Below are 55,331 nucleotides of genomic sequence, written 5' to 3'. Positions count from 1 at the left end.
CAGATCAACGCGATCCCCGGCGCCAACCTGCCGCTGGCGACGCTCGGCACCCTGATCCTCTGGTTCGGCTGGTTCGGCTTCAACGGCGGCTCCCAGCTCAAGGTCAGCAGCATCGAGGACGCCAATGCCGTCGCCAGCGTGTTCGTGAACACCAACATGGCGGCCGCTGGCGGCCTGCTGGCGGCGCTGGTGGTGGCCCGCGTGCTGTTCGGCAAGGCGGACCTGACCATGATCCTCAACGGCGCCCTGGCCGGGCTGGTGTCCATCACCGCGGAGCCGTCCACCCCCACGGCGGTGCAGGCGACCCTGATCGGCGCGGTGGGCGGTGTGCTGGTGGTGTTCAGCATCCTGATGCTGGAGCGCCTGCGCATCGACGACCCGGTTGGCGCCATCTCGGTGCACGGCACCAGCGGCGTCTGGGGCCTGATGGCGGTGCCCCTGACCAACGGCGGCGCCAGTCTCAGCGTGCAGATGCTCGGCGCGGCCTGCATCTTCGCGTGGGTGTTCGTGGCCAGCCTGGTGGTATGGGGCCTGATCAAGCTGGCCATGGGGCTGCGGGTCAGCGAGGAAGACGAGTACGAAGGCGTCGACATCGCCGAGTGCGGCATGGAGGCCTACCCGGAGTTCACCCGCAAGTGAGCATCCGCAAAGGGCGCTTCGGCGCCCTTTCTTCATGTCCTCTGCGAGCGCTGCGGCAGATTGCAAATTTCCCGCTCGGGCCAGGTGAAAACGCCGCGCACAGTCACTAGAATGCGCCGCCAGTGATGACTGCAGGGAGCGGCCTATGTGGCTGCAACGCACGATCCAGTTGCGCGCCCGGGCGCGGGGCTTCCACCTGGTGACCGACGAGCTGGTGGCAGCGCTGCCCGAACTGGCGGGCTACCGGGTCGGCCTGCTGCACCTCTGGCTGCAGCACACGTCCGCCTCGCTGACCATCAACGAGAACGCCGATGGTGCGGTGCGACGTGACTTCGAGCGTTTCTTCAACCGTCTCGTGCCCCAGGGCGAAGGCGGCTACGAACACGACTACGAAGGGCCGGACGACCTGCCGGCGCACTTCAAGTCCAGCCTGCTGGGGTGCCAGCTGAGCCTGCCGATCGGCGAAGGTCGGTTGAACCTCGGCACCTGGCAGGGCATCTATCTCGGCGAGCATCGCGATCATGGCGGTGCCCGTCGGGTGCTGGCGACCCTGCAGGGCGAGCTGCGCTGATGGCGCGGCCGCCGATGACGTTTTTTTCCAGCGGCATTTTTGCAATGAATGCGGCTGGTCTATAAGTAACCTGCTCTGCGCAAGTCATGAGGTAGAACATGAGCGACGAAGAACTGGAACAGGACGAGCTGGAAGGCGCCGACGAGGAAGAAGGCGATGAGCTGGAGGCGGCCGATTCCGGCGATGACGCCGAGGCCGACAGCGGCGAAGCCGAGTCCGGTGGCAAATCGGGCAAGAAGGCCAAGGCGGCCGACGAGGTCGAGGAGCTGCCCAGCGTAGAAGCCAAGCAGAAGGAGCGCGACGCCCTGGCCATGGCCATGGAGGAGTTCCTCTCCCGTGGCGGCAAGGTCCAGGAGATCGAGCCCAACGTGGTGGCCGACCCGCCCAAGAAGCCGGACAGCAAATACGGCAGCCGCCCCATCTGAGGACGGCCGTCGCCATGAAAGAGCCCGCCATTCGGCGGGCTTTTTCATGACGCTGCTGGTCCTGCCGTGCCGGGCGTGTCGCCCGCCGCTACCCGTGCCAGCAGGCGCTCCATCGCCATGCGGTTGCCGATGGCGTCGAAATGGCTGCGTACATGGGCCACGCCGCCTTCGCCCATGCGCGAACGTGCTGGGTCGTCGGCAAGCATTTCCTCGACCATGCGAGCGAGGCGCTCGGCATCGTTGGCCGGAAAGATCCATCCCGCGCCCGATCTTTCCAGAATCTCGCCAGCCTCGCCGGCAACCCCGCAGAGCACGGGACGACCGCAGGCCATGTAATCCAGCAGTTTGGTGGGAATGGCGCCCTTGAACAGGGGGATGTCCATCAACGTGACCAGGCAGATGTCCGCCGCATTGATGTAGCCCCGAACCTCCTCCTTGGGAATCGGCGGCAGAATGCGCACGTTGCCCAGCCCCAGCGCGTCGAGGCGCGCCTCCAGATGAGGGCGCTTCATGCCGTCGCCTATCAGCAGGAACAGTACGTTCTCCCGCTGGCAGCGGCGCGCGGCCTCCAGTATCACTTCAAGATTGTTGGCTTCTCCCATGGCGCCCAGGTAGAGCACCAGTTCGCGTCCCTGCCAGCCATGCGCACGGCGTACTTCCGCACCGGCCGCTGCGTCCGGGAAGAGCATTCCGGTATCGATGCCGCAGGTGATGACCTCCAGCTTCTCGGCGGGCCAGCCGCGCCGGTGAATGTCGTCGCGAATGCCATGCGTCAAGGCGACTATGTGGGCCGCGTTGTCGTAGAGCACCCGCTCCATCCAGGACATGATGGCGATCAACTGCCGGTTGTGCAGGATGCCCATCTGCACGGCGGACTCCGGCCATAGGTCGCGGACCTCGAAGACCATGGGGATGCGGAGCAGCTTGCACACCAGCCAGATGGGAAACATCGGGAAGATGGGCGGAGAGGAGGCCAGCACCACGTCCGGTCTCGGGGCGACCAGCAGGCCGACTGGGGCCGTCAGCGAGAACGAGATGAAGCCGAGCAGCCTGCCCAGGTAGCTGCGGTGCAGCTGCGAGTAGGTGTAGGTACGGATGACCTGGACCGCACCGTCGCGCTCGCGCCGCAGCAGGCGCTTGTACCAGGGGCGGCCGGACTGCGCGGGCCGCATGTAGCCGGTCTCCCCGGACACCACCGTGACCTCGTGTCCGTTGCCGGCGAGGTGCTGGGTCAGTTCGTAGATCAGCGAATGGCCGGGCGAGGCGTGGCCCTGATAGTACTGGTAGATGACCGCCACTTTCATCGGAACGCCCCATAGATCCGCTTGAGCCGCTCGCCTTCGCGTTCCCAGCTCAATTCCCGGCGTACCTCGAGCAGATTGTCCCGCCAGCGCTGCAGGCGTTGCTCATCGGCGAAGAAGTCCGCGATGGCCGTCGCGATGGTGGCGGGGGTGCCCAGATCGGCCACGCGGCCGATCTGCTGATCCTCCACCAGACGGCGCAGCTCTGGCAGATCGCTGGCGAGAATCGGCAGCCCGGCGGCCACGAATTCGAACAGCTTGTTCGGCGTGCAGTAGTAGTTGTTCAGGCAGATGCCCTGATAGGGGATCACTCCGGCGTCCGCGGCGGCGGTGACGGCCAGCAGCTCGGCCTGGGCTACCGCCGGGTGCAAATGGACCTGTTCCTGCAATCCCCGCTGTGCGACCAGTCGCTGCAGGCTGTGCCACAACTGACCATCGCCCAGCAGGACCAAGTGGATGCTCCTGTCGCTCAGCCGTGCCATCGCCTCGACCAGTTCGACCAGGTTCCGCGTGGCGGAAAGGCCTCCCTGAAAGAGCAGGATCCGATGCGCGGCGGGAATGCCGAAGTGCTTGTGCAGGTACGTCGAGCGTGGCGGCAACTGTCCTACGCGCTCAGCATTGAGAATCACCTCGACCTTGGCCAGTCCGTACCGGGTCTGCAGCTCCTTCGCGATCGACGGGTTGACGGTGATCACCCGGTCGCAGGCATGGATGTGCCGGCGCTCTATCTTCGCCCAGGCCGCCCGCTGGCCCGGAGAAAACTCCTGCTCGCTATAGAGCTCGTGGCTGTCGTAGACCAGGCGTGCACCTAACTCCTCGGCCAGGGCTCTGCCGACCGCCAGCATGGGCAGGTCGTGGGCCACCACGATCTCCGCCGGGTGGCGGCGTCCGTCGGCGAGAAACAGGTTGAGATAGAAGCGTTCCTGATCGACCAGGAAGCGCCAGGCGAACGACTTCAGCAGGCGCATGAGCCGGCCGTTCATCGGCAGATGGCGGCGTACCACACGGTAGATCGCCAGGACCCGGCCTTCCCGGCGCGCCTGCATGCCGGCCGCGCCGAGGCGGACCACGCGCGGGTCCGTTTCCGGGGCGGGCTGGTCGAGCGGCATGGCCAGGATCGTTACCTGCCAGCCGTCTTCCTCCAGGCTGTCCGCCTGGAGCGATATCCGGCGGTCGATCCGGCGGTCGGTGCACAGCATCAGTATTCGCCGCGAGGGCGGCCGGAAATCAGATGCCACCGGGCTGCATGTCCTTGTCGATGAAGATGCGATGCCAGAGTTCCAGGCACAGCAGGCCCCAGACGATACGGCCGAACTCTCGCTCGTCCGTCAGCGCCTTCTCGACCGCTTCCGGGTTGTACAGGCCACGCTGCCGGGCCCGTCCGGAGAGCAGCGTGTCCATCACGAACTCGCGGGCGACACCCTTGGTCCACTGCGTCAGCGGGGTGGGGAAGCCCATCTTGTCCTTGCGCTCGAAGATCGTCTGGGGGACCGCGCTGCGTACCGACTCCTTGAACAGGTGCTTCATGCGGCCGCCGGCGAACTTGATGTTGGGCGGGATGCTGGCCATGAACTCGACGATGCGGTGATCCAGCAGCGGCACGCGCGATTCGATGGAGGCCGCCATGCTGGTGCGATCCTCGACGTGCAGCAACGCCGGCAGGGAGCCTTTCAGGTCGAAGTAGGTCATCTGGTTGACCAGGGAATGCAGTTCGTCGCGGTTGAAGATGCGCTGGAAGGACTCGAACGGCGAATAGTTGCCGGCACCGCGTAACGCCTCGGGGTTGAACAGCTGGCTCATGCCCTCACTGCGATCCGTCAGGCGGAAGTAGCGCTGGTCGTGCGAATTGAACAGTCCATCCATCCACAGGTTCTGCAGCATGGGCTGGTAGGTCGCCAGCAACGGCAGGTTCGGCACGATGGATTCGAGGGAAACCGCGTAGCGCCGCTGGTTCGCCGTCTGGTAGATGGCGCCCGACAGGCATTTCTCCAGGTAGACGGCCATGTAGCGCGCATAGCCGATGAACAGCTCGTCGCCGCCCTGTCCGCCCATCACCACCTTCACATGCTCGCTGGCGAGACGGGAGACGTAGTACTGGGGAATCACGCCGGGGCCGGCCAGCGGCTCGTCCATGTAATACATCAGCCGTGGCAGCACATCGGGCAGTTCATGCCCGGCCGGAATGAAGATTTCGTGGTAGGCCGTACCGGCGAAGGACGAGACCACCTTGGCGTAGGCGGTCTCATCGAATTGGGGCCCCTCGCTGAAGGCCCCGGTGAAGGTCTTCAGCTGCTCGCCCCCGAGCATGCGCGACGCCAGGCAGACGATGGAGCTGGAATCCAGCCCGCCGGAAAGGTGCGCTCCCAGCGGCACATCGGAACGCAGGTGAAGGCGGATGGAGTCGTCGATCAGGCCGGACAGCGTGTCGATGAAGTAGCGCTCGTCGTGCTCCTCGTCGATCTCGTAGCGCAGGTCCCAGTACTGGCGGGTGGCGACCTTGAGCACGTCGCCCTCGTAATGGGCGCTAAGGCAGTGTCCCGGCTCCAGCTTGTCGATGCCCTTGAACAGGGTCTTCTGGTCCAGGCAGAACTGGAAGGTCAGGTAGTCCTGCAGTCCTTCGAAGTTCGCGGCGGCCTCGACACCGGGATCGGCCAGGATCGCCTTGATCTCCGAGGCGAACAGCAGGCGCTGCCCATCGAAACGGTAGTAGAACGGCTTGATGCCGATCCGGTCGCGCGCACAGAACAGCCGCTGCTCGTGCTTGTCCCAGATGGCGAAGGCGAACATGCCGATCAGGCGGTCGACGAACTGCTCGCCCCATTCCCGGTAGGCATAGAGAAGCACTTCGGTATCCGAATAGCTGTGGATCGGATGACCCTTGCCGGTCAGCTCCCGGCGCAACTCCAGGTAGTTGTAGATGGCGCCGTTGAATACCACGACATAGCGGCCATCCTCGGTCGTCATCGGCTGCTTGCCGTGCTCCGGGTCGATGATGGCCAGGCGTACGTGTCCCAGACCGACAGGGCGTTTCTCATCCAGCCAGATGCCGTCGCCATCCGGGCCGCGATGGCGGATCGAGGCCATCATTTGCTGAACTCCATCACGCAGTTGTTCTGGCGGCCCGATGGTCGAAAGAATTCCAGTAATGCCACACATAGTTATTTCGCCTAACCGATCAAGGGACTATTTGTTCTTGCAATTAGCGAAAGGCAGTCGCTGATAGATGCCCAAGAGCTTTTCGCCCTCTACTTCCCAATTAATGAACTCCCTTGCTACGCCCGCTCCCGCGCGCAGCGCCTCCAGCTGCTCCGGGTTTGAGAAAATGGCGTTCACCACGTGGGCAATAGCTTTGGACGATCCCAGATCCGCCAGCTGACCATTGCCATAGGCCTGCACTACATCACGCAAAAAAGGTAGGTCGTTGCTGATAAATGGCAGACCCGCGATGGCGAACTCGAACAGCTTGTTTGGACTGCAGAAATAGTTGTTCTCATCGACGCCGTGGTAGGGAATGATCCCCAGGTCTGCATCACACGTCAGTACATGCAGCTCATCCGAAGGCACACCGCCATAAAACAGCACGCGGTCCTGCAAATCGTTGAGCCGTACTTGTTCTTTGAGTTGCTCCTCGAAAGCGCCATAGCCGACGATAATCAGATAGATGTTGGCAGAGAACTCCTTGGTTGCTCCCACCACCCGCTCGATTCCTCGGTTATCCGAAATCCAGCCCTGGTAGAGGAGGATGTTGGCGTCAGCAGAGAGGCCAAAACGTTCACGCAGCGGCGACGCCTTGGAAATAGGCTTAAGCGGGGCGGCGTTGAGGATTACCTCAGGTGTCGGTATCGCGTATCGCTCGGCCATGATGTCAGCGATGTACGGATTGACAGTGATCGCCGCATCTACCGACTTGATCAGCTTGCATTCCTTGTGCTTGTAACGTTGCTGTACTGTCTTGGGCAGCTGGACTTGAGCGTAATAAAGCTCGTGTGCGTCATATACCAGGGGAATCTTGCGCAAGCGCGCAAGGGCCAGTGCTGGCGCAAGCATCGGGAAATCGTGCGCATGGACGACATCGACTTGGTACTCGAGCAGGCGATCAAACACGAAGTGCTCAAAGCTGTTCAGCCCAGATATCCGACTCGCCCAGGCACGAAATGCTTTCCAGGCCCACTGATGCTTGCGACTGCCTGGCACCAGTTTGTAGCGCTTGCAGAGTGCGGCGAAGCGTGAGTCCGCCCAGTCATAGACGAAGCGTTCGATACGAATGCCGTTGAGTTCATAAGACTCGCGGTTGGAGCATTCGAAACCAGCAAGCAGAGTCACCGAATGACCTTGGGCGACCAAAGTTTCGGCCTCTTGAATGATGCGGCGGTCGATCATCAGGTGATCGGCAGTAACCATCAGAATATTCATGGGTAGGGGGACCGGCTTACTGGCAGTTCTGTAGGTTCAGCCTTTCGGCAATCATGCTCGGATCGTAGGTGCCCGTGCCGATCTGGCCGCCAGTTTCGACACCATGATCTTCAATTCCGTTGTAATAGATACGGTGAGTCTCACCGATATCGACAAAGTCCATCCCATACTTAAGTGAGTCCCATTTTTTATTTGATTTTTTGTAGAAGCTCGCCACCGGCTCACCCAGGCTGTCAAGAAGTGTACCGCCACTGCCAAAACATGTAGCTGTCCAGCTGCGCTCGTTTTCCACAACGACTATGTTCTTGCCGTTGAGCTTGAGTAGCCCTAGGGTGTAGAGACCAACGGATGGGGTATAGATGATAGATGGAACGCCAGCGTTGCCGTTCTGGCCGATCTCGCTTTTCATCACCACGTTGTCATCACCGTGGCGTGCGGTGAAGATAATGTAATCCTTGCCGCCCTGCTGTAGAACGATGGGGTCCAGGGCATTCCCGGCCAGAAATTTCTCCGGCGCACTCCAGTCGAGGCCGTTGATGCTACGTGAACGGTAAAGAGCCGAATACTGACCCGTGCCGTCATCGGAGGCCGCGAAGTAGAGTTCGTAAAGCTTGGAGTCGTTGGTCTGCACTTCACGTACAAACGGAAAGGCGTAGTTACCTTCGAAAGATAGTTCCTTTTCGGAGAAAATGTTGCCCTGCTTGGTGAAGCTGTTCCCATCATCGCTGCTAGTGGCCAGCTTTAGGCGCCAGCGGTGATCGTCACCGTAGGCTGAATACAGCAGCTTTACGCCACTGCTGGTGAGATAGACCGAAGGATATTCGACGTGTAGAGACTCTTCCGAAGATGGCTGAATGGGGATAATAGGAAAATCGCCCCATTTAAACGCATTTGTTAGTCGCGCACTAGTTATCCAGGCTAGCCCGAATGGTACAGCTAATAAAAAGGTTAGCGCTGTTAGGGTTCTGATTAGTTTTCTTTTTCTGATCATCGAGGTCTCTCAAAAAATGCGCCGAATAAAATTAATTTTGCGCAGAAAATAAGCGGAGAGAAACGAAAGGAGTGTCACGAAGAAGAATGTCATCGGAATCTCTATCAATGGGGTCATGAGTGTGGTAGACATCTTTCCATAAATATACCTCATCAGCTCCATAAACATGGGGTGGGTGATATACACAAGTAGAGTGAGTGGGGCGAGGGCTTTAAGAAAAGAAAAATTCAAACGTTCTGCTGCTCGAAGCCCTAGCCCCCATACGCCAATGGCAAGCGCTAGAACCGTCGGACTAAAGTAGCTGTAAAAATAAAGCTTCCAAGCATAGTCACTTCCCATTCCATAGGCTAGTGCCTGGGTTCCTAGTACAGTAACGGCGTACCCGGCAAACACAATCTTTCCATAGGGAAGGTCGGGCTTATATCTGTAAAGATAATAGCCAATCAGGAAATAGCAAATATATGGCCATGAAAAGGTGCTGCCGTTCGGGGTGTAGGTTCCGGAAAATGTGCTCCAAGCAAAGCTCGTTATTGTGATTAGGCTGATGGCAATAATAGCGTTTCGAAGATCAGATCTTCCCATGCTGAGCACGGCTTGGGATAAGGGGGGGGCGATCAGATACAAACCGATGATTAGGTAAAAGAAATGTAGGTGATAATACGGTACGCCCTTGACTATGTCGGAGGCAAATGCTGATGCATTAAAATTTCCTTGGAAATATTTAATCCAAAGTGCATAGATTAAGATCGAAATCGCTAGAGCGGCAAGCATTCGTGGGGCGCGATATCTTAGTATGTGCGCATATGTCGTATTTTTCTTGCCCAAAAGCAAGGCTGCACTGAGCATTACAAATACCGGGACACACCAGTGAGTCAAAGAACTCACGGAGTTGCCCAGCAACCATCCCCAGAAGCCAAGCTCATCCTGCATATATATTGGGCGGGCTGAAATGTGCAGAAGGATAACTGCCAAGCATGCCAGTACACGAACAAAATCTAAGTTTCTATCCCGTGCCTTGGCAGGCTCATTAGCGGCTTTCGAGGTCATAAAAATCCATGATCTATTGATGGTGGACATCAAGATAATCTGCTTGGTGTTCTGTTCAATATTCTTGAGTATATGCAGGATATTTTCTGAGCAATGCTTTCGCTGGAAAACCTCAGCTCGGTTACCTTGCGAATTAGTTGCGGGTTGAGCTCTTTACTATGCCGAGCCATGATGATTATGCCTTCTGCCAACTCATTGACCGACATTCCAACGACTAGCCCTAGGCTGGGGGTGGACACAATTTCTTTGGGGCCGCCGCACTGAGTAGTGAGTACCGGGAGGCCGCAGCTCATTGCCTCAATAGCGACCACACCGAAGGTTTCGCTTTCGCTGCAAATGACTAGAAAATCCGAGTCGCGGTAGTGCCTTACCAATTGATCGCGGTCGGCCAGACCGGGTAGCTCCACCCATTGGCTCAGTCCCAACTCGTCGATTCTGGCGCGGATCAGACTTTCCTGTTCGCCATTGCCAACTAGCCGCAGCCGCAATTGCGGCACCTGAGCCACTGCGAGAGCAAAAGCTTCCAATAAAACTGGTACACGCTTGACCGGAACGAAGTGGCCAACCCACGTCATACGGATAAAGCCGTCATCTTCGCGGCTTTCGCCAGGTAGGAAGTGGTCGGTATCTACTAGGTTAGCTACTACCTGCTGCTCTAGGTCGCTACGTAGGTTGACCTGACTGCGGATGTCGCCAAGTAGTTTCTCGCTTACCGCGATGACTAGATCAGCAGCATTCAATGCCTTCTGCGTCATACGCCGCAGATATGGGGTGCGTGTAAGGGTAGAAAACGGTCCTGTGTGCTCAGTAATCACTAGAGGACGGCCGAGTTTCTTTGCCAAATGACGGCCGGCGTTACCGTCGGTGTAGGCGGTATGCGCGTGTATCAAGTCGAACGGGAAGTCTTGGGCAATCCAGTCGGCTTGTTGAATCAGGCCGTGGCTGTAGGTTGTCGCATGAGCTTGGAAGGGTAGTAGTTGGCTGACTACGTAGGGGAAGCGAAGCAGTGGCACGCCATCCCATTCTTCCCAAGTCTGAACACGTTGGGCCTTATAGTGCTTTAGAGCGCGCAAGATCATCCGCGGGTTGGTCGTGTTTATCCAGAATGGCTCACCGCTAACCACGCGAGCATCAATGCCACTGGCACGCAACGCCTTGACTTGGTCGTGGACGAAGATCCCTCCCGCAGGGTGGTAGTCACGCGGGTACATGTGTGAGAGCACCAAAATCCGCTGAGAGGTTTTTTTCGTCTCGGAAGTCGTTTCGCCAAGTAGCAATTGCATAGACTCCACCAGCAATTTTTGCTCGGCCAGAGATTGCTGGGCGTCATTTAGCGAAGAGGCTGCTGATTGCCGCACCTTGCCGACCTCCTCGACCAGCGAACTGACTTGTTGCTGAAGTGACGTTCTTTCCAGCTCCGTACCGGAATAACGCTCCTGTAGTAATTTGTGTTCCTTACCGAGCCGGCTATTGTGCAACATGAGCTGCTCATAGTCGTTTCGCTGTGCACTGAGATCGGTTTGCAGATTCAAAAGGCTCTCCTCCTGCTGATCCTGTGCCTGCTTCAGAGTGGCCACCAAGGTCTGGTTTTCCTCCAGGTCCAGTGACAGCTTCTGATTGAGCCTCTGCTGCTCATTGAGCTCCTGATTCTGCGCAATCAGATACGCCTTCTGCTGTTCGTACGTGGCCTCGAGGCGAGCCGCCATGGCTTTGGTGTTCTCAAGGTCAGCGGCGAGGTGCTGACAAGCTTCGTTTTGGGATTCCAGCTGCTCGGTGAGTGTCTGTATCTGTGTAGCCTGTTTGGCAGCGATTTCATCACGTAGGACGAGCTCGCTTTCGAGTTGAGCTCGACGAGCTTCCAGTTCGTTGGCGATACGGTTGATTTCCGTTTGGCTGGCACTCAGGCGTTCGATCAGCTCCGCCTGCTCGGCTTGGGCTTTCTTTGCAGCAACTAGTTCGGTTGTATCGGGCGCCTGGAGTCGAACCTGTAGTGCCCGAATATATTCAGCTTGCTCGCTGTTGATCTTGCTGAGCGTATTGAGGCGCCCTTCGAGTTCGGCACGTCGCGCCTCGATATCATTAGCCAGTTGATTGAGTGATTCGATCATGCTGGCCTGCTGAGTCAGCAGGCCGTCTTTCTCGTGCAGCGCAAGCTCCAGCCGTGCGCGGGTGGATTCCAGTGTTTCAGCCAGGACAAGGAGCGAAGACAGCTGTGCGGAAACTGTGGGATCGTCAGCGAAGCACTCGGTGACAACATCCGCTTCGTTACTCGCCGGATAGTCGAAGAGCAAGGCCGGATCATCCTCCGGCTGGTAGATTCTCAGGATGCAGCCGTGAGGCCCATGTGGTAGCGGCGGCACGTCGAATCCGGCGGTATCGATTGAGGCGCAGGTGACATAGTGGCCGCGCACGTGATCGTAGATTTCGAGTGATGCAATACGACCCCGTTCCAGGGTTACACGCCGCGGGCGCCGAGCCAGCACCAGCAGTGCATGATCCAGCGCCTCGCCGACTAGATAAGCGGAGGCGGGATGGTTTATTGGATCCTGGTAGATTGGCAGCTCGCTGAGCTGAATGCTGGTAATCGGCGGCTGTTGGCGTAGCTCCTGCTTGTGCGGCAGCTGCGAGACGGCTACCGCACCACGCTCGAACAGCACCAGTATTTCGCTCTGCGACGGAACCGGTCGCAATCCTTGAGCGGAGAGCATGGCTTGCAGTGCCTCAAAGCGGCGTTGCAGTTGCTGAGCGCTTTCGGATAACGCCAGAGCTCCCCGGCGCCTGGCGCAAACCGGGCACATGGCATCCTCGAACGGATAATCTAGGCCACTCAAGCGGCGTCCAGCCTCCAGGATATCGCGATCCTGATAGACCCAGCGCTCCCCGGACAGCTGCACTGCAACTGGGGTGAAAGCAGGTGCGAACAGAGCCAGCACGTCATCTAGACGGTAGTTACGCTGGTGCAAGTGGGCATGATAGGTCTTCCCGCAATGTGGGCAGTTCACCTGTGCACTTTCCAGCAATTCTTGGTAGGGAACCGCGATCAGCACGTAGCGCGAGGAGACTCTGGCGATCTCGCCCAGAGCCTCGGTGTAGATACCGTCCGGTAAGTGCTCGATCACATCGCTGGACAGCACCAGATCGAAGCTTCGATCCTTGAACGGCAGTGCTCGCATGTCGGCGACCAAGCATGGCACCTGAACATGCGCCAGAGCTGATTCGCTGATGTCGCAGCCGGTAACCCTCCATCGAGGCATCAACAGATTGGTGATGATCCCGTTACCGCAGCCTGCATCGAGAATGCTCTGAACATCCTTCGGTATCATCGCGATGACATCGTCTGCGACGGCCAGTTGCTCTCGTACCGGGGCACGTTTCCACAAACCCTGCTGTGAGAAATAATTGCGCTCAGTGTGTGTATTCACACCAATGCGTCCTTGTCTGACCAGTCGACATGATGCACAACGAGTCCGCGCTCCATACGGACATCAGCCGGCGATACAATGCGAATACGGTACATGCGGTCGTGCACGTCCAGAGGGCGTTCGCCGTGCGTTTCGGCTTCGGTCATACCATCGAAGATACCAACCGAAACAACGTAATCGCCTGCGCCGATCATCAGAGGGGCAAAGTGGGCCTCGACAGACCCGCGACGACGGTGCGAAGAGGCGCTGACAAACGGGGAAACTACTTGGGAGATGCAGCGCCCGTCCATGCCATAGATGCAGATAATGAATGCCATATTCGCGACATCCAGTTTGGCACCCCACTGAATTCTGACCGTGAGCGTTTCTCCAAACGACAGTACGCGTCGTGATTCTCTTGTCCCATCGAGGAAGTCCACACTTTCCAGCCAAGCACTACCTTCGCCATATTCGAAGTCGGTGCGTGCTGAGGATGGGACTGGTACTTCCGGAATCGAACGGCCCTGATTAATGGAGAGCGGTAGCCGCTGACAAATTGCCTGATCCAACGGCGCCGAACGGGTCTGGATTGTTCCCAGCGTTATGTATTCGATGCCATCGAATACTTGGCAGTACAGCGTTTCGCCGTCCACCGCGCCGCCATGTTCGATACTGATGGAAAACTCGGAGATGTCGCCCAGGCCCAGTGGCACCTTGATGCTGATCGGTGCATGCCGGTAGCTGCCACCGCACTCCTTGAATTCGCGAAAGGTCCGGCCCTGTGCATCGGTCTGTGAAGCACTCCAGTTCATGTAGCTGGCGGCGGTCAGCAGGTGTACACGCTGCGAGCGGTCGTCATCCAGGGCATTGCCCACCAGCACGTTATCTATCACTTGGCCATGGTGCTCCAAGGTAACGCTGAAGACCTTCAATGGCTGGGTTGGCGCGGTATCGTTGGCGCTGATCAGGCGCACGATGAACACCCTGTCGATATCCGAGTCGGTAAGCAACTCGCTGACATCGCCCCGACTGAGTTTCAGATTGATGGCACGCAGGCGCAGCTCTTCTTGTTTACGGATCGATGCGGCGTAGGACTTGCCGATCTCGATAGGGTCTCCATCGGCGATAATGCGTCCTCGCTCCAGCCACACGGCGCGGTCACAGATCATCTGTACCGCTGACATGTCATGGGAGACGAACAGAACCGTTGAGCCCTGCGCAGTAAGTGCGCGCATACGCTTGGCCGATTTACCGGCGAAGTAGGCGTCGCCTGCTCCCAGTATCTCATCGATGATCAGGATTTCCGGGCGTACGGCGGTCGCTGCGGCAAATGCCAGGCGGGAATACATTCCGGAGGAGTATGTCTTCACCGGCTTATCGATGAACTCTTCCAGTTCGGCGAATTCCAGTACATCGTCCAGCAGTTGCTGGGCCCTAAGGCCGGTCACTCCCTGGTAGGCGAAGGACGAAAGGACATTGTCGCGGCCACTGAATTCGGGGTGAAAACCGGTGCCCAATTCCATCAGTGCTTGGACCTTGCCACGCACCCTGACCGACCCCAAGGTGGGCTTGATCAGCCCGGCGATCAGCTTGAGCAGCGTGCTCTTTCCCGCACCATTGCGCCCCACCAGTCCGACACGCTGGCCCGGCTCGATGCTCAGCGACATATTGCGCACTGCCCAGAACTCTTCATAACGCGAGCGCGACACTGGTAGTCCGAGCGCTTCAAGCATGCGATGACGTGGCGAATGGAAGGTTCTGTACATTTTGGCGATGGACGCCAATTCGATAATCGGTTCAGACATAGTCGGCGAACAGTGGCTTGAGTCGCTTGAAAACAAAGCCGCCGAACAGGAAAGTAACGGTAGCGATCACCGAGAAGATACCGAGCAGATCCAAACGCAGGACGCCGACATAGGCAGCGTCGCGGTAGAGCATGATCAGATAGTACAACGGGTTGGGATACATGAAGGGCAATAGTTCCTTGGGAATCATTTCCTGGGTATAGGCGATTGGCGAGATCAACATCAGGAACAGAATGATCACTGCGACGATCTGGTTGAGGTCTGGTGCGAATACGTTTATCGCCGACAGCAGCCAGATCAGCCCGATGGTGAAGATGATCTGCAGGGCCAATATCAGAGGAAGCGCCAATTGCGTTGTGTGCACGATGCCGCGGCCCCAGAGAACCGATAGCAGCAACAACAGGCCGACCAGCATCGTCACGCTGCTGGCTAGCACCGTTTTCACCGGAATCAGATCAATTGGGAACAGCGTGTTTTTCACCAACCCCTTATTGGCTACCACCGAACCGACACCATTGCCCAAGGCCTCGGCGAATCCTAGGAAGGGTACAAGCCCGCAGAAAATCAGCAGGACATAATCAAATGTGCTGTATTCGGCGACCCGCACGCGATAGATCATCGTGTAGACAACTGCGTACAGCCCCAGAAACAAAAGTGGGTAGAGAAACATCCAGGCCACGCCGAAGATCGTACCTGTGAAGCGCCCTCTGATATCGGTGAGAGTGGTGGCCCAGAGAATTCTGCTGTGGCGCAGGATAATCAACAGCGAATCCATATCAGCGAGCTCTCAGGAAATCGACGATCTTTGCCGATGCCTTGCCGTCGCCATAGACATTCGACGGCTCGAACAGCGCGTTGATTCGGTCCATTGCTTGCAGGATTCGCTTCCGGTCTGCACCGACCAGCTGGTTGGCGTTCTGCTGAACGGTCTCTAGCCATTCGGTCTCGTTGCGCATCGTGATGCACGGTACGCGGTAGAAGAATGCCTCTTTCTGTACACCTCCCGAGTCGGTGAGTATTACCCGTGCCGCCTGCTCGAGTGCCACCATATCGAGGAACGACAGCGGCTCCACCACGGTCAGCGCCTCCAGCAGGCGTTCCAGCCCGTGGTCGCCGATCAGCTTGCGGGTGCGCGGATGCAAGGGCAGGACCACCGGCAGCTCGCGGCCGATCTCGGCCAGCGCGGAGAGGATTTCGGTCAGGCGCTGCGGATCGTCGGTATTCTCGGCGCGGTGGCAGGTTGCCAGCGCGAAGCCGCCTGGTGCCAGCCCCAGCGTGGCGAGGATACGGCTGTCCGTCCTGGCGCGTTCGCGGTAGTGCAGCGCCACGTCGTACATCACGTCGCCCACATTATGCACGCCTTCGGTGACGCCTTCCCGGGCCAGGTTCTCCACGGCCATGGCCGTGGGACACAGCAGCAGGGTCGAGACGCGGTCGGCGAGGATGCGGTTCACTTCCTCCGGCATGCGCATGTTGAAGGAGCGCAACCCGGCTTCGACGTGCGCCACGGGAATGTGTAGCTTGGCCGCCGCCAGCGCGCCGGCCAGGGTGGAGTTGGTGTCACCGTAGATCAGCACCCAGTCCGGCCGCTCGTCCAGCAGTATCCGCTCAATGCCTTCGAGCATGCGGCCCGTCATCGCGCCGTGGCTGCCGCCTGCGATTTCCAGGTTGTAGCGCGGGGCCGGAATCTCCAGTTCGTCGAAGAACACCTGGGACATGTTCGGGTCGTAGTGCTGCCCGGTGTGAACCATCACCTCCACGGCCTTGCCCGGGTGCCGGAGAATCTCCCGCGATACCGCCGCCGCCTTGATGAATTGCGGGCGGGCGCCGACGATGGTCAGGATCTTGCGGCTCATGCGAGGCTTCCTTTCAGGGTGCTGACGACGTGGTGCTGGGCGCTCTCGTCCAGGTACGGGTGCATCGGCAGGCTCATCACCCGCTCGGCGATGGCATCGCCGAACGGCAGGCTGGCCAAGTCGTCCCGGACCGCCGGCTGGCGGTTCAGGGGAATCGGATAATGCACCGCGGTAGGAACGCCGGCCGCCTTGAGCCTTTCCTGGACCTGGTCCCGACCCTCCACCTGCACCGAATACTGCGCCCAGGCGCTCTGGTTGTGAGGCTCGACGAAGGGGGCCGCGATGCCGGCGTCTTCGAGAAGCTGGGCATAACGACCGGCCACTGCCTGCCGCAGTTCCAGTTCTCGCGGGAAAATCTCCAGCTTCGGTAGCAGGATGGCCGCTTGCAGGCTGTCCAGGCGGCTGTTCACGCCGACGCGGATGTGGTGGTAGCGGCGATCCTGGCCGTGGCGGGCGATCTGGCGCAGGACCCTGGCCAGCTCCTCGTCGTTGGTGAAGATCGCGCCGCCATCGCCGTAGCAGCCCAATGGCTTGCTCGGGAAGAAGCTGGTGCAGGCGATGGTGGTCAGGTTGCAGGAGCGCTTGCCCCTGTAGGTCGCGCCGAAGCTCTGCGCGGCGTCCTCGATCACCGGAATGCCATGTCGGGTAGCGATGGCATTGATGGCGTCGAAGTCGGCGCACTGGCCATACAACGAAACCGGGATGATCGCTTTGGTTCGCGGGGTTATGGCCGCTTCCAGCAGTTGCGGATCGAGGTTGTAGGTGCGCGGGTCGATGTCCACGTATACCGGCTTCGCCCCCAGCAGGGCGACGGTCTCGGCGGTGGCGATATAGGTGAAGCCGGGGGTGATGACTTCGTCGCCCGGGCCGATGCCCAGCGCCATCTGGGCGATCTGCAGCGCGTCGGTGCCATTGGCGACGCTGATGCAGAACCTGGCGCCGACGAAGGCGGCGAGCCTTTCTTCCAGCTCGCTCACTTCCGGGCCGAGGATGTACTGCCCATGGGTCAGGACACGCTGGATACCGGCGTCGATCCTTTCCTTGATCAGCGCCTGCTGCGCCTTGAGGTCGATGAACTCGATCATTGCGCCTCCTCCTTGGTCAACGCCTTGCCCCTAAGCACATAGCGGGCACCGGTGTGGATGCATGGTGCGCTACCTTCACCCTCCAGAGGCAGCTCGAGCTGTTCGCCGAACTCGCTCATCCAGCCGATCTGCCGCGCCGGCACGCCAACCATCAGGGCGTAGGCCGACACGTCCTTGTTGATCACCGCGCCAGCGCCAACGAAGGCGAACTCGCCGATGGTCACGCCGCAGACGATGGTGCAGTTGGCGCCCAGGGTCGCCCCTTTCTTCACCAGGGTGTCGCGGTACTCGTCCTTGCGTTCGATCAGCGAGCGTGGGTTGTAGACATTGGTGAAGACCATGCTCGGCCCGCAGAACACGCCTTCTTCGAGCGTGACGTTGTCGTAGACCGAGACGTTGTTCTGGATCTTGCAGTGGTCGCCGATGACGACCTTGTTGCCGACGAATACGTTCTGCCCGAGCGACACGCCCCTGCCGATGCGGGCGCCGCCGCAGACATGCACGAAATGCCAGACGCGCGAGCCTTCGCCGATCTGCGCGCCGTCGTCGACGATGGCGCTGGGGTGCTGGTAATGGCTCATGGCTCAGCCCAGCAGGCGCGCGAGGAACGGGTGATCTTCGCCGTCCTGCGGGCGACTGGGCGCCAGGGTGCGGATGGTCTCGACGGTTTCCACGCAGTGGCGGGCGTCCTCGATGCCGTAGCCCTGGCCGTCGAGGATGGCCTGGTAGCTGACCGTGTGCAGGTCGGTGAAGCCTTCGGAGAACTCGATCTCGCTGCCGTCGCAGGTGATCGAGCGATAGGTCGGCTTCTTGCCCTTCACCGAATCAGGCAGATCGCCTGCGTCGATGGAGAGGAACCAGCGCACCCGGGCTTTCTCGTACTCCAGGTAGCCCGCCGCCTTGAACTCGTTGGCGAAGTGCACCACGTTGCGCTGCAGCTTGCCGAAGATGAAGTGCAGCATGTCGTAGAAATGCACGCCGATGTTGGTAGCGACGCCGAAGGATTTGCGCGGGTCGCCCTTCCAGCTCTCCATGTACCACTTGCCGCGACTGGTGATGTAGGTCAGCTCGACTTCGTGCTTGTGCGCTTGGCCACCCGCCTCGACCTTCTGCTTGAGGTCGATGATTGCCTGGTGATGGCGCAGTTGCAGGATGTTGTAGAGGCGCTTGCCGGTTTCACGCTCGACCAGAGCCAGGTCGTCGAGCATGGCGGCACTGGGTACCAGCGGCTTCTCGCAGATCACGTCGCAACCCAGGCGCAGGCCGGCGGTGATGTGCGGATGGTGCAGGTAGTTGGGCGAACATACCGACACGATGTCCAGCGCGGTGGCCGGATCGCGTTTCTGGCGCCAGGCATAGTCGTAGAAGCGCTCGAACTCGGTGAAGAACTCGCTCTGGGGCGAGAGGCTGTCGATGATGCCGACCGAATCGTTGATGTCGTAGGCGCAGGCCAGCTCGTTGCCGGTGTCCTTGATGGCGCGCATGTGGCGTGGCGCGATATAGCCGGCAGCGCCGATGAGAGCGAAGCGTTTCATGAAGCGAATCCCGTGAGTCGGTGATGGAAAGGCCGGCGTTCCACCGGCCCCCGATGGTCAGGCCTTGATGACGTTGTCCGCCGGCGCCCGGTACTTGCCGCGGCTGTCGACGATCAGACGGGCATGGCTGCGGATCAGCTCATAGTCGAAGCGGTCGTGATCGGTAGCCAGCACGACCGCATCGAAGGATGCCAGGTTCTCGGCGGTCAGCGCTTCGCTGGACAGCTCGAAGTGATGCTCGCGCATCTTCGGGAACACCGGAACGTGCGGATCGCTATAGGCCACGATGCCGCCCTTGGCCTCGATCAATTCCATGATCTCCACCGAAGGCGACTCGCGCATGTCGTCTACGTTCTTCTTGTAGGCGATGCCCAGCACCAGCACGCGACTGCCCTTGAGCGCGCGCCCCTGGTCGTTCAGGCCATCCATCAGCTTGCCCAGCACGTATTCGGGCATGGCCTTGTTCACTTCGCCGGACAGCTCGATGAAGCGGGTATGCAGGCCGTACTCCCGTGCCTTCCAGGTCAGGTAGAACGGGTCGATGGGAATGCAGTGGCCACCCAGGCCGGGGCCGGGGTAGTAGGGCGTGAAGCCGAACGGCTTGGTCGCGGCGGCATCGACCACCTCGAAGATATCGATGCCCATGCGGTCGGCCACCACCTTCATTTCGTTGACCAGGCCGATGTTCACCGCGCGGTGGATGTTCTCCAGCAGCTTGGTCATTTCCGCCGCCTTGGTCGAGCTGACCGGCACCACCTTGTCGATGGCCTGCTCGTAGAGCGCGATGCCGACCTGCAGGCAATCCGGCGTGTGTCCACCGATCACTTTGGGGATGGTGCGCGTCTCGAAGTCCGGATTGCCCGGGTCTTCGCGCTCCGGCGAGTAGACCAGGAAGAGGTCTTCGCCCACCTTCAGGCCGCCTTCCTGTACGCGGGGCAGCAGTTCTTCCTCGGTGGTCCCTGGATACGTCGTGCTTTCCAGCGACACTATCTGCCCCGGGCGCAGGTAGGGTTTGATCGCATCGGTGGTGTTGATCACGAAGCTCATGTCCGGCTCGCGATACTTGTTCAGCGGCGTGGGCACGCAGAGGATCAGGGCGTCGCATTCGGTGGCGCGGGAGAACTCGGTGGTCGCTTCGAAACCCGATGCACGAGCCTGGGCGATATGCTCGCAGGCGATGTGCTCAATGTAGCTCTGGCCGGCATTGAGCCGGTCGACCTTGGCCGTGTCGATATCGATGCCGAGAACGCGGAATCCTATGGCGTTATAGCGCAGCATCAGCGGCAGGCCGACGTATCCCAGGCCCACGATTCCGATGATGGCTTCCTTGCTTTTGAATCTGGCAACTGTCGCTTGGGGCCTTTCAGACATCCATTACTCCAAATACGGCGCTCATGGCTCAACGAGGGATAGGTAGCGATGACAGGGAGCTTGTGACGAGACAGATATTCGGAGCGATTCAGGGTGTCGCGCCAGGGTTCTTCGTCGGCTTTCCCGAAAGTGGAGGCAAGTGCTACGAAAGCGGAGCGAGATTCTTTAGGCGGTCTAGCACCCGGGAGCCTCGCTGAAATGTCTTGTTATGGTGGCGGGCGATTGTATGGGCATTGCCCGGAAATGTGAATTTCAGCCGATATTCTGACGTCAATTTCCGTGACGGGTGCTCCTGACCTACCACTCATGCAGCAGTGCCGGGAGCTCGCCGAGGCTGCGGATTTCCCTGTCCGGCGTCTCGTCACCTTCCCAGGTCCGGCCGTTCGGGTTGAACCAGATGGCATGCATGCCGGCGGCCTTGGCGCCAGCGATGTCGTCGCCGGGGTGATCGCCGATGTGCACGGCCTGTCCTGCCTCGACTCCGGCGTGTTTCAGCGCGGTCCGGAACGGATGCGGATCGGGCTTGCCGATCCCCAACTCCTCGGCGCACAGGGCGAAGCGGAAGTAGTCGGCCAGGCCCAGGCGGCGCACGTCGGCGTTGCCGTTGGTGATCACCCCGAGGGTGTAGCGCATGGCCAGGCGTTCGAGGGTCGGGTGTACCTCGGGGTACAGCTGGACCTGGTGGCGCGCGGCGAGGAACACCTGGAAGCCCAGTTCGGCCAGATCATCGGCCTCGCCCTGTGGGTAGCCCGCATCGAGCAGGGCATGCAGCAGGATGCGTCGGCGCAGTTCGCTGAGGCGGTGCCTGAGGCCGGGGTCGACCTCCATCAGGCGGGCGCGGATCGCCCACAGGTGTTCGATCGGCACCGGGCCGAGGCGCGGCGCCTCGGCGGCCAGCCAGTCGCGCAGCGCGGCCTCGGCGCTGTGCATCACCGGGGCCACGTCCCACAGGGTGTCGTCGAGGTCGAAGGTGATCAGGCGGATGCTCATGAGGTTTCGCTCTTGCGCTTGGCGCGCGGGTGGGCGCCGTCATAGACCTTGGCCAGGTGCTGGAAGTCCAGGTGGGTGTAGATCTGGGTGGTGGCGATGTCGGCGTGGCCGAGCAGTTCCTGCACGGCGCGCAGGTCCTGGCTGGACTCCAGCATATGGCTGGCAAAGGAGTGCCTGAGCATGTGCGGGTGCAGGTGCTGGCCCAGCTCGCGCACGCCGGCCTCGCGCACCCGCAGCTGGATGGCGCGCGGGGTCAGGCGCCGGCCCTGGCGGCCGACGAACACGGCGCCGTCCTGCGGGTTGCTCAGGGCGCGCAATGGCAGCCAGGCCTCCAGGGCTTCGCGGGCCTTGCGCCCGACCGGCAGCTCGCGGGCTTTGTTGCCCTTGCCGCGCACGCGCACCAGGCCGGCGGGCAGATCGAGGCCATCGAGATCGAGGTCGACCAGTTCGGACAGGCGCAGGCCGGAGGAATAGAAGAGTTCGAGCATGGCCTGGTCGCGGCGGGCGATGAAGTCGTCTTCCACCGCGCCGTCGAGCAGCTGGGCCGCGCGGTCGGCGTCCAGCGCGCGGGGCAGGCGGCGCTCGCCCTTGGGCGCGGACAGCCCGGCGGCCGGGTCGTGGCGGCACAGGCCCTCGCGGCCGAGGTACTGATAGAAGCCGCGCACTGCCGAGAGCAGGCGCGCCAGGGAGCGGCTGGACTGGCCCTGGGCGTGCAGGCGGGCGACGAAGCTGCGCAGGCTGCGGGTGTCGAGGTCGGCCCAGCCGGCGATGCCGTTCTTCTCGCACAGGGCGAGCACTTTCAGCAGGTCGCGGCGATAGCCGTCGAGGGTGTGCGGCGAGACCTGGCGCTCGCTGCGCAGGTGTTCGAGGAAGGCGTCGAGGTCGGCTGCAAGCTTCAAGCTTCAAGCTCCAAGTAAAAGCGCCCGGCCGTTCTCTTGCTGCGTGAAGCTTGCAGCTGCTTCTAACGTACCGAGCGCAATGGCGCGGCGAAGCGTGGCAGCACGCGGGCCAGCACTTCGGCGATGTAGCCGAGGAACAGGGTGCCGAGGCTGCTCTTGTAGTGTTGCGGGTCCGGGCTGCCAATGGCCAGCACGCCGTGCAGGCCCTGGTGGCTGAGGCTGACCACGGCGGCCGAGCCGACCTGGGTATGCTCGGCCTCGCCGAAGAGGAACGCCAGTTCGTTGGGGCGCAGCACGCCGCAGGTGGTCTTGCCGCCGCCGAGCAGGCCGCCGATGGCCTGGTGGGCTTCGGCCGAGCTGACCGAGCGGCCGACGCCCAGCGGCGTGTCGCTGAACAGGATCAGGCTGGCGAAGGGCACCTGGAACTCATGGCGCAGGCTGTCTTCCACCGCGCCGATCACCTCTTCCAGGCTGGCGGCGTCGAGCAGGTCGAGCACCAGGCGGCGGGTCTTGTCGAACAGGCGGTCATTGTCGCGGGCCACGTCCATCAGCTGCGACAGGCGATGGCGCATCTCGATGTTGCGCTCGCGCAGCAGCTTGACCTGGCGCTCCACCAGCGACACGGCGGTGCCGGGCTGGTGCGGAATGCGCAGTTCGGGGATCAGTTCCTCGTGGTCGACGAAGAATTCCGGGTGCTGCCGCAGGTAGGCGGCGACGCTCTCGGCATCCAGCGGAATCTGATCCTGCGTACTCATAGGCGAACCTGTCCTTCGTACACGCGAACGGCGGGTCCGGTCATCATAACCGGCTCACCCGGCCCTGCCCACTCGATGGAGAGCTTGCCGCCCGGCAGTTCCAGCTGCACGGGCGAATCCATCCAGCCCTGGCGGATGGCGGCGACGGCGGCGGCACAGGCGCCGGTGCCGCAGGCGCGGGTCTCGCCGGCGCCGCGTTCCCACACGCGCAGGCGCGCCTGCTTGCGGTCGACGATCTGCAGGAAGCCGACGTTGACCCGCTGCGGGAAGCGCGGATGGTGCTCCAGCTTCGGCCCCAACTGGTGTACGGGGGCCGTGTCGACGTTATCGACGCGCAGCACGGCGTGCGGGTTGCCCATGGACACGGCGGCCAGCTGATGGTGCTGCCCATCCACTTCGACCGGGTAGCTCAGCGCCTCGGTCTCGGCCTGGAACGGAATCTGTGCCGGTGCCAGGCGCGGCGGGCCCATGTCCACGGTCACCTGGCCGTCCGGGCGCAGGTTGAGTTCGATGATGCCGCCCTTGGTCTCGACCCGGACCTGCTTCTTCACGGTCAGGCGCTTGTCCACCACGAAGCGGGCGAAGCAGCGCGCGCCGTTGCCGCACTGCTCCACTTCCGAGCCGTCGGAATTGAAGATGCGGTAGCGGAAGTCCACGTCCGGGCTGGTCGGCGCCTCCACCAGCAGCAACTGGTCGAAGCCGACGCCGGTGTGGCGGTCGCCCCACTGCTTGGCGTGCTTGGGCTGGATGTGCGCGTGCTGGCTGATCAGGTCGAGGACCATGAAGTCGTTGCCGAGGCCGTGCATCTTGGTGAAGCGCAATAGCATGATCGCGCCCTCACTGCGGCAGCAGGCTTTCGCCGGCGTAGAGTTCCTCGAGGGTCTCGCGGCGGCGCACCTCGAAGGCCTGCTCGCCATCCACCAGCACCTCGGCGGCGCGGCCGCGGGTGTTGTAGTTGGAACTCATGACGAAGCCGTAGGCGCCGGCCGAGCGCACGGCCAGCAGGTCGCCCTCGACCAGCACCAGCTCGCGGCCCTTGGCCAGGAAGTCGCCGGTCTCGCAGATCGGCCCGACCAGGTCGTAGGCGCGCGCCTCGCCCTGGCGCGGCTGCACCGGGGTGACGTCCATCCACGCCTGGTACAGGGCCGGGCGGATCAGGTCGTTCATGGCCGCATCGATGATGGCGAAGTCCTTGTGCGCGGTGTGCTTGAGGTATTCCACGCGGGTCAGCAGCACGCCGGCGTTGGCGACGATGGAGCGGCCCGGCTCGAACACCAGGGCCAGGTCGCGGCCCTTCAGGCGCTCGCGCACGGCGGCGATGTAGTCGCCGGCCAGCGGCGGCTGCTCGTCGCGGTACTGCACGCCGAGGCCGCCGCCGAGGTCCAGGTGCTTGATCCGGATACCTTGCTCGGCCAACTGGTCGACCAGCAGCAGCAGGCGTTCGAGGGCGTCGAGGAAGGGCGGCAGGCTGGTCAGCTGGGAGCCGATGTGGCAGTCCACGCCGACGACTTCCAGGTTCGGCAGCGCGGCGGCGCGGGCATACACCTCGGGCGCCTGCTCGATGTCGATGCCGAACTTGTTCTCCTTCAGGCCGGTGGAGATGTAGGGGTGGGTGCCGGCGTCCACGTCCGGGTTGACCCGCAGCGAGATGCGGGCGGTCTTGCCGGCTTGCGCGGCGACCTGCTGCAGGCGCTCCAGTTCGTCCACCGACTCGACGTTGAAGCAGTGCACGCCGACTTCCAGGGCGCGGCGCATGTCGTCGCGGGTCTTGCCGACGCCGGAGAACACGATCTTCGCGGCATCGCCGCCGGCGGCCAGCACGCGCTCCAGCTCGCCGCGGGAAACGATGTCGAAGCCGGCGCCCAGGCGCGCCAGCACGTTCAGCACACCCAGATTCGAGTTGGCCTTGACCGCGAAGCAGACCAGGTGCGGCATGCCGGAAAGGGCATCGGCGTAGGCCCGGTACTGGGCCTCGATGTGGGCGCGGGAATAGACGTAGGTGGGCGTGCCGAAGCGTTCGGCGATGGCGGACAGGGCCACGCCCTCCGCGAACAGTTGCCCGTCGCGGCTGGTAAAGGCTTGCATGGAACCCCCTTAGAGGAAGACGTCTTTGTCGCGTTCTTTGACGGTCTTGTCGTCGTCGGGCAGGTACAGCGGGCCTTTCTGGCCACAGCCGGCGAGGGCGGAGGCGAGCACGGCGAGCGCGATGAAGGGCAGCAACAGGCGCTTCATGGTGGAGTCCTTTGCGAAATCGAGAATGAGCCGGAGTATACCGACCCCCCGCCGGCTTGCCTATGCGCGCCCGGCGGGCCCGCCAGGACGGTCGCCCTGGCGTCTCCGGCTTGCCCGCGGCGGTGTTTTTGCGGCTAGCATGGACGAAAAAACGGAGCCCCGATGGACGCCCCCGCCACACTCGCCAGCTCGGTTTCGGTCGCCTACCTGCAGGGCCTGCTGGATCATCTCGCCCGCCAGGGCTTCGCCAGCGATCCGCTGCTGGCCCGGGTGCACCTGAGCCCGGCCATCCTCGCCCAGCGCGACCAGCGCATCGCCGTCAGCGCCTACCTGGAGCTGCTCGCCGAAGGCGTGCGGCTGACCGGCGACCAGCACCTCGGCCTGCACCTGGGCGAGGCCATGCGTCCCGGCTACTACGGCGTGCTCGGCTACCTGATCATGAGCTGCGCGACCCTGGCCGACGCCCTGCACCGCCAGGCCCGCTACGCCACCCTGGTGGGCAACCTCGGCCGGGTCGACCTGGCCGACGAACCGCTCCGCGAGGGCCTCGAAGCGCAGGTGGCGCACAGCTGGCAGCCGCTGGTGCGCGAGCAGCAGCGCCAGCACAGCGAGGAGACACTGGCCGGCTGGCTGACCTTCGGCCGCTGGATCACCGGGCTGCAGATCCCGCCGACCGAGGTGCGCTTCCAGCATCCGGCGCCCGCCGATACTTCCGAGCACCGGCGCATCTTCGGCTGCCCGGTGCTGTTCGGCCAGGCCGACAACGCCCTGGTGTTCCCCCGGCGCCTGCTGTCCGCGCCGCTGGCCCAGGCCGACGCCCAGCTGCGCCGGTTGCTCGACGCCCACGCCGACCGTCTGCTCGGCCAGCTCGACCAAGGCCACAGCGTGCTCGACCGCGCCCGCCGCGAACTGGCGCGCCAGTTGCCGGAGCAGGGTGCCGACCTGGAGCGCCTGGCGCAGAGCCTCGACCTCAGCGCGCGCACCCTGCAGCGGCGCCTGCGCGAGGCCGGCCTGTCGTTCAGCGGGCTGCTCGACGAGACCCGCCACCAGCTGGTGCTGCATTACCTGCGCGACCCGGCGCTGGAGCTGGCAGAGATCGCCTTCCTGGTCGGCTTCAGCGAATCCGGCTCGCTGGCCCGCGCCTTCCGCCGCTGGACCGGGCAGAGCCCCGGCGCCTACCGGCAAAGTCTGCTAGATTCCGCACCCCATCCCTGAGGACGTTGCCATGAGTTTGAGCGAAGCCCGTTTCCATGACCTGGTCGATGCCGCCCAGCAGGCCGTGGAGGACATTTTCGACGACAGCGACCTGGACCTCGACCTGGAAAATTCCGCCGGCGTGCTGACCGTGCGCTTCGAGAACGGCACCCAGGTGATCCTCAGTCGCCAGGAGCCGCTGCGCCAGCTGTGGGTGGCGGCGCGTTCCGGTGGTTTCCACTTCGACTACGACGAGGACCAGGGCCTGTGGATCTGCGACACCAGCGACGAGCCGCTGGGCGAGCTGCTCGCCCGGGTGACCCGCGAGCAGGCCGGTGAAGAACTCGACTTCGACGAGCTCTGACGCCGTCGACTCGCCCTGCCGCCGCCAGTGCTGCCTGGACGACCGGGACGTGTGCCTGGGCTGTGGCCGCACCCTGGCCGAGATACTCGAATGGGGCCAGGCCGGCAACGACCGCCGCCGGCGGATTCGCGACGACGCGCGTCGGCGCCTGGAGGCTCCGGCAGATCCCGCCTGATCGGGTGGCCTTGCTTCTTGGCCGGCTTGTGGTAGCTTCAACCAAAGCTGACTAACCGACCAAAACCCCGCCTTCGGGCGGGGTTTTGCTTTATCTGGATCTGGCCCAGGGAGGAAGACCTACGTCATGAGCAGTACACCCGCGATCATCATCACCCGCCTCGACCTGCAGCGCCTGGAGCGCCTGCTCGACAGCCTGGAGGAGTACGGCCCCGGCGCCGAGGCGCTGGAAAAGGAACTAGCGCGCGCCCAGGTGGTGGGGCGTGACGAGGTGCCGGCCGGGGTGGTGACGATGAATTCGCGCGTGCATTGCCGTGAAGAAGGCAGCGGCAAGGACTGGCACCTGACCCTGGTGTTCCCCGAGGACGCCGGCGGCGAAGGCCGGGTGTCGATCCTGGCGCCGGTGGGCAGCGCTCTGCTGGGACTGTCGGTCGGCCAGCAGATCGACTGGCCGGGGCCGGGCGGCAAATCGCTGAAGCTCACGCTGCTGGCCGTCGAGTACCAGCCGGAGGCGGCTGGCGAGTACCAGCGCTGAGACCTGCTCAAGTCCGCTGCGCGGCGTGCCTGCCGCGTTGAAGGCAATCCCGGGATGTCCTTCACCGCTTGTCTTGGCCTTGCAGGCCTCCAGCTCGCGAGCCTTTGAACGGGCTCTGAGCGCGCTCGCTACCTGGCCAGCCGGGTGAGGATGCGGTCGAGGGCGTTGGCGAAGGCCTGGCGATCCTTGTCCGAATAGGCGGCCTGGCCGCCGCCCATCTGGCCCTGGTCGCGCAGGTCGGTGAACAGGTTGCGCACGGCCAGGCGCTCACCCATGTTGCGCTCGTCGAACTCCCGGCCGCGCGGGTCGAGCGCGGCGACGCCCTTCTTCACCAGCCGGTCGGCCAGCGGCACGTCGCTGCAGATCACCAGTTCGCCGGGCTCGGCCTGCTCCACCAGGTGATCGTCGGCGGCGTCCGGGCCGCTCGGCACCACCACCAGCTTGACGCAAGCGAAGTTCGGCCGGGCTACCGGCTGGCCGGCCACCAGCACCACTTCGAAACCGCGCTTGAGGGCGAACTTCACCACCTGGTCGCGGGCCAGGCGCGGACAGGCGTCCGCGTCGATCCACACGCGCATGTCAGACCGTCGCGCGGCGCACTGTGGCGAGCAGCGCGGCGGCGCCGACGAACAGGCCGGCGAAGGTACGGTTCATCAGGCGCTGCTGGCGCGGCGTGCGCAGGGCGCGCAGCACGCGGGCGGCCAGGCCGGTGTAGCCGGCCATGACGATCAGGTCGACGACGATCATGGTCGCGCCCATGATCAGGTACTGCATCAGCAGCGGCTGGTGCGGGTCTATGAACTGCGGCAGCACCGCGAGCATGAAGACGATGGCCTTGGGATTGCTGGCGTTCACCAGGAAGCCGCGCAGCACCAGGGTCAGCGGACGGCCGAGGGGGCGCACGCCGGAGCCGGCGTCGAGGTCGCCGGGCAGCGCCTGCCACTGCTTGATCGCCAGCCACACCAGGTAGGCCACGCCGAACCACTTGATCGCCGTGAAGGCGGTGGCCGAGGCCGAGAGAATGGCGCCGACGCCGGCGGCGACGATGGCGATCTGCAGGGCCAGGCCGATCTGCAGGCCGAGGGCGTTCCAGTAGCCGCGCCAGAAGCCGTACTGCAGACCGCTGGACATGGAGGCGATGGCGCCGGCGCCGGGTGACAGGCTGATCACCCAGCAGGCGACGAAGAAAGCGAGCCAGGTCTCGAGTGCCATGGCGAATACCTCGGAGGAGCGGGAAGGGGCAGGCGCAACAGCCTACGCCTCCGCCGCGTCAGCGGCCAGCCCCGCTCAGCGCCAGCGCCGCACCGAGCGCTGGAAGAACAGGCTGTTGGGCACCTGCAGCAGGGCGCCGCGCGCGCCTTCGTCGTTGGTCAGGTCTTCCAGCGTGGTGTAGAACAGGTTGATGGAGATCACCCGGCCCTTCACTCCCGGCTTGTCGGCGTTTTCGATCAGCTCCACGGTGTCGCCCAGGCGGAACGGCCCCATGCTGAAGATCAGCAGGGCGCAGAACATGTTGGACAGCACGCTCCAGATGGCGAAGAAGGCTACCGCCGCCACGGCGGCGAAGCCGGTGAGCGCGGTCCACAGCACCTCCGCGGACACGCCTAGGCGCTCCAGTACCAGCATCAGCGCGCTGCCCATGATCAGCCAGCGCAGCAGGCCGCGAAGCGGCATCAGCACTTCCTGCGGCAGCATGGCGTAGCGAGTGCCGAGGCGGGTGATGCCGCGGGTCACCAGGCGCTGGGCCAGCCACGCCAGGAGCAGGATCAGCAGCACCTGGCCGGCCAGGATCAGGGGTTCGCGCCAGGCGGTGAGCAGTTGCAGTTCTTCCATCAGTCGGCCTCCTCCAGCTGGCGCTGCAGGTCTTCCAGGGTCTCCAGCGCCAGCAGCCAGCGTTCCTCCAGCTCACATTCGCCGGTCTTCAGGCGCGCCTGCTCGGCCAGCAGGTCGCGCAGCTCGTCCTTGCGGGCGGCCTCGTACAGGCCGCTGTCGCCGAGCCTTTCCTCGACGCCGGCGAGCTTCTCCTGGACCTTGCCCAGTTCCTTCTCCAGCCTCTCCGCCTCGCGCCGGTGCGGTGCCAGCTGCTGGCGCAGGGCGGCGGCGGCCTGGCGCTGGGCGCGCTTGTCGGTCTTGTCCGCGGTCGGTGCGCTGGCGGTCTGGGGCTGCTGGCGCGCGCGGTAGTCGATCAGCCAGCGGGCGTAGTCGTCGAGGTCGCCCTCGAACGGCTGGATGCGTCCGTCGGCCACCAGCAGGAACTCGTCGGTGGTGCTCTTCAGCAGGTGACGATCGTGGGACACCACCAGCACGGCGCCGGCGAAGTTCTGCAGGGCCATGGTCAGGGCCAGGCGCATTTCCAGGTCGAGGTGGTTGGTCGGTTCGTCGAGCAGCAGCAGGTTGGGCTTCTGCCAGGCGATCAGGGCCAGCGCCAGGCGCGCCTTCTCGCCGCCGGAGAAGTTCAGCACCGGCTCGTCGCAGCGGTTGCCGCGGAAGTCGAAGCCGCCGAGGAAGTCGCGCAGGGTCTGTTCGCGCTCGCCCGGGGCGATGCGTTGCAGGTGCAGCAGCGGGCTGGCCTTGGGGTCGAGGGCGTCGAGCTGGTGCTGGGCGAAGTAGCCGATGGCCAGGTTCTCGCCGCGCGCCAGGCTGCCGCCGAGCACCGTGAGGTCGCCGGCCAGGGTCTTTATCAGGGTCGACTTGCCCGCGCCGTTGGGGCCGAGCAGGCCGATCCGCGCGCCGGGGGCGAGGCTCAGCTTGACCTTGTCCAGCACCGTTTTGTCGCCATAGCCGAGGCGCGCCTCGGACAGGTTCAGCAGCGGGCTGGAGACCTTGTCCGCCTCGCGGAAGGCGAAGTCGAAGGGCGAATCGACATGGGCCGGCGCGAGTTCCTCCAGGCGCTCCAGCGCCTTGATCCGGCTCTGCGCCTGGCGGGCCTTGGTCGCCTTGGCCTTGAAGCGGCGGATGAAGTCTTCCATGTGGGCGCGCTGCGCCTGCTGCTTCTCGTAGGCCTGCTGCTGCTGCGCCAGGCGCTCGACGCGGGTGCGCTCGAAGGCCGAGTAGCCACCACGGTAGAGGGTCAGCTTCTGCTGTTCCAGATGGGCCACGTGATCGACCACGGCGTCGAGGAAGTCGCGGTCGTGGGAGATCAGCAACAGGGTGCCGGGGTAGCTCTTCAGCCACTCTTCCAGCCAGAGGATGGCGTCGAGGTCGAGGTGGTTGGTCGGCTCGTCGAGCAGCAGCAGTTCGGACGGGCACATCAGTGCCTGGGCCAGGTTCAGGCGCATGCGCCAGCCGCCGGAGAAGTCGCCGACGCGCTTGTCCATCTGCTCATTGGTGAAGCCGAGGCCGGCCAGCAGCTTGCGTGCGCGGGCGTCGGCCGTGTAGCCCTGGGCGTTGTCGAGTTCGGTGTGCAGGCGGGCGATGGCGCCGCCGTCGTGGGCCTGCTCGGCCCGGGCCAGTTCGGCCTGGATGGCGCGCAGGTGGGCATCGCCGTCGAGCACGTAGTCGACGGCCAGGCGTTCGAGGTCGTCCACTTCCTGGCGCATGTGGGCGATGCGCCAGTCGGCCGGCAGCTGGCAGTCGCCGGCGTCGGGGCCGAGTTCGCCGCGCAGCAGGGCGAACAGGCTGGATTTGCCGGCGCCGTTGGCACCGATGAGACCGACCTTCTGGCCGGCGTGCAGAGTCAGTTCGGCGCCTTCGAGCAGGCGTTGCGGACCGCGCTGTAGAGTGAGGTTCAGGAGTCGGATCATAATGGCCGCGGAGTCTACCAGCTTCCCCCCGTCGCCGCCCGGAGAGCCGCATGCCGACTGATCTGTGGAGCTTCGCGCTCGCCACCTACGCCCGCCCAAACGTCGAGCGGACCTGCCTGCGCCTGCAGGAGGGCGGCGCCGATGTTTGCCTGCTGCTCTGCGCCCTGTGGCTGGAGCGGCGTGGGGTGGCCTGCGGCGAGGAGCGTCTTGGACAGCTGCGCGCCATCGCCGAACCCTGGCAGCGCCAGGTGGTGCAGCCGCTGCGCGAGTTGCGCCGTGGCTGGAAGACGGCGGCGGCGGACGACCCGCAGTGGACGCGTCTGCGCGAGCAGGTCAAGGCGCTGGAGCTGGAGGCCGAGCGCGAGTTGCTCGGGCGACTGGAAGCGGCGACCCGGAAATGGCAGGCCACGGACGAAGCCGTGGCCTGGTTGGAGCGCCTGGTGGTGAGCGAAGGCGAGGCGCGCGAGCTGCGCGCCGCCATCGACCCGGATTAAGCGCTGGGCGGAGTGCTGCCGTTGCCGCTGGTTGCGGCAGCGGTGGTCGCGGGTGCCGAGGTGGTGGTGCTGGCGGGAGTCGCCGGCTTGGCTGCCGCAGGTGTGGCGGGCTTGGCCGCGGGTTTGGCGACCGGCTTGGCGGCTGCCGGTTTGGCCGCGGCCGGTTTCTTCGCGGCGGGCTTCGCCGCCGGTTTTTCGGCTGCCTTGGGGGCAGGCTTGGCTGCGGCTTTGGTCGCCGGTTTTGCGGCTGGCTTGGCGGCCGGTTTTGCCGCGGGCTTGGAAGCCGGCTTGGCGGTGACGGCCTTGGCCGGCGCTTTGGCTGCAGCCGGTTTGGCCGTGGTCTTGGCAGCGGGTTTTGCGGCTGGTTTCGCTGTGGGCTTGGACGCCGGCTTGGCGGCGGTGGCCTTGGCCGGTGCCTTGGCTGCTGCTGGTTTGGCAGCGCTCTTGACTGCGGGCTTCGCTGCCGGTTTGGCGGCTGCCTTCGTGGCCGGCTTGGCCGCTGTGCTCTTGGCGGCAGGTTTGGCTGCGGCCTTGGTCGCGGGTTTCGCAGCTGGTTTGGTGGTCGCCTTGGCCGCGGGTTTCGCCGCCGGCTTGGTGGTGGCCTTCTTCGCGGCCGGTTTGCTGGCCGGCGTCGCGGCAGGCTTTTCCGTGGCGCGGCTGTCGAGGGCCTTGGCCGCGGCTTCGCGTACCTTGCCCACGCCCTGCGCCAGTTTCAGGCTCTGCTGGGCATCGCGCTTGAGCTGGACGATGTAGGTGCGGGTCTCGGCCTGGCGGGTCTTGACGCTGGCGAGCAGGTCTTCCAGTTCGGCCACCGCATCCTTCGCCTTGCTCTGGGCCTTGGCCTTGCCGGCCTTGACCGCGTCCTGCAGTTTGGTCCGGGATTCGTGGAGTTTTTCCTGCGCCTTGCCGCGCTGTTTTTCCAGCTTGGTCAGCAGTTCTTCGGCGTCGACCAGAGCCTGGGTGCAGGCCTTTTCCAAATGTTCGAGCAGGCTATGGGACAGTTGCTGAAGCAGATGCAAAGGGGTACTGACGGACTTCTTGTTCTTCGCCGGCATGATATGCCTCCTAACGGACGTTGGTGCCCCCATACTAGACGGCCGCCATCGCCGTCGCTAGGGCCTGTGAGGGCATCGGGCATAATCGCCGGCAAATTCCGCGGAGACTTCCACCATGCTGCGTCTTTCCCTGTTGTTGCTGTGCCTGTTTCCCGCCCTGTCGCCGGCCGCGAATCAGGACGAGGATCTGGCCTACAGCCTGGGTGCGCGGCTGGGTGAAAGGCTGCGTGGCGAGGTGCCCGGGCTGCCGCTGGAGGCACTGCTCGAAGGGCTGCGCCAGGCCTATCGGGGCGATGCGCTGCGTCTGCCGCCGGAGCGCATCGATGCGCTGCTCGATGCCCATGAGCGCCACCTTTCCGAGAGTCGCGACGAGCAGGCGCGAATGGCCGAGGGTCGCTTCCTGGCCACGGAGAAATCCCGCCACGGCGTGCGCGAACTCGAGGGTGGCGTACTGGTGCGCGAGCTGCGTCCCGGCAGCGGCAGAAAGCCGCAAGCGAGCAGCCGGGTGAAGGTCAGCTATCGCGGCGAGCTGGCCGACGGCAGCCTGTTCGACCAGAGCGAAGGGCCGCAGTGGTTCCGTCTCGGCGCGCTGATTCCCGGCTGGCAGACCGCGCTGCGGCAGATGCCGGTGGGCGCTCGCTGGCGCGTGGTCATTCCGGCGGCGCAGGCGTATGGCGAGGAGGGCGCCGGCGATCTGATCCCGCCGAACGCGCCGCTGGTGTTCGAGGTCGAGCTGCTGGACGTGGCCGACTGATTGCTCATGAAAATGGGCGGCGGGTAGGGCGGGTGAAACCCGCGTACTATCCCGCGGGTTTCACCCGCCCTACATGAAAAAGCCGCCTCGGAAGGCGGCTTTTTTCTGTTCGTGCGCAGCGCTCAGAGCGGTGCGGTCATGGCCTGGTGCTGGTGGGCGTTGTGCAGCACTTCGATGAGGCAGTCTTCCAGTTCAAAGCGCTCGTGCAGCAGTTGCCCCAGTCGCTTGAGCTCTCCATCGAGAGCGGCGCCATCGCGGTAGTCGCCACTGTCGCAACGGTCGTTGAACGCCAGCGCCACTTCGGTGATGGCCTCGATGCGCGGGTAAATCTGCTTGGCCAGTTCCAGACCGCGCTGATCGCCGAAGGCCTTGGCCTCGACCGTGAGCTGTTCGTAGACCTCGAAGTGGCCGGCCGACACGTAGTCGACCAGAATCTGGCAGAAGCGCTGTACGTCCTCGTTGTGGGTCGCGGCGCTCCCGGAGGCATCGCTGAGCGAGCCGAAGGCGCTCACCAGTTCGTGGCGTTCCTGCAGCCAGCGGTCGATCAGCTGGTGTACACCGCCCCAGCGTTCCTGGGCGTTCTGGCAGCTCTCGAGCATGATGTCCCTCACTTCCCTACTGGTGAATGCTGAATACGCCAGCCCCGAGGCATTTTATTGTCAGCTCGTGGATCCTCGGGGATCACCTCGTCGAGAACGGCGGATTACTGGCGAGGCGTCGGGCCAGAGTATGCCCACTCGGCGCGGGCATCAAGTCATCCCGGTCGGGAAAGGATTCAGCCGCGGCGCAGCAGCTGGAACAGGGCGAACAGGATCATGCCGATGAAGGCCAGCAGGCTCCATTCCGGCACGCTGAGACCGAACAGGGTCCAGGTCACTTCGGCGCAGTCGGCGGTGCCGTGGAACACCAGGCGCACGATCTCCTGCAGCGGCAAGGCCTCCATCATGAACTCCAGGCTCGGCAGGCAGGCTTCCAGCTGGTCGGCCGGTACGTTCTGCAGCCACACCTGGCGCGCCGCGGTGCCCGCGCCACCGGCGGCGAACAGCAGCGCCAGCACGGCGTACACCCGGCGGCCGATGCGCTGCGGACCGTGGATGGCGGCGATCAGGCAGACCAGGGCGAAGAGGATGACGAAGATGCGCTGGACGACGCACATCGGGCAGGGATTCAGGCCGACCACATGTTCCAGGTAGAGGGCTCCACCCATCAGGGCCAGGCAGCCGAGGAAGGCGAGCAGGAACAGGGAACGCGGGGTGGCGAGCGCCATGATGACTCCAAGCGGTACGGGAAAGGCGCCTACGGTAGAGGAAAGCCGGCAGGCCTTTCAAGGCGCGGGAGGGCTCTCCGTCAGCGGCAGGGCGCCGCATGTCAGGCTGCCGGCACGCTGCGGCCGCGCCATTGGGGGATGGCGCGGCCGCGCGATCAGTGGGCCGGTTGCGGCAGGGAGGGCAGGTGCTGTCCCTGCAGGACGAGCATTTCCTGCAACAGGCGGTTGCTCTCTTGCAGGTGGCCTTGGCTGGCCAGCAGGCGCGCCAGTTCGGCGCAGGTCTCGGGATTGCGGGAGAACTCCAGGCTGATCTCCAGGTACTCGCGGGCCTTGCCCCACAGTTCGTTCTGCAGGCACAGGCGGCCCAGGCTGAGCAGCAGCACCGGGTCCTGAGGATGCTGCTTGAGCAGGTCCTCGGCGGTTTGCAACTGGCGCCCCGGGTCGCGGCCGCGGACCTGGCCGTAGAGGCGCACCAGGCGGGTGTCGTAGTGGTGCTTGAGCGCCTTGCGCAGCGCTTCCTCGGCTTCTTCCTGGGCGCCCAGCGCGCGCAGCTGGCCGGCATAGGCGACCAGCAGCTCCGGGTTCTGGCGCTGCGATGAGGACAGCTGCTGCCAGGCCGAGGTGAGCGGCTGCAGGGCCAGTTCGCCCTGGTCCAGGCCGTGCTCTCCGGCGGTCTGCAACCGGGCGATCCAGACCTTGCGTTCCAGCTCGGCCAGCGCCTCGGCGTCCAGCACCTTGGCCTTCTTCAGTTCCGGCAGCAGGTCGAGCAGCGCCGCCCAGTCGCCGCGTTCGGCCAGGGCGCTCTGCAGCTGTTCCAGCACCAGGTGATGGTGGGGATGACGCTCGCGCATGGCCTGCAGGGTGTCCAGCGCGCCGGCCAGGTCGCCGCGCTCGCGCTGCAGCTCGGCATGGGTCAGGGCGATCGCCAGTTCGGCCTGGGGCTGGCGCTGCAGGGCGCTTTCCAGCAGGGCCTCGCTCTCCTCGGTGCGCCCCAGCTTCTGCGCGGCGCGTGCCGCGCCGAGGTAGTACATCAGCGGCTGACGGTCGCCTTCGGCGGCCAGGCGCAGGTGCCGGATGGCGCGCTCCCAGCGGCCCTCGATCAGGTCGAGCAGGCCCTTTTCCGCCGCCAGCCGGCTACGCCGCCCGCGCTGGCGCCGCGACCAGGGATTGACCAGCGAGCCGGACACCAGCAGCAGCCGGCTCAGCCAGCGCAGCGCCCACACCAGCAGCACGGCGAGGGCGATCAGCAGCAGGAACACCCACAGGCTGGATTCGTAGCGCAGGCCCTTCCAGGCGATCAGCACGTAGCCGCTGTGTTCGGCGATGGCCAGGCCGAGCAGGGTGGCCGCGGCCACCACCAGGATCAGGAGCAGGACAGCGCGGATCATTGTCCGTCCCCTTCGCTGGTGGCCTCGGCTTCGCCTTCGGGCGCGAGTTCGGCGGCCTCGCGGCGCTTGATGTAGGCCTGCAGGGTGCCGAGTGCGTCGTCCAGCCCGGGCAGGCGGGTCACCACCTGTTGCCCGGTCAGTTCGCCGATGCGTTTCTGCATCGCCTGCACGGCCTGGTTGTCGCGGTCGAAGTAGGTGTCCAGCACCTCGTTGGCCGAGGCCAGGGCGTGACGATAGACCTCCTGGTCGCCGTTGAGGGCGCCCCACTGGGCCTGTTCCAGCGCCAGCGCCAGGGTCAGGCGCACCTGGGCCAGGCTCTGCCCGGCCAGTTGCGGGCGCACGTCCTGGTCGGCGTGCAGGTCGATGCGCACGTAGCGCGACAGCTCCTGCCACAGCGTTTCCCAGCGGCTGCTGTCGCTGGCGTTGGCCGTGTCGGTGGTTTCCACCGGCAGGATGTACTCGGGCGCTAGCATCTGCAGCTGGGCAACCTGGTCGCGCAGCGCCGCCAGTTGCAGGAATAGGCCGGAGCGATCCACCTGCGGCAGGCCGCGCAGTGCCTCCAGCACCTTGATCAGCTCGCCGCGGGCGGCGAAGGCCTGCGGGTCGTTCTGTGCCCGCAGGATGTCGTCGGCGCCCTGCACCAGCGCCACCGCGCTGTCCACGTCCTGCAGGGCGGAGAGCCGCAGCATGGCCAGGCGCAGGAGGTGTTCGGCCTCGGCCAGGCGCCAGTCCTCGCGGCTCTTGCCGAGCAGGCCGGACAGGCTCTGGGACAGGCGCTGCTGCTCGCCCTGCAGGCTCACCAGCAGGTCGCGCTGGGTCGCCAGGTCGTCGGCGGTGGGCAGGCCGGCCAGGCGTTTCGCTACCCGGTCCTCGGTGTCCTTGACCCGGGCCTGGGCGGCGTCGCCGGCCTGCTGGAACTGGGTCAGCTGCTGCGCCGCCTGGTCCCGCTGCTGGTGCAGCTGCCAGGCGCTCCAGCCGGCCAGGCCGAGGGCGCCCAGGCCGATCAGCAGCGCCAGCCAGGCCGGGCCGCGGCCCTTAGCGCTGGGTGCGGCGGGCGGGGGAAGCGTCGGGGCTTGCGGATTCTGTTCGCTGATCTGGGGGGCTGTCTCGCTCACATGTCCTTCCTTTGCTTAGTGGGCCGGCGCCGGGTGGGCGCGCAGGGCCTCCAGAACCGCCGCGGCGCTGGCGCCGCGACAATCGATGACCTGCCGGGCGCCGGCCGCGCGGGCCATGTCGGCCACGCGCGGGCTGGGCACCAGCAAGGGTAGCTCAGTCAGCTCCGGCCAGGCTTCTGCAGCCAGCTGGCGGAGGTTGTCCAGGCCCTGCGCGCTGCTGACCAGCAGGGCGTTCAGGCGGGCGTCCTCGATCACTCGCACCAGCGTACCGGCAGGGTATTGAGGCTGCACACGGCGATAGAGTTCCAGATAGTCGACCGTCGCGCCAAGCCCGCGCAGGGTGTCGGCGATCAGTTCGCGGCCGCCCTCGCCGCGCATGATCAGCACGCGCGGGTTCGGACCTGCGAGGGCTGCTGCCAACTGCGGCAGGGCCAGCAGGGCCTCGCTGTCGTCGCCGCTATCCGGGCAGCAGGCGGCCAGGCCGTGGGGCGTCAGGTAGTCGTCGAGAATCCGTGCGGTGGCGGCGCCCACGCTGAACCAGCGCGGGTTGGTCGGCGGGCGTGGCCAGTGGCGCGCCAGCAGCGCCAGGCCCAGGCGCGCGGCCGGCTTGCTGACCACGACCACGGCGTCGTAGCGCTCCAGTTCGAGGAGGGTGGCGTGTTGCTCGGGCGACTCCGCCAGGGGCTCGGTCTCCAGCAGCGGCAGGCTGCGGCTGAACACGCCGGCCGCGGCCAGGGTGGCGGCCAGCGCCGCGCACTCGGCGGCCGGACGGGTCAGCAGCAGGCGCCAGCCGGTCACTCGCCGTACACCGCCCTGAGGATGGCCTCGGCGCCCTGGGCCAGGAGTTGCTCGGCCACCTGTTCGCCGAGGGCTTCGGCGTCGGCGCCACGGCCTTCGGCGCGCAGCAGCAGGCCGCCGTCGGGCTGGCCGACCAGGCCGCGCAGCCACAGTTGCTCGCCTTCGAGCAGGGCGTAGCAGGCGATGGGCACCTGGCAGCCGCCGTTGAGGCGCTTGTTCAGCGCGCGCTCGGCGGTGACCCGGGCGGCGGTCTCGGCGTGGTGCAGCGGTGCCAGCAGGGCGTGGATCTCGCTGTCGGCGCTGCGGCATTCGATACCCACGGCGCCCTGGCCGCCCGCGGGCAGGCTGTCGTCGACGCTGATCGAGGCGCGGATGCGCTCCTCGAAGCCGAGGCGGATCAGGCCGGCGGCGGCGAGGATGATGGCGTCGTATTCGCTGGCGTCCAGCTTGGCCAGGCGGGTGTTGACGTTGCCGCGCAGGAACTGGATTTTCAGGTCCGGCCGGCGCGCCAGCAGCTGGGCCTGGCGACGCAGGCTGGAGGTGCCGACCACGCTGCCGGCCGGCAGGGCGTCGAGGCTGTCATGGGTGTTGGATACGAAGGCGTCGCGCGGGTCCTCGCGCTCGCAGATGCAGAACAGGCCCAGCCCCTCGGGGAAGTCCATCGGCACGTCCTTCATGGAGTGCACGGCGATGTCGGCCTCGTTGTCCAGCAGGGCGGTTTCCAGTTCCTTGACGAACAGGCCCTTGCCTCCGATCTTCGCCAGCGGCGCGTCGAGTAGTTTGTCGCCCCGGCTGACCATGGGCACCAGGCTGACCACGAGGCCGGGATGGGCCTGTTCCAGGCGGGCTTTGACGTATTCGGCCTGCCACAGGGCCAGGGCGCTCTTACGGGTGGCGATGCGGATTTCGCGGGGCATGGGCAATTCCAGGAAACGGACTGCCGGCGATGATAGCAGGATGGTCGCCGGAAGCCGGCAGGCGGAACGCCGCAGGAGCGTCCGCCGCCTGCTTCAGAGGCTGTGCATCAGCTTGCGCACACCGGCCACGTGGCGCCGGCTGACGGTCAGGGCGTCGCCGCCCAGGCCCTTCAGGTAGAGCTGGAAATGGCCGAGCGGGGTGCGCTGCAGGCGCTCGATGCGCTCGCGGGCGACCAGGGCGTTGCGGTGAATGCGCACGAAGCGGTCGCCGAATTCGTCCTCCAGCGCCTTGAGCGGTTCGTCCAGCAGCACCTCGCCGCCTTCGTGGCGCAGGGTCACGTACTTGTGGTCGGCGATGAAGAAGATCACCTGTTCCAGCGGGATCAGCTCGATGCCCTTGCGGGTCCGCGCGCTGATGTGGCTGCGCGGGCCGGCGCCGTTGCCGCCGGCGGCCGGTCGGGTGAGGGCGGCGAGTTGCACGCGGTTGGGCCGCTCGGCCTTCTTCAGCGCGGCGGCGAGCGCCTCGGGGCGCACCGGCTTGACCAGGTAGCCGACGGCGCTGACGTCGAAGGCCTCCAGGGCGAATTCATCATGGGCGGTGCAGAAGATCACCGCGGGCGGCGCCTCGCGCTCGCAGAGTCTGGCCGCTACCTGCAGGCCGTCGAGGCCGGGCATGCGGATATCCAGCAGAATCACGTCCGGTCGCAGGCTGTCGACCAGCGCCAGCGCCTCTTCGCCATTGCTGGCCGAGGGCTCGAGGACACGGTAGCCGTCGAGTTCGCCGACCATGCGGGCCAGGCGCTCGCGGGCAAGGGGTTCGTCATCGACGATCAGCACATTCATATTGCTCGGGCTTCCTGCATGGGTCTCGAACAAGGATAGCGTAGACAGGTGAAGTGGCGCCCGTCACGGCGGTCCACGCTGAGACTCGCGCCAGGGCCGAAAAGTGCCGCCAGTCGCGCGTCGATGTTCACCAGGGCCTGCCGGGTGCCGCGCGACGGTTGCCGCTCGGCTTCTTCCTCGAAGGGGTTGCTCACGCAGAGCTGGAACACCCCGTTGCGGTATTCCGCTTCGATTCGCACCAGGCCCCCTTCGATGCGTGGCTGGATGCCGTAGATCAGCGCGTTCTCCAGCAGCGGCTGCAACGTCAGCTGGGGAATCGGCAGGTCCGGCGGCACGTCGTCCACCTGCCATTCCAACTGTAGCCGGTCGCCGAGGCGGTAGTGCTCGATCGACAGATAGCGCCGCGCCAGTTCCAGTTCGTCGCTCCAGGCGACCAGGTTGCCGGGCTTGGCCAGGCTGGCGCGGAACAGGTCGGAGAGGTCGAGCACCGCCTGCTCGGCCTTGACCGGGTCGATGGCCACCAGGCTGGCGATGCTGTTCAGACTGTTGAACAGGAAGTGCGGGCGGATGCGCGCCTGCAGCGATTCGATGCGCGCCTGCAGTTCGGCCTGCTGCTGCCGGCGCCACTGGCTCTGCAGGTAGAAGTAGCGCAGCAGCAGCGCCGACATGATCAGGCTGATCAGCGCATGGCGCAGGTACAGGTTGACCTCGCCGTCGCGCGGCAGCGGCCCGCCCAGTTCGTAGTGATCGGCCACCGCCGTGCAGCCCAGCGTCAGCGCCACCACCAGGGCGCAGCACAGGCAGCCGGCCAGCGCCGCGCGCAGGCGCGCCAGCAGCGGCCGCAGGCTGCACAGCAGGGCGGCGGAGAGCAGCACGATCCATTGCACGAACAGCGAGGTCAGGGCCAGGCGCACCCAGTTGAAGCCCTGCACCATCGGTTCGGAAAGCACCAGCACGAGCACCAGCAGTTCGGCCAGCAGCACCAGGCTGAGCAGCGCCTCGGGCTCGCACAGTTCCGGCAGGAAGAAGTCGTCGTGCGGGGCCTTGGTTCGTCCCCGGTTGAACCATTGAGTTTTCATCCGCGCAGTTTCCTTCCGCGCCAGCGAGGCGACAAGCCGGATCGCTCCGGCCGGAGCAAAACCGGCACCCAAATGCCGTTCGTCGCCGAAAACTGTGACGGAGCATGCAGATCGACCCGGTCTCGGTTTTCCCGGCAAGGCTGTTATCATCGGCATCCTGTCCGTTCCGCAGGCGCCGCGCCTGCCCAGTCCCGCGAGTTCTGCCATGAGCCTTGAGAAGACCAACCAGTCCTGGGGCGGCCGCTTCAGCGAGCCCGTCGACGCCTTCGTCGCCCGCTTCACCGCCTCCGTCGACTTCGACAAGCGCCTCTACCGCCACGACATCATGGGCTCCATCGCCCACGCCACCATGCTGGCCAGGGTCGGCGTGCTGAGCAACGAGGAGCGCGACGCCATCGAGGCCGGCCTGAAGCAGATCCAGGCCGAGATCGAGGCCGGCCAGTTCGACTGGCGCGTGGACCTGGAAGACGTGCACATGAACATCGAGGCGCGCCTGACCGACCGCATCGGCGTCACCGGCAAGAAGCTGCACACCGGCCGCTCGCGCAACGACCAGGTGGCCACCGACATCCGCCTGTGGCTGCGCGACGAGATCGACATCATCCTGGCCGAGATCACCCGCCTGCAGCAGGGCCTGCTCGGCCTGGCCGAGGCCGAGGCCGACACCATCATGCCCGGCTTCACTCACCTGCAGACCGCCCAACCGGTGACCTTCGGTCATCACCTGCTGGCCTGGTTCGAGATGCTCAGCCGCGACCACGAGCGCCTGGTCGACTGCCGCAAGCGGGTCAACCGCATGCCGCTGGGCTCCGCCGCCCTGGCCGGCACCACCTACCCGATCGCCCGCGAGATCACCGCCGAACTGCTCGGTTTCGACGCCGTGGGCGGCAACTCGCTGGACGGCGTGTCGGACCGCGACTTCGCCATCGAATTCTGCGCCGCCGCCTCGCTGGCGATGATGCACCTGTCGCGCTTCTCCGAGGAACTGGTGCTGTGGACTTCGGCCCAGTTCCAGTTCATTGATCTGCCGGACCGCTTCTGCACCGGTTCCTCGATCATGCCGCAGAAGAAGAACCCGGACGTGCCGGAGCTGGTGCGCGGCAAGTCGGGCCGCGTGTTCGGCGCGCTGACCGGCCTGCTGACCCTGATGAAGGGCCAGCCGCTGGCCTACAACAAGGACAATCAGGAGGACAAGGAGCCGCTGTTCGACGCTGCAGACACCCTGCGCGACAGCCTCCGTGCCTTCGCCGACATGGTCCCAGCGATCAAACCCAGGCGCGAGATCATGCGTGAGGCGGCCCGCCGCGGCTTCTCCACCGCCACCGACCTGGCCGACTATCTGGTGCGCAAGGGCCTGCCGTTCCGCGACTGCCACGAGATCGTTGGTCATGCTGTGAAGTACGGCGTCGAGAGCGGCAAGGACCTGGCCGAGATGAGCCTGGACGAACTGCGCCGGTTCAGCGACCAGATTGGCGACGACGTGTTCGCCGTGCTGACCCTGGAAGGCTCGGTCAACGCCCGCGACCACATCGGCGGCACCGCGCCCAATCAGGTGCGCGCCGCCGTGGCGCGTGGCAAGGAGCTGCTGGCGCAGCGCTGAGATGAGCGAGGCGGTGGCGCCGGGTCGGCGCATCTCGGTGGTCGGCTGCTCGGGCTCGGGCAAGACCACCCTGGCGCGCCGGCTGGCCCGGCAGCTGGGCTACCGCCACGTGGAGCTGGACGCCCTGTACCACCAGCCCGGCTGGCAGCCGCTGCCCACCGAGCAGTTCAAGCAGGTGGTCGGCGAGGCCCTGGAGGGCGAGGGCTGGGTGGTGGAAGGCAGCTATTCCGCGGTGCGCCCGCAGGTGCTGGAGCGGGCGGACATGGTGATCTGGCTGGACCTGCCACGGGTGGCGGTGATGCGCCAGCTGATCCCGCGCACGCTCAAGCGCCTGGTGCTGCGCCAGACCCTGTGGAACGGCAACCGCGAACGCTGGGCCAACCTGTTCCGCCTCACCCCCGAGCAGTCGATCCTGGCCTGGGCCTGGACCCGCCACCCGATCTACCGGCAGCGCTACGGCGAGGAAATGCGCACGTCACCGCCGTCCCGGCGCTACGTGCGGCTGGACTCGCGCCGGGCCGTCGAACGCTTCCTGGCGAGCCTGCCGACCCGCTAGCGCCCCTTTCATACATCTTCGGGAGACCCCGCATGTCCCTGCATATCCGTCCCGCCACGGCCGCGGACGCCGAGCTGATCCTGCGCCTGATCATCGACCTGGCCATCTACGAGAAGGCCGAGCACGAGGTGAAGACCGACGCCGCCGGCCTGCGCGACAGCCTGTTCGGCGAGGGCAGCACCAGCCACGCTCTGATCTGCGAGCGCGACGGCGAGCCGATCGGCTACGCCGTGTACTTCTTCAACTATTCCACCTGGCTGGGCAAACACGGCCTGTATCTGGAAGACCTCTACGTCGACCCGGCCCAGCGCGGCTGCGGAGCCGGCAAGGCGCTGCTGCGGCACCTGGCGCGGATCGCCGTGGAGCGTGGCTGCGGCCGCTTCGAGTGGTCGGTGCTGGACTGGAACCAGCCGGCCATCGACTTCTACCGCTCCTTCGGCGCCCGCCCGCAGGATGAGTGGACCACCTACCGGCTGACCGGCCAGGCCCTGGTCGACTTTGCCGCCTATTAAGGCGGCCGTCTGGCGCTAGGTGCTTGGGCTGGTAGCGGGGCTCACGTATGTTGGCGACTACTTTCGGCTGTAGTCAGGCTGCCTGCCATGCGCTCGCTATTCATTTCCCTCGCCTTGCTTTATCCGGCCTTCGCCTCGGCAGCTCCACTGGCCATTCCCGCCTACGTCAGCTGGCATCTGCAACTCAATGGCACGCTGCAGACACCTGATCGCCAGGTCTACGACATAGATCTGTACGATACCCCGACGCAGACCATCGCCAATCTCAAGGCGCAGGGCCGCATCGTCGTCTGCTACTTCAGCGCCGGAACCTGGGAGGATTGGCGCAGCGACGCCAAGCTCTATCCCAAGGCCGCCATCGGCAAGCCTCTGCCGGATTGGCCTGGCGAGCGTTGGCTGGACTACCGTCGCAGCGATGTGCGCTCGCTTCTGGCCAAGCGCCTGGACCTGGCGCGTAGCAAAGGCTGCAGCGGTGTCGACCCGGATAACGTGGATGGCTATGCCAACGATAACGGCCTCGCGCTGACCAGGGCGCAGCAGGTCGACTTCAACCGCTGGCTGGCTGCGGAGGCGCACAAGCGCGACCTCAGCGTCGGTCTGAAGAATGCCGTCGATCTGCTGCCGCAGCTGGCCGATCACTTCGACTTCGCGGTTAACGAGAGCTGTTACCGGTACGAGGAGTGCGGCGGTTACGCGGCCATGCGGAGGCAGGGCAAGCCGATCTTCATCGCCGAATACCGCGCCTACGACGCCAGGCTTTGCCGCAGTGCCAAGGCTTCGGGATTCGGCCTGCAGTTCTTCAACCTGGATCTAAAGGGTACCGGCAAGCCTTGCCCCTGAGCCTCAGGCCTTGCTCTTGAGGAAGGCCATGAAGCCGGCCATGCCGGCCGCCTTCTCCGCCGCGATGGCCTGCACGTGCGGGTTCTCCTGCAACCGGGCGAGCAGGTCGCGGGCGGCGGGAAAGTCCTCCAGCAGCTCGAAGCCGAGCACGCGGCTCGCCACTACCTCGGCCAGGTCGACGCTGTAGAGGAAGTACAGGTCGGCCAGGCTGAACCGCTCGCCTGCGACGTAGGGCGCGAAGCGGCCGTGGCGCTTGAGCGTGGCGATGCCGGCCTGCAGCTCGGCGCGGGCCTTGTCCTTGATCGCCGCATCCACCGGGTTGCGGAAGAACGCCTCCGGGTAGCAGGTGCGCGCCGGCAGTTCGATGTACAGCTCGATCTCCTTGACCAGCGCACGCACCTGGGCCCGCTCGTAGGGCGTGTCCGGCAGCAGCGGGCGGCCTTCGCCGAGCTCTTCCAGGTAGTCGAGGATGGCGCTGGTCTCGCTGATGTAGCCGTGCTCGGTCTCCAGCACCGGCACCTTGCCGCGCGGGCTGATGGCGAGGAAGGCCTCGTCCTGGCTGCCGTAGACGGTGGCCGTCTCGAATGCGAGCCCCTTCTCCAGCAGGGCCAGGTGAACCATGTTGTAGTAGTTGCTGACGGCGAAGCCGTGGAGTCTGAGCATGAGTCCGTACCGGGCAGGGAAAGGCTCTTTATAGCCCGGCCGGCCCGCAGGCGGCGCTCCATCAGACGGCTGAATGGCGCGACCTTCACCCGGCCGTGGCACACTGCCGGCCTGCTATCGAGGAGCCGCCATGAGCGAACACGACGACAACGACGAAGAAGCCTTCGCCGAGGCCACCCTGGTCCAGGCCATCGAGAACCAGCTCGAGGCGGACGATCCACCGGCGGCCAAGGCCGTCTACAACAAGCTGACCCTGGTCGGCTACGAACGCGAGGAAATCCTCGAACTGATGGCCCTGGTGCTCGCCCACGAGATCGACGCCATGCTGCGCGAGGACCGCCCCTTCGACCGCGACGGCTACGAGCAGATGCTGCGCGCCCTGCCGACCCTGCCGGAGGAATGATCCTCGTTTGACCAAGGTCTATTCCGTCGGCGCGATGCGGCTGCTAAGTTGACCGCATCCAGTTCCGGCGGGTGCATCTTGGACTTACGCGTATGGACTCTTTCTCCGGCGGCCTGCCTGCTGGCCCTGCTGCTCCTGGCCCCGGCGGCCCGGGCGGAGGAGGTCTATAACATCGGCGCCGAGGATGACTGGTATCCCTTCACTGCCTACCGCGACGGCCAGGTCCAGGGACTGTCGGTCGACATCGTGCGCGCCGCCTTCGCCGCCAGCGATACCCGCATCGAGCTGCTGCCCTATCCCTACGCCCGCTGCATGGAGCTGACCCGCACCGGGCAGCTGGCCGGCTGCTTCAACACCTCTCCCGATGCCCGCATCGTCGCCGAATACCGGCTGCCCAGCGAAGCGCTGTTCAGCGATGACATCTTGCTCTGGGCGAGGGCCGGCGCTGCGCCGGTCGAAACGCCCGAGGCCCTGGCCGGCCAGCGGGTGGCGGTGACCATCGGCTACGAGTACGGCAGCCGCTTCGACAGCGACCAGCGCCCCGTGCGCGTGCCGGTGCGCCGCGACCTCAACGGCTTCCTCATGCTGGACCGGGGGCGGGTGGACTACACCGTGGCCTTCCGCGGCACCGCCCAGGCGCTGTTCCAGCAGCACGCCGAGCTGCAGGGGCGCTTCGTGCCCGTCGCCACCGTCCACCAGCCGCAGCTGTACCTCAGTTTCTCCCGCCACCACCCGAGCGCGGAGCTGCTGCAGCAGCGCTTCGACGAGGGCATGCGGCGCATCCGCGCCGACGACCGCTACCGGCGGATTCTCGAACGCTGGCATCACGACGGCGCGGCGAACCGCGCCTCGGACGCTACACTCTGGAACACCCACTCCCATAACAAGAAAGCGGAGCAGACATGGCCTACACCCCGGAACTGATCGCGGAACTGGAAATCCTCGCCCTGTACAACCTCGACAACCACCAGGAGGGGCTCAAGGTGCACAACAACGCCTCCTCGCGCGCGCAGGCGGCCATCACCCGCCTGCACGAGAAGGGCCTGGTCACCCAGGCGGACGGCGGCTACCTTACCAGCCTGGGGCTGGACGCCGCCGAGCATGCCCAGGCGCTGCTGACCATCCTCTGCCCGCAGCCCGCCTGATCCCCCGCGAGGGTCGTCCCGCCCGACGGCGGACGGCCCCCGGCTGCTTCCCTTCAGCGGCGGTCGGCAGCCGCCGATACACTGGTCATGAACAGCTGCCAGGCGCCCTGCGCGCTGGTAGTCTTGCTGCCAATCACGCTTCGAGCAGTACATGACGCGCACCCAGGAAATCCGCCCGGACATTGCAGACGGCATCGACCGCAAGGTCATGGCGCAGCTGCGCGCGCGCTTCCTGAAGATCAACGGCGGGCGCCTGGACCGGGCCATGCAGGGGCTGTCGACGCGCCAGCAGTTGGTGCTCAAGCTGCTGCCGCTGCTGTTCCATGTGAACCACCCGCTGCTCCCGGGCTACGTCTCGGCCAGCGCACCGGCGGGGCTGTCCGGCTTCGAGCCGAGCGACGAACTGCTCGCCGAGGCCCAGCGCCTTACCCGCTCCTTCACCTACAAGGCGCGCCGCGGCGGCCCGCTGGTCGGCAAGCCGCCGACGCCGATCCACGGCCTGTTCCTGATGGGCAGCCTGGGCACGGTGGCCCAGGCCGAACAGAGCGACATGGACCTGTGGGTGTGCCACGACCCCGAGCTGGACCCTCGCGCTCTGGCCGAGCTGCGCCGCAAGTGCGACCTGCTGGAGGCCTGGGCCGCCACCCAGGGCGCCGAGGTGCACTGCTTCCTGATCGACCCGGCGCGCTACACCCAGGGCGACCGCGAGGCGCAGCTGACCTCCGACGACTGCGGCACCACCCAGCATTACCTGCTGCTCGACGAGTTCTACCGCACCGCCATCTGGCTCGGCGGGCGCACGCCGCTGTGGTGGCTGGTGCCGGTGTACGAGGAGGCCAACTACCGCGGCTATACCCACGCCCTGCTGAGCAAGCGCTTCGTCCGCGCCGACGAGGTGCTGGACCTGGGCCACCTGGCGCGCATCCCGCCGGGCGAGTTCATCGGTGCCGGCATGTGGCAGTTGTTCAAGGGCATCGACTCGCCCTACAAATCGGTGCTCAAGCTGCTGCTGACCGAGGTCTACGCCAGCGAGCACCCCCAGGTGGAGTGCCTGAGCCTGCGCTTCAAGAAGGCGGTGTACGCCAACCGCCTGGACCTGGACGAGCTGGACCCCTACATCGTGGTGTACCGCCGGCTGGAGGAGTACCTCACCGCCCGCGGCGAACTGGAGCGCCTGGAGCTGATCCGCCGCTGCCTCTACCTCAAGGTCGGCAAGAAGCTCAGCGTGCCGCCGCGGCAGCGCGCCAAGAGCTGGCAGCGCCTGCTGTTCGAGCGCCTCACCGGCGAGTGGCACTGGAGCCAGCGCGAGCTGGCCATGCTCGACAGCCGCAGCCAGTGGAAGGTGCGCCAGGTCAGCGCCGAGCGCCGGGCGCTGGTCAACGAGCTGACCTACAGCTACCGCTTCCTGTCCCAGTTCGCCCGCAATGAACAGGCCGCCAGCCCGCTCAACAACCGCGACCTCGGCGTGCTCGGCCGGCGCCTGTACGCCGCCTTCGAGCGCAAGGCGGGCAAGATCGAGTTCATCAACCCGGGCATCGCCCCGGACCTGGCCGAGGACACCCTGACCCTGGTGCGCAGCCCTAGCCCGGAGGCAGAAGGGGAGACCCAGTGGGGACTCTACCAGGGCAGCCTGAACAACCAGGAGTGGCCGGACTTCGCGCCGCTCAAGCGCGCCCGCCACCTGGTCGAGCTGCTCGCCTGGTGCCACCGCAACGGCGTGATCGACCCCAGCACGCGGCTGTCGCTGCACCCCGGCGACAGCGACCTGACCGAGTTCGAGCTGTCCAGCCTGCTCGGCAGCCTGCAGCAGAGCGTGCCGCTGCCGCTGCCGCCGGTGAACGAGGACTCCCTGCTGCACGCCGCCGAGCCCGCCGAGGTGCTGCTGCTGGTCAACGTCGGCATCGACCCGCTCAAGGCCCACAGCCAGCTCAACGTGCACCTGACCACCGGGCGCACCGACTCGCTGGGCTACTCCGGCGTGCGCGAGAACCTGGTGCTGACCCTCGACCAGATCAGCCTGAACAGCTGGAACGAGCTGATGGTCAGCCGCTACGACGGGCCGCATGCCCTGCTCGACTGCCTGCGCGACTACCTCAACGCGCTGCCGGAAAGCGGCCGTCGCCCCAGCCTGAAGGTGCGCTGCTTCTGCCGCAACCGCGCCCAGGCCATCGCCCAGCGGGTCGAGGAGTTGTTCCAGGACGCCCTGTCCAGCCTGGGCGACGTGCCCAACAGCCGCTACCTGCTGCAGGTGCAGCAGCGTTATCACGTCCTCGAACTGCTGCCGGGCCAGGTCAGCCACGCGGCCCTGAGCGACCTGCCGAGCCTGATCGAGCACCTGGGCGAGGAGCAGGCCGCCTACAGCCCGCTGCACTTGGACCGCCACGCCCTGGAGGGCGAGGACCTGGCGCTGATCCTGCCGCTGGGCCGGCCGCAGTGCATCCAGGTGTTCTACCGGGTGGATGGCGAGCAGGCCGAGCTGACGCTGCTGGACGAGTTCAACGCCCTGTGGCGTCAGCGCCTGCCGTTCCGCGACGAGCAGAGTCTGCTGACGCCGCTGCAGCGCTTCCTGCAGTCGGTGCTGTACCGGCGCAACGCGCTGCTGCCGCTGGACAGCCCGCTGCCGTCGGCGCCGCTGGAGGTGTTGTTTTACGAGGTGCTGCCGGCGCCGCCGCAGCGCGCCCGCCATCTGGAGCGCCGCGCGCCGCCGCAGGCGACTGCCAGCCATTCCTTCTATGACGTGCAGGCCATCGTCGAGCCGGCGGACGGCGGGCGGGCGCATGTCACCCTGTACTGCAACCACCGGGAGTTTTCCGAACTGGAATACGGCGCCGAGCTGTTCGGCGCCGTGGCCCGCCACATCCTGGCCCAGCGCCGGGGCGCGGAGCGCTATCCCTGCTACATCACCGACCTCGACCTGTCGCGGGTGCTGGGCGACGGCCAGGCGCAGACCATCCACTACCTGCGCTACAAGGCGGAACTGGAAGGGGCGTTGAACAGGGCGTTGCAGAGCGCCTGAGGTGGCAAGGCTGCGGTGCGCACGGCGCACCCTACGGGGTAGGGCGCACCGATCGCTTCTGCGGGCTACTGCGGCTGGGTCAGCTCCAGCACGCGGTCGACCAGCTTGTTGATGCCGGACGCGGCCTGGGCGATGGATTCGGCCAGCATGTAGGCCGGGGTGCTGACCAGCTTGCGCTCGGGGTCCTCGACGATGTCTTCCACCACGCACTCGGCATGGCGGCCGCCCATGGCCTTGAGGCCCTCCACGGCCGGGTCGTCCTCGGCGCCCAGGGTGCAGACCACGCCTTCGCCGTAGATCTTCGCCGCCAGGGCGGGGGCGATGCAGATCAGCCCCACCGGCTTGCCGGCCTGGGCGAAGGCCTGGGCGGCGGCCAGCACGTCCGGCTGGACGCTGCAGTTGGCGCCTTCCACGGCGAAGTTGGAGAGATTCTTGGCGACGCCGAAGCCGCCCGGCAGGATCAGCGCGTCGAACTGGTCGACCTTGAGCTCGCGCACGTCCAGCACGTCGCCGCGGGCGAGGCGCGCGGCCTCGGTGAGCACGTTGCGGGTCTCCGGCATTTCCTCGCCGGTGAGGTGGTTGATCACATGCATCTGCGCGATATTGGGGGCGAAGCACTGGACCTGGGCGCCGCGCTGGTCCAGGCGCAGCAGGGTGATGACGCTTTCGTGGATTTCCGCGCCGTCGTAGACGCCACAGCCGGAAAGGATGACCGCGACTCGTTTGTGCATGCTTTTCTCCAGAGGGACTCGATGCTTCATTGTGTCCGATAGCCCGCGACAGCGTCGAGCGACTGCCTGTCGCCAAATGCCACCCGGGCTGGCACCCGCCGCCGCGAACGGCGGGGCGGGCGGGTCTAGGATCAGCTTAGGTCAACCGCACCGTGCCGAACCATGAACCTGATCCTGCTTGCCGTACCCTTCTTCTTCCTGCTCATCGCCGCCGAGCTGCTCGCCGATCGCCTGCGCGGGGTCAGCACCTACCGCCTGGCCGACTCGCTGAACAGCCTCAGCGCCGGTGTGCTGTCCCAGGCCAGCGGCCTGCTGAGCAAGGCCATCGCCGTGCTCGGTTACGCCTTCGCCTACGAGCACCTGCACCTGACCGAGCTACCCGATGCGCCCTGGGTCTGGGTGCTGGCGTTCGTGTTCTACGACTTCTGCTACTACTGGAACCACCGCCTCGGCCACGAGCGCAACGTGCTCTGGGCGTCCCACGTGGTGCATCACCAGAGCGAGGACTACAACCTCACCACCGCGCTGCGCCAGACCAGCACCGGATTCCTCCTGGGCTGGGTGTTCTACCTGCCGATGGCCGTGGCCGGCGTGCCGCCGCTGGTGTTCGTCACCGTCGCCGCGCTGAACCTGCTGTACCAGTTCTGGGTGCACACCCGGCACGTGCCCAAGCTGGGCTGGTTCGAGTGGTTCTTCGTCAGCCCCTCCAACCACCGGGTCCATCATGCGCAGAATCCTGTCTACATGGACCGTAACTACGGTGGCGTGTTCATCCTTTGGGATCGCCTGTTCGGCACCTTTCAGGAGGAGCTGGACGAGCATCCGGTGGTGTTCGGCGTGACCGTGCCGCTGCGCAGCTGGAACCCGCTGTGGGCCAACCTGCAGTTCTACGCGCAGCTGTGGCGCGACGCCGTGCGCGCCGGCTCCTGGTGGGACAGGCTGCGCATCTGGTTCATGCCCACCGGCTGGCGCCCGGCCGACGTGGCGGCGCGCTGGCCCGTGGAGAAGCCGGACCTGGCCGCTTTCCGCAAGTTCGAGGTGCCGCTGTCGCGCGGCCAGAAGCTCTACGCCGCGCTGCAGTTCGCCACTTACGTGGCCGGCACCAGCGCCCTGCTCGCCGAGGCCTCGCAGCAGGGCCTGGGTGTGCTGGCCGGAGCGTGGCTGTGGGTGGCCTTCGGCCTCTACTGCATCGGCGCCTGGCTGGAGAACCGGCCGTTCGCCCGCGCGCTGGAGGCGCTGCGCCTGGTCCTCAACCTGCCGGCGCTGCTCTGGGCCCAGCAGGTCGGCCTGGTCGAGGCCGGCGGTCTGCCCTGGGCGCTGCTGGCGGCCTGGAGCCTGTTCAGCCTGGTCTGGCTGGCGTGGCCACGAGGGGCGCAGCCGCAGATGGCCTGACCGGCGCCAGGGAACTGCGGCCCCCCGTCGCAGTCTGGGTGTGGCAGTCATTATTTGGTCATAATGGCCGGGTACAACTGTCACACTCGCCCGCTGTGCGGGTTCTGGAGTCCGCCGTGAGCTTTACCCCCGCCAATCGCCTGTTCCCCGCCACCCGCCTGCGTCGCAACCGCCGTGACGAGTTTTCCCGTCGCCTGGTGCGCGAGAACGTGCTGACCACCGACGACCTGATCCTGCCGGTATTCGTCCTCGACGGTGAGAACCGCCGCGAGGCGGTCCCGTCCATGCCGGGCGTCGAGCGCCTGTCCATCGACCTGCTGCTCGAGGCGGCCGAACGCTGGTTGGCGCTGGGCATCCCGGCCCTGGCGCTGTTCCCGGTGACCCCGCTGGAGAAGAAGTCGCTCGATGGCGCCGAGGCCTGGAACCCGGACGGCATCGCCCAGCGCGCCATCCGCGCCCTGCGTGCCCGGTTCCCGGAACTGGGGGTGATCAGCGACGTGGCCCTGGACCCCTTCACCACCCACGGCCAGGACGGCATCCTCGACGACGACGGCTACGTGATGAACGACGTGACCGTGGACGCCCTGGTCAGGCAGGCGCTGTCCCACGCCGAGGCGGGTGCCCAGGTGGTGGCGCCGTCGGACATGATGGACGGGCGCATCCAGGCCATCCGCGAGGCCCTGGAACTGGCCGACCAGCACAACGTGCGCATCATGGCCTACTCGGCCAAGTACGCCAGCGCCTACTACGGCCCGTTCCGCGACGCGGTCGGCTCGGCCGCCAACCTCGGCAAGGCCAACAAGGCCAGCTTCCAGATGGACCCGGCCAACGGCGACGAGGCGCTGCACGAAGTGGCGGCGGACCTGGCCGAAGGCGCCGACATGGTCATGGTCAAGCCGGGCATGCCCTACCTGGACATCGTCTGGCGGGTGAAGGACACCTACCGGGTGCCGACCTTCGCCTACCAGGTCAGTGGCGAGTACGCCATGCACATGGCCGCGATCCAGAACGGCTGGCTGTCCGAGGCGGTGATCCTCGAATCGTTGACCGCCTTCAAACGCGCGGGTGCCGATGGCATCCTCACCTATTTCGCCGTACGTGCGGCAGAACTCTTGAACGAGGGGCGCTGAAGCCGCCCCAGGGAAGCAAGGCATGAATACCGAGGGACTCAGCAAGACCCAGATCGCCGACGCCCAGCTCGAGGTCGAGCCCCAGGCGCCGGAGGAAGTCGTGGCCGAGGTGGCCGCGCCCGAGCCGGAACCGGCCCCCGCGCCGCCGCCGCCGATCCCGGGCCTGGACGACAGCAGCCTGTACATCCATCGCGAGCTGTCCCAGCTGCAGTTCAACATCCGCGTGCTGGAGCAGGCGCTGGACGAGTCCTACCCGCTGCTCGAGCGGCTCAAGTTCCTGCTGATCTTCTCCAGCAACCTCGACGAGTTCTTCGAGATCCGCGTCGCCGGCCTGAAGAAACAGATCAATTTCGCCCGCGAGCAGGCCGGCGCCGACGGCCTGCTGCCCAGCCAGGTGCTGTCGCGCATCTCCGAGATCGCCCACGAGCAGGTCGAGCGCCAGTACGCGCTGCTCAACGACGTGCTGCTGCCGGCGCTGGCCAAGCATCAGATCAACTTCATCCGCCGCCGCCACTGGACCACCAAGCTGAAGACTTGGGTGCGCCGCTACTTCCGCGACGAGATCGCGCCGATCATCACGCCGATCGGCCTCGACCCGACCCACCCGTTCCCGCTGCTGGTGAACAAGAGCCTCAACTTCATCGTCGAGCTGGAGGGCGTCGACGCCTTCGGCCGCGACTCCGGCCTGGCCATCATCCCGGCGCCGCGCCTGCTGCCGCGCATCATCCGGGTGCCCGAGGAAGTGGGCGGGGCGGGGGACAACTACGTGTTCCTGTCGTCGATGATCCACGCCCACGCCGACGACTTGTTCCACGGCATGAGCGTGAAGGGCTGCTACCAGTTCCGCCTGACCCGCAACGCCGACCTCTCGGTGGACGCCGAGGACGTCGAGGACCTGGCCCGCGCCCTGCGCGGCGAGCTGTTCAGCCGCCGCTACGGCGACGCCGTGCGCCTGGAAGTGGCCGACACCTGTCCCAAGCACCTGTCGGACTTCCTGCTCAAGCAGTTCAACCTCAGCGAGAACGAGCTGTACCGGGTCAACGGCCCGGTCAACCTGACCCGCCTGTTCAGCATTACCGGGCTGGAGAGCCACCCGGAGCTGCAGCACACCTCCTTCACCCCGGTGATTCCCAAGCTGCTGCAGAACGCCGAGAACATCTTCAGCGTGGTCGGCAAGCAGGACATCCTGCTGATGCACCCGTTCGAGTCCTTCACCCCGGTGATCGACCTGCTGCGTCAGGCCGCCAAGGACCCCAGCGTGCTGGCGATCAAGCAGACCCTGTACCGCTCCGGCGCCAACTCGGAAATCGTCGACGCCCTGGTGGAAGCGGCGCGCAACGGCAAGGAGGTCACCGCGGTGATCGAGCTGCGCGCGCGCTTCGACGAGGAATCCAACCTGCAGCTGGCCAGCCGCCTGCAGGCAGCCGGCGCCGTGGTGATCTACGGCGTGGTCGGCTTCAAGACCCACGCCAAGATGATGCTGATCCTGCGCCGCGAGAACGGCGAGCTGCGCCGCTACGCCCACCTCGGCACCGGCAACTACCACGCCGGCAATGCCAAGCTGTACACCGACTACAGCCTGCTGACCGCCGACGAGGCGCTGGGCGAGGACGTGTCCAAGCTGTTCAACCAGCTGATCGGCATGGGCAAGACCCTGCGCATGAAGAAGCTGCTGCACGCGCCCTTCACCCTGAAGAAGACCCTGCTCGACATGATCGCCCGCGAGGCGCAGTTCGCCAGCGAGGGCAAGCCGGCGCACATCATGGCCAAGGTCAACTCGCTGACCGACCCGAAGATCATCCGCGCCCTGTACAAGGCCAGCCAGATGGGCGTGCGCATCGACCTGGTGGTGCGTGGCATGTGCTGCCTGCGGCCGGGTGTGCACGGCGTGTCGCACAACATCCACGTGCGCTCCATCGTCGGCCGCTTCCTCGAGCACAGCCGCATCTACTACTTCCTCAATGGCGGCGACGAGCAGCTGTATCTGTCCAGCGCCGACTGGATGGAGCGCAACCTCGACAAGCGGGTGGAGACCTGCTTCCCGATGGAAGGCAAGAAGCTGATCACCCGGGTCAAGAAGGAGCTGGAGAGCTACCTGTCCGACAACACCCAGGCCTGGGTGCTGCAGCCGGACGGCCGCTACCAGCGCACCAGCCCCACCGGCAACGCCAACCCGCGCAACGCCCAGGCGGCGCTGCTGGAGAAACTGACCGCGCCGCAGGTGCGCTGAGCCAGGCGAGTAGACGGAAAGGGGAGGCATTTGCCTCCCCTTTATTCATGCGATGTCTCGTGTCTGCCCCTGTGGGA

55 protein-coding genes (1 of these 55 running past the window's edge) are annotated in these 55,331 nt (G+C 65.4%); 20 read left to right on the top strand and 35 right to left on the bottom strand.

Annotated features, from left to right (window positions below; translation table 11 throughout):
- The 3 genes from N5D30_RS20690 to sutA all read left to right on the top strand — a co-directional run.
- On the top strand, positions 1-639 hold the 3' portion of the coding sequence (locus N5D30_RS20690) for an ammonium transporter (protein ID WP_279902931.1). 612 nt of this gene lie to the left of the window's left edge; the window shows 639 of its 1,251 coding nt (coding positions 613-1,251); the start codon falls outside the window, past its left edge; it ends in the stop codon at positions 637-639.
- Positions 640-784: 145 nt separating this feature from the next.
- Complete coding sequence (locus N5D30_RS20685) at positions 785-1,210, top strand: secondary thiamine-phosphate synthase enzyme YjbQ (protein WP_279902929.1); 426 nt, start codon at positions 785-787, stop codon at positions 1,208-1,210.
- A gap of 98 nt (positions 1,211-1,308) precedes the next feature.
- Positions 1,309-1,635 (top strand): transcriptional regulator SutA, encoded by a 327-nt coding sequence (sutA, locus tag N5D30_RS20680; RefSeq protein WP_279910502.1) that lies wholly within the window; start codon positions 1,309-1,311, stop codon positions 1,633-1,635.
- Between the two features lie 44 nt (positions 1,636-1,679).
- On the opposite strand, the gene N5D30_RS20675 is transcribed toward sutA, so the two are convergent.
- The 20 genes from N5D30_RS20675 to N5D30_RS20580 all read right to left on the bottom strand — a co-directional run bounded on the left by N5D30_RS20675 (position 1,680) and on the right by N5D30_RS20580 (position 25,316).
- Positions 1,680-2,939: a glycosyltransferase family 4 protein gene (locus N5D30_RS20675; protein ID WP_279910501.1), complete on the bottom strand. Its 1,260-nt coding sequence runs from the start codon at positions 2,937-2,939 to the stop codon at positions 1,680-1,682.
- A complete protein-coding gene (locus N5D30_RS20670) occupies positions 2,936-4,135 on the bottom strand; it encodes a glycosyltransferase (protein WP_279910500.1) in 1,200 nt (399 codons plus the stop codon). Before N5D30_RS20670 ends, N5D30_RS20675 begins: the two co-directional genes overlap by 4 nt.
- A gap of 28 nt (positions 4,136-4,163) precedes the next feature.
- Positions 4,164-6,092 (bottom strand): asparagine synthase (glutamine-hydrolyzing), encoded by a 1,929-nt coding sequence (asnB, locus tag N5D30_RS20665; protein WP_279910499.1) that lies wholly within the window; start codon positions 6,090-6,092, stop codon positions 4,164-4,166.
- A gap of 27 nt (positions 6,093-6,119) precedes the next feature.
- Positions 6,120-7,349: a glycosyltransferase gene (locus tag N5D30_RS20660; RefSeq protein ID WP_279910498.1), complete on the bottom strand. Its 1,230-nt coding sequence runs from the start codon at positions 7,347-7,349 to the stop codon at positions 6,120-6,122.
- Between the two features lie 16 nt (positions 7,350-7,365).
- Entirely contained in the window at positions 7,366-8,340 is a 975-nt protein-coding gene (locus tag N5D30_RS20655) for a hypothetical protein (protein WP_279910497.1), read from the bottom strand.
- Between the two features lie 9 nt (positions 8,341-8,349).
- On the bottom strand, positions 8,350-9,417 hold the full coding sequence (locus tag N5D30_RS20650; RefSeq protein WP_279910495.1) for an acyltransferase family protein: 1,068 nt from the start codon (positions 9,415-9,417) through the stop codon (positions 8,350-8,352).
- Complete coding sequence (locus N5D30_RS20645) at positions 9,417-12,809, bottom strand: glycosyltransferase (RefSeq protein ID WP_279910494.1); 3,393 nt, start codon at positions 12,807-12,809, stop codon at positions 9,417-9,419. Before N5D30_RS20645 ends, N5D30_RS20650 begins: the two co-directional genes overlap by 1 nt.
- Positions 12,806-14,593, bottom strand: a complete 1,788-nt coding sequence (locus N5D30_RS20640; protein WP_279910493.1) for an ABC transporter ATP-binding protein — start codon at positions 14,591-14,593, stop codon at positions 12,806-12,808. The genes N5D30_RS20645 and N5D30_RS20640 overlap by 4 nt, the downstream gene beginning before the upstream one ends.
- Positions 14,586-15,368 carry an ABC transporter permease gene (locus tag N5D30_RS20635; protein WP_279910492.1) on the bottom strand — a complete coding sequence of 261 codons (783 nt, stop codon included), beginning with the start codon at positions 15,366-15,368 and terminating at the stop codon, positions 14,586-14,588. The genes N5D30_RS20640 and N5D30_RS20635 overlap by 8 nt, the downstream gene beginning before the upstream one ends.
- Before the next feature lies 1 nt (position 15,369).
- Positions 15,370-16,449, bottom strand: coding sequence for a UDP-N-acetylglucosamine 2-epimerase (non-hydrolyzing) (wecB, locus tag N5D30_RS20630; RefSeq protein WP_279910491.1), 1,080 nt, complete (start codon positions 16,447-16,449; stop codon positions 15,370-15,372).
- The gene (locus N5D30_RS20625; protein WP_279910490.1) at positions 16,446-17,534 is read right to left on the bottom strand and encodes a DegT/DnrJ/EryC1/StrS family aminotransferase; all 1,089 of its coding nucleotides are present in this window, start codon (positions 17,532-17,534) and stop codon (positions 16,446-16,448) included. Before N5D30_RS20625 ends, wecB begins: the two co-directional genes overlap by 4 nt.
- Positions 17,531-18,115 carry a UDP-2-acetamido-3-amino-2,3-dideoxy-D-glucuronate N-acetyltransferase gene (wbpD, locus tag N5D30_RS20620; RefSeq protein WP_220812514.1) on the bottom strand — a complete coding sequence of 195 codons (585 nt, stop codon included), beginning with the start codon at positions 18,113-18,115 and terminating at the stop codon, positions 17,531-17,533. The genes N5D30_RS20625 and wbpD overlap by 4 nt, the downstream gene beginning before the upstream one ends.
- 3 nt (positions 18,116-18,118) lie before the next feature.
- Complete coding sequence (locus tag N5D30_RS20615) at positions 18,119-19,069, bottom strand: Gfo/Idh/MocA family oxidoreductase (protein ID WP_279910489.1); 951 nt, start codon at positions 19,067-19,069, stop codon at positions 18,119-18,121.
- Between the two features lie 57 nt (positions 19,070-19,126).
- Complete coding sequence (wbpA, locus tag N5D30_RS20610; RefSeq protein WP_279910488.1) at positions 19,127-20,440, bottom strand: UDP-N-acetyl-D-glucosamine 6-dehydrogenase; 1,314 nt, start codon at positions 20,438-20,440, stop codon at positions 19,127-19,129.
- Positions 20,441-20,737: 297 nt separating this feature from the next.
- Positions 20,738-21,430 (bottom strand): HAD family hydrolase, encoded by a 693-nt coding sequence (locus tag N5D30_RS20605; protein ID WP_279910487.1) that lies wholly within the window; start codon positions 21,428-21,430, stop codon positions 20,738-20,740.
- Positions 21,427-22,329 (bottom strand): tyrosine recombinase XerC, encoded by a 903-nt coding sequence (gene xerC / locus N5D30_RS20600; RefSeq protein WP_279910486.1) that lies wholly within the window; start codon positions 22,327-22,329, stop codon positions 21,427-21,429. Before xerC ends, N5D30_RS20605 begins: the two co-directional genes overlap by 4 nt.
- Before the next feature lie 62 nt (positions 22,330-22,391).
- A complete protein-coding gene (locus N5D30_RS20595; protein ID WP_279910485.1) occupies positions 22,392-23,084 on the bottom strand; it encodes a DUF484 family protein in 693 nt (230 codons plus the stop codon).
- Positions 23,081-23,911, bottom strand: coding sequence for a diaminopimelate epimerase (gene dapF, locus N5D30_RS20590; protein ID WP_279910484.1), 831 nt, complete (start codon positions 23,909-23,911; stop codon positions 23,081-23,083). Before dapF ends, N5D30_RS20595 begins: the two co-directional genes overlap by 4 nt.
- Positions 23,912-23,921: 10 nt before the next feature.
- Positions 23,922-25,169 carry a diaminopimelate decarboxylase gene (gene lysA, locus N5D30_RS20585; protein WP_279910483.1) on the bottom strand — a complete coding sequence of 416 codons (1,248 nt, stop codon included), beginning with the start codon at positions 25,167-25,169 and terminating at the stop codon, positions 23,922-23,924.
- Between the two features lie 9 nt (positions 25,170-25,178).
- Positions 25,179-25,316 (bottom strand): lipoprotein, encoded by a 138-nt coding sequence (locus tag N5D30_RS20580; protein ID WP_220812506.1) that lies wholly within the window; start codon positions 25,314-25,316, stop codon positions 25,179-25,181.
- Between the two features lie 162 nt (positions 25,317-25,478).
- On the opposite strand from N5D30_RS20580, the gene N5D30_RS20575 reads away from it, so the two are divergent.
- The 4 genes from N5D30_RS20575 to rnk all read left to right on the top strand — a co-directional run bounded on the left by N5D30_RS20575 (position 25,479) and on the right by rnk (position 27,583).
- Complete coding sequence (locus N5D30_RS20575; protein ID WP_279910482.1) at positions 25,479-26,531, top strand: AraC family transcriptional regulator; 1,053 nt, start codon at positions 25,479-25,481, stop codon at positions 26,529-26,531.
- A 10-nt stretch (positions 26,532-26,541) separates the two neighbouring features.
- Entirely contained in the window at positions 26,542-26,874 is a 333-nt protein-coding gene (cyaY, locus tag N5D30_RS20570; RefSeq protein ID WP_220812504.1) for an iron donor protein CyaY, read from the top strand.
- Positions 26,846-27,049: a DUF1289 domain-containing protein gene (locus tag N5D30_RS20565; RefSeq protein WP_279910481.1), complete on the top strand. Its 204-nt coding sequence runs from the start codon at positions 26,846-26,848 to the stop codon at positions 27,047-27,049. The genes cyaY and N5D30_RS20565 overlap by 29 nt, the downstream gene beginning before the upstream one ends.
- A 126-nt stretch (positions 27,050-27,175) precedes the next feature.
- Positions 27,176-27,583: a nucleoside diphosphate kinase regulator gene (rnk, locus tag N5D30_RS20560; RefSeq protein WP_220812502.1), complete on the top strand. Its 408-nt coding sequence runs from the start codon at positions 27,176-27,178 to the stop codon at positions 27,581-27,583.
- Between the two features lie 128 nt (positions 27,584-27,711).
- On the opposite strand, the gene N5D30_RS20555 is transcribed toward rnk, so the two are convergent.
- The 4 genes from N5D30_RS20555 to N5D30_RS20540 all read right to left on the bottom strand — a co-directional run bounded on the left by N5D30_RS20555 (position 27,712) and on the right by N5D30_RS20540 (position 31,326).
- Positions 27,712-28,161: a YaiI/YqxD family protein gene (locus N5D30_RS20555; RefSeq protein ID WP_279902894.1), complete on the bottom strand. Its 450-nt coding sequence runs from the start codon at positions 28,159-28,161 to the stop codon at positions 27,712-27,714.
- Position 28,162: 1 nt separating this feature from the next.
- Positions 28,163-28,795 (bottom strand): homoserine/homoserine lactone efflux protein, encoded by a 633-nt coding sequence (gene rhtB / locus N5D30_RS20550; protein ID WP_279910480.1) that lies wholly within the window; start codon positions 28,793-28,795, stop codon positions 28,163-28,165.
- A 75-nt stretch (positions 28,796-28,870) separates the two neighbouring features.
- Positions 28,871-29,416 (bottom strand): mechanosensitive ion channel family protein, encoded by a 546-nt coding sequence (locus N5D30_RS20545; RefSeq protein WP_220812499.1) that lies wholly within the window; start codon positions 29,414-29,416, stop codon positions 28,871-28,873.
- Positions 29,416-31,326, bottom strand: coding sequence for an ATP-binding cassette domain-containing protein (locus N5D30_RS20540; protein ID WP_279910479.1), 1,911 nt, complete (start codon positions 31,324-31,326; stop codon positions 29,416-29,418). The genes N5D30_RS20545 and N5D30_RS20540 overlap by 1 nt, the downstream gene beginning before the upstream one ends.
- A gap of 50 nt (positions 31,327-31,376) precedes the next feature.
- On the opposite strand from N5D30_RS20540, the gene N5D30_RS20535 reads away from it, so the two are divergent.
- Positions 31,377-31,820 (top strand): TIGR02444 family protein, encoded by a 444-nt coding sequence (locus N5D30_RS20535; RefSeq protein WP_279910478.1) that lies wholly within the window; start codon positions 31,377-31,379, stop codon positions 31,818-31,820.
- On the opposite strand, the gene N5D30_RS20530 is transcribed toward N5D30_RS20535, so the two are convergent.
- Positions 31,817-32,875: an AlgP family protein gene (locus tag N5D30_RS20530; RefSeq protein WP_279910477.1), complete on the bottom strand. Its 1,059-nt coding sequence runs from the start codon at positions 32,873-32,875 to the stop codon at positions 31,817-31,819. The two genes, N5D30_RS20535 and N5D30_RS20530, sit on opposite strands and share 4 nt — an antisense overlap.
- A gap of 115 nt (positions 32,876-32,990) precedes the next feature.
- Between N5D30_RS20530 and N5D30_RS20525 the strand changes: the two genes are divergently transcribed.
- Positions 32,991-33,629 carry an FKBP-type peptidyl-prolyl cis-trans isomerase gene (locus N5D30_RS20525; protein WP_279910476.1) on the top strand — a complete coding sequence of 213 codons (639 nt, stop codon included), beginning with the start codon at positions 32,991-32,993 and terminating at the stop codon, positions 33,627-33,629.
- Positions 33,630-33,751: 122 nt separating this feature from the next.
- On the opposite strand, the gene rsd is transcribed toward N5D30_RS20525, so the two are convergent.
- The 8 genes from rsd to N5D30_RS20485 form a co-directional block, all read right to left on the bottom strand.
- Positions 33,752-34,228 (bottom strand): sigma D regulator, encoded by a 477-nt coding sequence (gene rsd, locus N5D30_RS20520; protein ID WP_279910475.1) that lies wholly within the window; start codon positions 34,226-34,228, stop codon positions 33,752-33,754.
- A gap of 176 nt (positions 34,229-34,404) precedes the next feature.
- Positions 34,405-34,896 carry a disulfide bond formation protein B gene (locus tag N5D30_RS20515; protein WP_220812493.1) on the bottom strand — a complete coding sequence of 164 codons (492 nt, stop codon included), beginning with the start codon at positions 34,894-34,896 and terminating at the stop codon, positions 34,405-34,407.
- Positions 34,897-35,051: 155 nt separating this feature from the next.
- Positions 35,052-36,284 (bottom strand): heme biosynthesis HemY N-terminal domain-containing protein, encoded by a 1,233-nt coding sequence (locus N5D30_RS20510; protein WP_279910474.1) that lies wholly within the window; start codon positions 36,282-36,284, stop codon positions 35,052-35,054.
- Complete coding sequence (locus N5D30_RS20505) at positions 36,281-37,399, bottom strand: uroporphyrinogen-III C-methyltransferase (RefSeq protein ID WP_279910472.1); 1,119 nt, start codon at positions 37,397-37,399, stop codon at positions 36,281-36,283. The genes N5D30_RS20510 and N5D30_RS20505 overlap by 4 nt, the downstream gene beginning before the upstream one ends.
- Positions 37,400-37,414: 15 nt before the next feature.
- Positions 37,415-38,197, bottom strand: coding sequence for a uroporphyrinogen-III synthase (locus tag N5D30_RS20500; protein ID WP_279910471.1), 783 nt, complete (start codon positions 38,195-38,197; stop codon positions 37,415-37,417).
- A complete protein-coding gene (gene hemC / locus N5D30_RS20495; protein ID WP_279910470.1) occupies positions 38,194-39,114 on the bottom strand; it encodes a hydroxymethylbilane synthase in 921 nt (306 codons plus the stop codon). The genes N5D30_RS20500 and hemC overlap by 4 nt, the downstream gene beginning before the upstream one ends.
- 93 nt (positions 39,115-39,207) lie before the next feature.
- On the bottom strand, positions 39,208-39,957 hold the full coding sequence (locus N5D30_RS20490; protein WP_220812488.1) for a LytTR family DNA-binding domain-containing protein: 750 nt from the start codon (positions 39,955-39,957) through the stop codon (positions 39,208-39,210).
- Positions 39,954-41,036 (bottom strand): sensor histidine kinase, encoded by a 1,083-nt coding sequence (locus N5D30_RS20485; RefSeq protein ID WP_279910469.1) that lies wholly within the window; start codon positions 41,034-41,036, stop codon positions 39,954-39,956. The genes N5D30_RS20490 and N5D30_RS20485 overlap by 4 nt, the downstream gene beginning before the upstream one ends.
- Positions 41,037-41,241: 205 nt before the next feature.
- Here N5D30_RS20485 and argH point away from each other — a divergent pair, with 205 nt between their 5' ends.
- From argH to N5D30_RS20465, 4 genes are all read left to right on the top strand, one after another.
- Complete coding sequence (gene argH / locus N5D30_RS20480) at positions 41,242-42,636, top strand: argininosuccinate lyase (protein WP_279910468.1); 1,395 nt, start codon at positions 41,242-41,244, stop codon at positions 42,634-42,636.
- 1 nt (position 42,637) lies between these two features.
- Positions 42,638-43,192 (top strand): AAA family ATPase, encoded by a 555-nt coding sequence (locus N5D30_RS20475; protein ID WP_279910467.1) that lies wholly within the window; start codon positions 42,638-42,640, stop codon positions 43,190-43,192.
- Between the two features lie 32 nt (positions 43,193-43,224).
- Positions 43,225-43,704, top strand: a complete 480-nt coding sequence (locus N5D30_RS20470) for a GNAT family N-acetyltransferase (RefSeq protein ID WP_279910466.1) — start codon at positions 43,225-43,227, stop codon at positions 43,702-43,704.
- Between the two features lie 87 nt (positions 43,705-43,791).
- Positions 43,792-44,544, top strand: coding sequence for an endo alpha-1,4 polygalactosaminidase (locus N5D30_RS20465; protein WP_279910465.1), 753 nt, complete (start codon positions 43,792-43,794; stop codon positions 44,542-44,544).
- 3 nt (positions 44,545-44,547) lie between these two features.
- On the opposite strand, the gene N5D30_RS20460 is transcribed toward N5D30_RS20465, so the two are convergent.
- Positions 44,548-45,207 (bottom strand): glutathione S-transferase, encoded by a 660-nt coding sequence (locus N5D30_RS20460; RefSeq protein WP_279910464.1) that lies wholly within the window; start codon positions 45,205-45,207, stop codon positions 44,548-44,550.
- Positions 45,208-45,337: 130 nt separating this feature from the next.
- Between N5D30_RS20460 and N5D30_RS20455 the strand changes: the two genes are divergently transcribed.
- The 4 genes from N5D30_RS20455 (at position 45,338) to N5D30_RS20440 (ending at position 49,771) form a co-directional block, all read left to right on the top strand.
- Positions 45,338-45,610 carry a hypothetical protein gene (locus N5D30_RS20455; protein WP_279910463.1) on the top strand — a complete coding sequence of 91 codons (273 nt, stop codon included), beginning with the start codon at positions 45,338-45,340 and terminating at the stop codon, positions 45,608-45,610.
- A gap of 117 nt (positions 45,611-45,727) precedes the next feature.
- Entirely contained in the window at positions 45,728-46,534 is an 807-nt protein-coding gene (locus N5D30_RS20450; RefSeq protein ID WP_347881207.1) for a transporter substrate-binding domain-containing protein, read from the top strand.
- On the top strand, positions 46,513-46,755 hold the full coding sequence (locus N5D30_RS20445) for a TIGR02647 family protein (protein WP_220812481.1): 243 nt from the start codon (positions 46,513-46,515) through the stop codon (positions 46,753-46,755). The genes N5D30_RS20450 and N5D30_RS20445 overlap by 22 nt, the downstream gene beginning before the upstream one ends.
- 151 nt (positions 46,756-46,906) lie before the next feature.
- The gene (locus tag N5D30_RS20440; protein WP_279910461.1) at positions 46,907-49,771 is read left to right on the top strand and encodes a class I adenylate cyclase; all 2,865 of its coding nucleotides are present in this window, start codon (positions 46,907-46,909) and stop codon (positions 49,769-49,771) included.
- A 65-nt stretch (positions 49,772-49,836) separates the two neighbouring features.
- Here the strand turns inward: N5D30_RS20440 and elbB are convergent, their stop codons facing one another.
- Entirely contained in the window at positions 49,837-50,502 is a 666-nt protein-coding gene (elbB, locus tag N5D30_RS20435; RefSeq protein WP_279910460.1) for an isoprenoid biosynthesis glyoxalase ElbB, read from the bottom strand.
- Between the two features lie 162 nt (positions 50,503-50,664).
- On the opposite strand from elbB, the gene N5D30_RS20430 reads away from it, so the two are divergent.
- From N5D30_RS20430 to ppk1, 3 genes are all read left to right on the top strand, one after another.
- Positions 50,665-51,894, top strand: a complete 1,230-nt coding sequence (locus N5D30_RS20430; RefSeq protein WP_279910459.1) for a sterol desaturase family protein — start codon at positions 50,665-50,667, stop codon at positions 51,892-51,894.
- A gap of 116 nt (positions 51,895-52,010) precedes the next feature.
- Positions 52,011-53,024, top strand: coding sequence for a porphobilinogen synthase (gene hemB, locus N5D30_RS20425; RefSeq protein ID WP_279910458.1), 1,014 nt, complete (start codon positions 52,011-52,013; stop codon positions 53,022-53,024).
- Positions 53,025-53,046: 22 nt separating this feature from the next.
- The gene (ppk1, locus tag N5D30_RS20420; protein ID WP_279910457.1) at positions 53,047-55,254 is read left to right on the top strand and encodes a polyphosphate kinase 1; all 2,208 of its coding nucleotides are present in this window, start codon (positions 53,047-53,049) and stop codon (positions 55,252-55,254) included.
- The last annotated feature ends 77 nt before the right edge of the window (positions 55,255-55,331 follow it).

The organism is Pseudomonas sp. GD03875, assembly GCF_029840585.1.
GTDB lineage: Bacteria > Pseudomonadota > Gammaproteobacteria > Pseudomonadales > Pseudomonadaceae > Aquipseudomonas > Aquipseudomonas paralcaligenes.
The sequence above is the reverse complement of the archived record's forward strand: the minus strand, read 5'-3'. Positions and strand labels throughout refer to the sequence as shown.

What these genes read in the sequence shown, in the direction of transcription:
- N5D30_RS20640 (WP_279910493.1), bottom strand. Translation starts at nt 14,593, where the DNA reads ATGTCTGAACCGATTATCGAATTGGCGTCCATCGCCAAAATGTACAGA.
- N5D30_RS20670 (WP_279910500.1), bottom strand. Translation starts at nt 4,135, where the DNA reads ATGCTGTGCACCGACCGCCGGATCGACCGCCGGATATCGCTCCAGGCG.
- dapF (WP_279910484.1), bottom strand. Translation starts at nt 23,911, where the DNA reads ATGCTATTGCGCTTCACCAAGATGCACGGCCTCGGCAACGACTTCATG.
- N5D30_RS20460 (WP_279910464.1), bottom strand. Translation starts at nt 45,207, where the DNA reads ATGCTCAGACTCCACGGCTTCGCCGTCAGCAACTACTACAACATGGTT.
- N5D30_RS20675 (WP_279910501.1), bottom strand. Translation starts at nt 2,939, where the DNA reads ATGAAAGTGGCGGTCATCTACCAGTACTATCAGGGCCACGCCTCGCCC.
- asnB (WP_279910499.1), bottom strand. Translation starts at nt 6,092, where the DNA reads ATGTGTGGCATTACTGGAATTCTTTCGACCATCGGGCCGCCAGAACAA.
- N5D30_RS20660 (WP_279910498.1), bottom strand. Translation starts at nt 7,349, where the DNA reads ATGAATATTCTGATGGTTACTGCCGATCACCTGATGATCGACCGCCGC.
- N5D30_RS20485 (WP_279910469.1), bottom strand. Translation starts at nt 41,036, where the DNA reads ATGAAAACTCAATGGTTCAACCGGGGACGAACCAAGGCCCCGCACGAC.
- N5D30_RS20490 (WP_220812488.1), bottom strand. Translation starts at nt 39,957, where the DNA reads ATGAATGTGCTGATCGTCGATGACGAACCCCTTGCCCGCGAGCGCCTG.
- lysA (WP_279910483.1), bottom strand. Translation starts at nt 25,169, where the DNA reads ATGCAAGCCTTTACCAGCCGCGACGGGCAACTGTTCGCGGAGGGCGTG.
- rhtB (WP_279910480.1), bottom strand. Translation starts at nt 28,795, where the DNA reads ATGGCACTCGAGACCTGGCTCGCTTTCTTCGTCGCCTGCTGGGTGATC.
- N5D30_RS20625 (WP_279910490.1), bottom strand. Translation starts at nt 17,534, where the DNA reads ATGATCGAGTTCATCGACCTCAAGGCGCAGCAGGCGCTGATCAAGGAA.
- hemC (WP_279910470.1), bottom strand. Translation starts at nt 39,114, where the DNA reads ATGCCCCGCGAAATCCGCATCGCCACCCGTAAGAGCGCCCTGGCCCTG.
- N5D30_RS20475 (WP_279910467.1), top strand. Translation starts at nt 42,638, where the DNA reads ATGAGCGAGGCGGTGGCGCCGGGTCGGCGCATCTCGGTGGTCGGCTGC.
- N5D30_RS20530 (WP_279910477.1), bottom strand. Translation starts at nt 32,875, where the DNA reads ATGCCGGCGAAGAACAAGAAGTCCGTCAGTACCCCTTTGCATCTGCTT.
- N5D30_RS20470 (WP_279910466.1), top strand. Translation starts at nt 43,225, where the DNA reads ATGTCCCTGCATATCCGTCCCGCCACGGCCGCGGACGCCGAGCTGATC.
- wecB (WP_279910491.1), bottom strand. Translation starts at nt 16,449, where the DNA reads ATGAGCCGCAAGATCCTGACCATCGTCGGCGCCCGCCCGCAATTCATC.
- N5D30_RS20545 (WP_220812499.1), bottom strand. Translation starts at nt 29,416, where the DNA reads ATGGAAGAACTGCAACTGCTCACCGCCTGGCGCGAACCCCTGATCCTG.
- N5D30_RS20440 (WP_279910461.1), top strand. Translation starts at nt 46,907, where the DNA reads ATGACGCGCACCCAGGAAATCCGCCCGGACATTGCAGACGGCATCGAC.
- cyaY (WP_220812504.1), top strand. Translation starts at nt 26,542, where the DNA reads ATGAGTTTGAGCGAAGCCCGTTTCCATGACCTGGTCGATGCCGCCCAG.
- N5D30_RS20525 (WP_279910476.1), top strand. Translation starts at nt 32,991, where the DNA reads ATGCTGCGTCTTTCCCTGTTGTTGCTGTGCCTGTTTCCCGCCCTGTCG.
- rnk (WP_220812502.1), top strand. Translation starts at nt 27,176, where the DNA reads ATGAGCAGTACACCCGCGATCATCATCACCCGCCTCGACCTGCAGCGC.
- N5D30_RS20540 (WP_279910479.1), bottom strand. Translation starts at nt 31,326, where the DNA reads ATGATCCGACTCCTGAACCTCACTCTACAGCGCGGTCCGCAACGCCTG.
- N5D30_RS20685 (WP_279902929.1), top strand. Translation starts at nt 785, where the DNA reads ATGTGGCTGCAACGCACGATCCAGTTGCGCGCCCGGGCGCGGGGCTTC.
- N5D30_RS20455 (WP_279910463.1), top strand. Translation starts at nt 45,338, where the DNA reads ATGAGCGAACACGACGACAACGACGAAGAAGCCTTCGCCGAGGCCACC.
- N5D30_RS20595 (WP_279910485.1), bottom strand. Translation starts at nt 23,084, where the DNA reads ATGAGTACGCAGGATCAGATTCCGCTGGATGCCGAGAGCGTCGCCGCC.
- N5D30_RS20650 (WP_279910495.1), bottom strand. Translation starts at nt 9,417, where the DNA reads ATGTCCACCATCAATAGATCATGGATTTTTATGACCTCGAAAGCCGCT.
- argH (WP_279910468.1), top strand. Translation starts at nt 41,242, where the DNA reads ATGAGCCTTGAGAAGACCAACCAGTCCTGGGGCGGCCGCTTCAGCGAG.
- N5D30_RS20605 (WP_279910487.1), bottom strand. Translation starts at nt 21,430, where the DNA reads ATGAGCATCCGCCTGATCACCTTCGACCTCGACGACACCCTGTGGGAC.
- N5D30_RS20655 (WP_279910497.1), bottom strand. Translation starts at nt 8,340, where the DNA reads ATGATCAGAAAAAGAAAACTAATCAGAACCCTAACAGCGCTAACCTTT.
- N5D30_RS20535 (WP_279910478.1), top strand. Translation starts at nt 31,377, where the DNA reads ATGCCGACTGATCTGTGGAGCTTCGCGCTCGCCACCTACGCCCGCCCA.
- ppk1 (WP_279910457.1), top strand. Translation starts at nt 53,047, where the DNA reads ATGAATACCGAGGGACTCAGCAAGACCCAGATCGCCGACGCCCAGCTC.
- elbB (WP_279910460.1), bottom strand. Translation starts at nt 50,502, where the DNA reads ATGCACAAACGAGTCGCGGTCATCCTTTCCGGCTGTGGCGTCTACGAC.
- wbpD (WP_220812514.1), bottom strand. Translation starts at nt 18,115, where the DNA reads ATGAGCCATTACCAGCACCCCAGCGCCATCGTCGACGACGGCGCGCAG.
- N5D30_RS20465 (WP_279910465.1), top strand. Translation starts at nt 43,792, where the DNA reads ATGCGCTCGCTATTCATTTCCCTCGCCTTGCTTTATCCGGCCTTCGCC.
- rsd (WP_279910475.1), bottom strand. Translation starts at nt 34,228, where the DNA reads ATGCTCGAGAGCTGCCAGAACGCCCAGGAACGCTGGGGCGGTGTACAC.
- N5D30_RS20430 (WP_279910459.1), top strand. Translation starts at nt 50,665, where the DNA reads ATGAACCTGATCCTGCTTGCCGTACCCTTCTTCTTCCTGCTCATCGCC.
- wbpA (WP_279910488.1), bottom strand. Translation starts at nt 20,440, where the DNA reads ATGTCTGAAAGGCCCCAAGCGACAGTTGCCAGATTCAAAAGCAAGGAA.
- sutA (WP_279910502.1), top strand. Translation starts at nt 1,309, where the DNA reads ATGAGCGACGAAGAACTGGAACAGGACGAGCTGGAAGGCGCCGACGAG.
- N5D30_RS20510 (WP_279910474.1), bottom strand. Translation starts at nt 36,284, where the DNA reads ATGATCCGCGCTGTCCTGCTCCTGATCCTGGTGGTGGCCGCGGCCACC.
- N5D30_RS20575 (WP_279910482.1), top strand. Translation starts at nt 25,479, where the DNA reads ATGGACGCCCCCGCCACACTCGCCAGCTCGGTTTCGGTCGCCTACCTG.
- N5D30_RS20445 (WP_220812481.1), top strand. Translation starts at nt 46,513, where the DNA reads ATGGCCTACACCCCGGAACTGATCGCGGAACTGGAAATCCTCGCCCTG.
- N5D30_RS20515 (WP_220812493.1), bottom strand. Translation starts at nt 34,896, where the DNA reads ATGGCGCTCGCCACCCCGCGTTCCCTGTTCCTGCTCGCCTTCCTCGGC.
- N5D30_RS20580 (WP_220812506.1), bottom strand. Translation starts at nt 25,316, where the DNA reads ATGAAGCGCCTGTTGCTGCCCTTCATCGCGCTCGCCGTGCTCGCCTCC.
- N5D30_RS20555 (WP_279902894.1), bottom strand. Translation starts at nt 28,161, where the DNA reads ATGCGCGTGTGGATCGACGCGGACGCCTGTCCGCGCCTGGCCCGCGAC.
- N5D30_RS20615 (WP_279910489.1), bottom strand. Translation starts at nt 19,069, where the DNA reads ATGAAACGCTTCGCTCTCATCGGCGCTGCCGGCTATATCGCGCCACGC.
- N5D30_RS20635 (WP_279910492.1), bottom strand. Translation starts at nt 15,368, where the DNA reads ATGGATTCGCTGTTGATTATCCTGCGCCACAGCAGAATTCTCTGGGCC.